Below are 55,007 nucleotides of genomic sequence, written 5' to 3' on the forward strand. Positions count from 1 at the left end.
AGCTTGAGCAGCTCCCGCTCGACGAACTGGGCCGGGTCGCGCGGATTGAGCCGGAAGACGGGCTGCGCGGGGCGCTGCGGCTGGGCCGGCTCGGGGCGGCGCTGGGCGGCCGCGCCGCGCGGGTTCTGCTGGCGCTCGCGGTCCCAGCGGGCCAGCTGGGAGATCCGGCGGACGACGAACTGCTCGTCCAGGATGCCGAGCATGCCGGCCAGCCGGACGGCGTACTCGTGCTGGATCGAGCGGTCCTTGATCTTGGCGACGATCGGGGCCGCCTCCTCCAGCGCCGCCGAACGCCCCTCCGGGGTGTCCACCCGGTGCCGGGCCACCACCGAGGTCAGCGCGAACTCGAACAGCGGGACCGGGTTGTCGATCAGGTGCTTGACCGCCTCGTCGCCCTGGGCCAGGCGCAGCTCGCACGGGTCCATGCCGCCCGGGCTGACCGCGATGGAGGTCTTGGCGGCGAACTTCTGGTCGTCCTCGAAGGCGCGCAGGGCGGCCTTCTGGCCGGCCGCGTCGCCGTCGAAGGTGAAGACGGTCTCGCCCCGCCCCAAACCACTGGCACTGTGCGAGGTGTCCATCAGCAGCCGGCGGATGATCTTGATGTGGTCCTCGGCGAAGGCGGTGCCGCAGGTGGCCACCGCCGAGGTGACCCCGGCCAGGTGGCACGCCATCACGTCGGTGTAGCCCTCGACCACCACCGCGCGGCCCGACTTGGCGATCTCCTTCTTCGCCAGGTCGAGGCCGTACAGCACGTGGGACTTCTTGTAGATCGGCGTCTCGGGGGTGTTGAGGTACTTGGGACCATTGTCGTCCTCGCGCAGGCGGCGGGCGCCGAAGCCGACCACCTCGCCCGCGATGTCCCGGATCGGCCAGACCAGCCGGCCCCGGAAGCGGTCGATCAGGCCGCCGCGCTGGCCCTGCGAGGCGAGGCCGCCCAGCAGGATCTCCTTGTCGGTGAAGCCCTTGCCGCGCAGGTAGCGGACCAGGTGCTCCCACCCCGCGGGGGCGTAGCCGACGCCGAAGGCCGTCGCGGCCTCCTCGTCGAAGCCCCGCTCGGCCAGGAAGCGGCGGCCGATCTCCGCCTCCGGCGAGGCCAGCTGCTCCCGGTAGTAGGCGGCGGCCACCTTGTGCGCCTCGACCAGCCGGGTCCGCTCGCCCTGCTGGTGGCGCGGGCTGTAGCCGCCCTCCTCGTAGCGCAGGGTGATGCCGGCCTGGGCGGCCATCCGCTCGACGGCCTCGGCGAAGGTGAAGTGTTCGATCTTCATCAGGAAGGCGATGGTGTCGCCGTTCTCCTGGCAGCCGAAGCAGTGGAAGACGCCCTTGGCGGGGTTCACGTAGAAGGAGGCGGACTTCTCGTCGTGGAAGGGGCAGACGCCCTTGTACTCGCCGCCGCCACCGTTGGTCAGCTGTACGTAGTCGCCGACCACCGCGTCGATCGGCAGTGCGCTGCGCACCGCCTGTACGTCTTCGTCCCTGATCCGCCCGGCCACCCCGGAAGTCTACTGGGACGGCCGGGCTTTCCGGCTGCGCCGGGGGCACGGCCCGGTGGGGCCGGGGGCGCCTCCCGGCGGGGAGTGGGGAGAGAGGGCGAGCGGAGCCTCCCGGCCGCGCCGGCCGGGGCCGGGTGGCTACGCCCAGGCGGCGCCGACGAGCCTGGCGTGCAGGGCCAGGGCCGAGGCGTCGGTCAGGGTGGCGATCTGGTCGATGACCGTGCGCAGGGCGGCGCGGTCGTCCTCGGCCTCGCGGTACATGGCGGCGAACACCGGGTCCAGCCCCTCGGGGGCGCGCTGGGTGAGGACGTACGCCAGCTCGGCGATCACGATCCGCTGGCGGGCCCGCAGCTGGGCCTGCTCGTCGCGCTGCATCACGTAGCGGACGGCCACCGCCTTGAGCACCGCGCACTCCAGCCGGACGTCCCTCGGCACCACCAGCTCGGCGCCGTGGCGGGTGAGCCGGCCGGGGCCGTAGCGGGCGCGGGTGGCCTGCTCGGCGGCCAGGCAGAAGCGGCCGATCAGCTGGCTGGTGAGGTCCTTGAGCCCGGCCCGGGCACGGGCGGTGCCGTCGTAGGAGCTGGGCCACCACTCCTGGGCGAGCAGCCGGTCCAGGGCGGCGGTCAGCTCCTCCGGCTCGGCGTCCCCGGCGTAGCGCTCGGCGACCTTGAAGAGCTCGGCGCGCTCGCTCGGGGCGCGCAGGGCGGCCGGGTCGATGTGGCCGGCCTGGAGGCCGTCCTCGACGTCGTGGGTGGAGTAGGCCACGTCGTCGGACCAGTCCATCACGGTGGCCTCGAAGCACTTGCGGCCGGCCGGGGCGCCGGCCCGCAGCCAGCGGAAGACCGGCAGGTCGTCGGCGTAGACGCCGTACTTGGGCGAGGCCGGGTCGGTGGGGTGGGCGCCCTTGGTCCACGGGTACTTGGTGGCGGCGTCGAGGGCGGCCCGGCTCAGGTTGAGGCCGACGCTGCGGCCCGGCCAGGGGGCGAGCCGGGCGGTGGGCTGCTCCTCCCGGGGCGCGAAGCGCTTGGGTTCGAGCCTGGTCAGGATGCGCAGCGACTGGGCGTTGCCCTCGAAGCCGCCGCAGGCCTCGGCGGCCTGGTCGAGGGCCTCCTCGCCGGTGTGGCCGAACGGCGGGTGGCCGATGTCGTGGGCCAGGCAGGCCGTCTCCACGAGGTCCGGGTCGCAGCCCAGGGCGGCACCCAACTCCCGCCCTACCTGGGCGCATTCGAGGGAGTGGGTGAGCCTGGTGCGCGGGAAGTCGCTCTGCATCGGGGCGACCACCTGGGTGGTGCCGGCCAGCCGGCGCAGCGCGGCCGAGTGCAGTACCCGGGCGCGGTCGCGCTGGAAGGCCGTGCGGCCCGGGCGCTTGTCGGGTTCGGGGACCCAGCGGGCCTCGGCGGAGCGGTCGTACGGGATCGGGGCGGCGAGGCGGTGCGTGGTGTCGTCCATATGGCTCTCACGGTACGCCCGGCCCCCGACACGCCGGGTGTGCCGCGCACGAAGGAGCGCGGACGGGAGCGTGAATCCTCGCCCACGAACCCCTGACGGGCGCTGCGGGCCCTCGCCGCGGCCCCGGTCGTGCCGGGGCCGCGGCGGCCGTCGGCGTCCTCAGCCCCTGATCGCCTTCAGGACGACCCCGGACACCGCCTCCTGGCCCTTGGCGTTGGGGTGGATCGGCGCCAGCCCCCGGGCCGGGAGCGGCGGCTCCACCCAGCGCTGGTCCTCCCCCGCGCACATGTCGTGCCCGGACGAGGGCCCGGCGAGGTCCACGAAGACCGCGCCGGCCGCCTCGGCACGCTTCCTGAGCATGCCGTTGAGCTGCTGCTGCTTCTCCACCAGGAAGCGGAGGTCGGCGGCGGACACGGCGTTGCCGAGCACCGGCACGCAGCTCGCCGGGTCTGCCGGGAGCAGCCCCGGGTACCCGATCACGTAGACCCTGGCCTTCGGTGAGCGCTTCCTGACGTCCTGGAGCACCTGGCCGAGCCGGTCGCCGGCCGCGTCCACCTTGCGCTGGACCTCGTCGGTGCCGTTGCCGGCCGCGTAGTGGTCCCGGCAGGGCGAGTCGCTGATCCGCTCCGCGCTGTCGGTGATCACACCCTTGAGGATGTCCACCAGGTTGTCCTTGGCGCACTCCGTCACGACCTCCATGAAGCCCGCGTCGTTGCCGCCGATCCCCAGGGTGACCAGCCGGGTGTCCGCGGTCAGCGCGTCCAGCTGGGCCGGGTTGGTGCCGTCGGCGACCTTCTGCGGGCCGGTCAGGTCCCCGGTGCGGGCGCCGCTGCAGCTGACGTCCTTGAACTGCCCGGCGCCGAGCGAGAGCGCCTTCGCCACCAGGGACGGGTAGTTGGCCCCGGAGCGGGAGCAGCCGCCCGGCTCGCCGACCTGCGGCGGGATCTTCATCCCGGCGGTGTACGAGTCGCCGAGCGCGACGTACGGGCCGGTGGGCGGCGGGGCGGTGGTCGGCGACGAGGCCGCGCCGGCCTGCGCGCGGGCGGGCGTCGCGCCCGCGGCGCCGTTGTTCCGGCTGTCCGAGCCGGCGTCGTCGGTGCAGCCGGCCAGCAGCGCTGCGGCCAGTCCGACGGTCAGGGCGATGGTCGGGCGTGCGGTCCTCGGCATGCTCTCCCCCCGGGGATGCGGGTCACGGTCGGCTCCTCACGGCGGCCCGTCCCCCGGGCACACCAGGGGCCAACGAACGATCCAGGCCGATGACTCCCGCCCCGGGCGATTCGTCTCCCGGCGGGCCCGAACCGGCCGGAATCCGACCCCCGGGCCCGTCCGACTCCGGCCCCCCGCGCGGTCGTGGCGGCGGCGCGCGGCCGCCGGTACGGCTGCCGCGCTACTCCGCGCCGCGCTCGTGCTCGGCCAGGAACTGCTCGAAGCGCCGCCCCAGTTCGTCCGCCGAGGGCAGGTCCACCGGCTCGGCCAGCAGGCTCTCCCGGCCCTCCGCGCCCGCCACCGCGTCGTACTGGCCCTCCATGCCGCGGATCGCCGAGCGCAGCTCGCCGTCGCCCTGGGACAGCTGCTCCTCGATGTCGGCGTAGACCTCGGCGACCCGCTCGCGCAGCTGGGTGCCGGGCAGCACCAGGCCGGTGGCGGACTGCGCCGCCTCCAGGATCTGCACGGCCGCCGCCGGGTAGGCGGAGCGGGCCACGTAGTGCGGGACGTGCACGGCGAAGCCGAGGACGTCGTGCCCGGCCTCGGCCAGCCGGTACTCCACCAGCGCCTGGGCGCTGCCCGGGACCTGCGCCTGCTCGAACCACTGCGGGTAGCCCGGGGCGAGGTCCAGCCGGTTGCCGTGCGGCGTCATGCCGACCGGGCGGGTGTGCGGCACGCCCATCGGGATGCCGTGGAAGTCGATCGAGAGCCGGACCTCGAACCGCTCCACCAGCTCGCGGACGGCGCGCGCGAAGCGCTCCCACTCGACGTCCGGTTCGGGGCCGGTGAGCAGCAGGAACGGTGCGCCGGCGGCGTCGTGGACGAGCTGGAGCAGGATCTCCGGCGGGTCGTAGGACGTCCAGCTGTCCTGGTCGAAGACCATCGCGGGGCGGCGGGCCCGGTAGTCCACCAGACGGTCGTGGTCGAAGCGGGCCACCACCAGCGGCGAGCCCGTCTCCAGCAGGTGGGCCACCACCTGGCCGCCGGCCTCCCCGGCGTCCATGAAGCCCTCGTAGTGCTGGAGCAGCACGAGGCCGGCACCGGTGTCGCGCAACCGCTCGTTGGCCGCGGCGACGGCGGCCACGCCCTGCTGGTCCAGCTCGTACAGCGCCTGGAAGTCCCGCACCGCGCACCCAACCCCGTTCTCTGCTCGTCCCGGTCGACCGGCTTCTCGTCTTTTCAGCGTGCCGGGCGCCGCCGGAATTCCCGTCCCCGGCCACCGGACCGGTTCCGCCCCCGGTCCGTCCTGTTTCCGCCCGGTCCTGGACCCGGCCCGGCCCTGGCCCGGTCCAGTGGACGGATCCGGCCGCAGGACCGCTGCCGAGCCCGTCCGACGGCCCTTCGGAGGGCTCGTCCGACCGCCTCCGGCGACCGTTCCGGACCATGATCGCACCCGAAGGAAGAGCCCCTGGTCACGCCCCCGGAACGGGCCCGTCCGCGGGGTCCGGAAACGGCCCGCGCGGCCATTCGCGTGCCGCGAAGTGACGCACCGCCTTCTGGCGGGTATCGTCCTCTCGCTGCCTCGCATCGTCGCGTCGTCGTCACGTCGTCCGTAACGCCGTCGGCCACGTCCCGGTCCGGTGCTCGGCCAGCCACCCACGACGCATCTTGCCTTCACCTGGCCGCCTGCTTCCCTTCGCGCTCTCGTACCCTTCTCGGCCATTTCGCGGACGCACACTGTCCCCTCGCTCTTCCCGCCGGACCGGTCCGAGGACCCGTGCCCGTTCCGGCACCCGCGCCGCCCGTTCCGGGCCGCCGCCCCCACCCCGTTCGACCGGACCTCCGGCGTGCGCGGGCACCCGGCCGGCGGGCCCGGGCCCAGGCGTACCCAGCCCAGAGCACCCCGCGCCGCACCCCGGCACGGGAGGCAACCCTCCGACCGATGAAGGACCAAGGTTCCGTGCCCGTACCTGTCATCCTCACCGGCCGCACCGTGCGGCTGGAGCCCCTTGCCGCGCACCATGCCGAGGCCATCGCCGAGGCCGGCGCCGAGGACCGTACGACCTACGCCTTCACCCCCGTCCCGCACGGTCTGGAAGCCGCCCGCGACTACGTCGCGCGGGCGCTCGCCGACCAGGCCGCGGGCCGGTCGCTGCCGTTCGCGACGGTGAGCGTCGCCGACGGCCGGGTCGTCGGTTCCACCCGGTTCCTGGAACTCGACTACTGGCGCGGGCCGCTGGTGTGGCCGCCCACGCCCGGTGTCCCGTTCGGCGACCCGGACACGGCCGTCCCGGACGCGGCCGAGATCGGCAACACCTGGCTCTCGCCGCGCGCCCAGGGCACCGGCATCAACACCGAGGCCAAGCTGCTGATGCTGCGCCACGCCTTCGAGACCTGGGGCGTGCAGCGGATCTCGCTGCGCGCGGACGCCCGCAACCTGCGCTCGCGCACCGCCATCGAGCGGCTCGGCGCGACCTCCGAGGGCGTCCGCCGGGCGCACTCGCGCGGGCTGGACGGCGTGGTGCGCTCCACCGCGTTCTACTCGATCCTCGACGACGAGTGGCCGGCCGTGCGGGACATCATCGAGCTGCGGATCGCCGCCGCCACCTCGCCGAGCGCCCCGGATCCGGCGATCAACCAGGAGTGCCTTAGACAGGGCGGCAGCGGCACCGGGCAGCTGATGATCACGGCCTGAGGCCGGGCAGCCCGTAGCCGGACCGCACCAGGTCCAGGACGACCGGCAGGACGGTGTGGTCGTCCCAGCCGCGGTGGCGGCCGGGGTCGGCCTCCACCAGCACCTCGGTCGGCCGCCAGCCGCCCCGCACCCGGGCCACCCGGACCCGGTAGATCTCCGCGCCGCCCACGCCGCGGTGCAGGTGCAGGACGCCCTCGGAGGTGAACGCGACCCAGCGCTCGTCCGCGTCCCGGGCCCGCAGGCCGCGCCTGATCCGCTCCCAGTCGGCGTCCGACCAGAGCAGGTCGGGCACCGGGTGCGGGCGGGGAAGGCTGATCGGCGTCAGGTGCGGTTCACCGGCCGCCCGGACGCTGCCCGGCTCGGGGAACGCCCAGTCCGGCAGTGGTTCGCAGGCGTCCAGCCAGCCGCGCGGGATGCCCGCTGTGCCGGTGTGCGCGGCCACCACCCCGCCGGTGATCGCGGCGACGGTGTCCATGTCGCCCCCGGCCGCGATCGCGTCCCGGACGGCGGCGCGGTAGTCGGCCGGGTTCCGGGCCGCGCACCACAGCGCGTACGGGACGGTGTCGGCCGCGGACGTGCGGCTGCCGTTGCCGAGCACCCGTGCGGCGAGCCGGAAGTCCGCCCCGGCGAGCAGTCCGCGGGCCTCCCGGAGTCCGTCCTTGACGGCGCCGTTCGGGGTGAGGGCGGCCACCGCCTCCAGGAAGCGGGCCGGCGTCATCGGCCGGGTGCGGGTCCGCGCGGCGTACGCGGCCGCCACCGCGACCGCGATCGCGCCGTCCACGGCCTGCGGGTGGGTGTGGGTGATCAGGGCGGTGCGGGCGGCGGGGCCCACCACGGCCCTCGGGTCCTCGGCGTACGCGGCTCCGAGCGGGGCGACCCGCATCGCGGCGCCGTTGCCGTAGGAGCCCTGGCCGTCGAAGAGTGCGGCGGCCAGCCGTTCGGCGTCGCCGCCCTCGCGGATCAGCCGCAGCAGGCGGTTGGCGGCCGGGCCGTAGCCGCGGTCGAAGTCGTGGCGCAGGGCGAAGGCGTGGGTGAGGTCGAAGGTGTCGATCGCGCCGCGCTCGGTGTGGGCGGCGTGGACCGAGCAGGCCATCTCGGTGTCGTCGGTCCAGGGCCAGGGGCCGGGGGGTTCGGTGCGGTCGGCGAGGTGGGCCCGGGCGGTCTCCGGGACGAAGAACTGGGCACCGAGGGCGTCGCCGACGGCGAGGCCGAGGAGCGCGTCCAGCGCGGGGCCGGCGTGCGTCGATGGAATGGTCATATGGACTCCAGCTCAGCGGTTGAGCTGCCGGTCCGTCAACACCCGTGACCGCAGCCCCCACCGACGGGGGATGTTTCGCATACCTCCGATCCGGGCGGGCAGGCACCGGGGCATGACCCGCGCACACCCCCTCGACCCGGTCGCCCTGCTGGGCGCCGACCAGCAGCACATCGCCACCCGGGCACAGCTGCGCCGGCTCGGGGTGCCCTCCGGCACCATCGCCCACCGGCTGCGGCCGGGCGGGCCCTGGCAACAGGTGCTGCCCCGGGTGATCTGCCTCCAGAGCGGGCGACTGACGTTCCATCAGAAGATGCGGGCGGCACTGGCGTACGCGACGCCGAAGGGGCGCGAACCGCGGACCGGCGAGGTGCTGCTGACCGGCTTCACGGTGCTGGCCGAGGCCGGACTGCCGAGCGCCGGGCACCCGGCCGACCTGAACTCCGTCGACATCCTGATCCCGGCTCAACGACGGGTCGGAGACAGGGAGTTCGTCCGGATCCACCGTGCCTCCGGAGCCATGCCGGGCGGCTTCGAGCGGAGCGACGGACTGTGGAGCACCACGGTCGCCCGGGCGCTGGCGGACCTCGCGCCGAAGGAGACCGGGCAGCGCCGGTTCCGGGCGCTGTGCGCGGAGGCGGTCCAGCGCCGACACTGCGAACTCGGCGAACTGCTCGACCAGTTGCTGTCCCGACCGGGCGCGCTCGGGCTGCCCCAGGTGGCCCAGGTGGTGGAGGACCTGACGGTCGGGGTGCGGTCGGTGGTGGAGGGCGAGGCCCGCGAGGTGCTGGCGCACGCGGGTCTCCCGGAGCCGCTGTGGAACCCGGTGCTGTTCCTGGACGGCCGCTTCCTCGCCGTCCCGGACGCCTACTGGCCGCACGCCTGCGTGGCCCTGGAGATCGACTCCCGTACCTGGCACCTGCGTCCGGCCGAGCACGAACGGGGCCTGGCCCGCGCCAACCGCCTCACCGCGGCCGGTCTCCCGGTGGTCCGCACCACCCCGGCCCAGCTCCGCCGCGACCCGTCCCCGGTGCTCCACGAGCTGACCGCCCTGGTCACCACCGGCCCGCACCCGCCGCACCCCCGGATCACCTGGCGGCGGGCGCGGTGAGCGGCGGACCTCGGCGCGCGGTGGGGCCCTGTGCGGCCGCGCTCAGCAGCGGGAGTCGATCTCCAGGAAGGTGGCGTAGTGGTCGGCGGACCAGTACTGCTCGCCGGCGTCGCCGGTCACCACGCGGCGGGTGCCGCGGTCGTCGGAGCCCGGGGTGACCACGGTGTACTCGTGGTAGTAGCCGCCGGCCTTCTTGGGGAGGCGGCTCTCCCGGTTCTCGAAGACGATGCCGTCCCGGTTGTACGGGTAGGGCCCGCCCTTGGCGATCAGGGTGAGGGTGTCCACGGCCTGGCTGGGGAGCTTGCTGCGGCAGACGTCGGCCAGGGCCGCGTCGGTGGGCACCCAGGTGCCGGCCGGGGCGGGGGCCGAGGCGCCTCCGGGGGGCGGGGTCGGCTTGGGGGCCGAGGGCTTGGGCGCCGAGGACCCGGACGTCGAAGGACCGGCGGTGGCGGCCGCGGTGGAGCTCGCGGCGGCCCTGGGGTGGCCGCTCCCCTTGTCGGTGAGGAGGTACCCGACCCCGGCCAGGACCGCCAGGATCAGCACGGCCACGACGACGAGCGGGTTTCTGCGGTTGGTCATGCGTTCCAGCTTGGCAGGCGGCCGGGCCGCGCCGGCACAGCTACACACGTGGCCGCCGCCACACCGGACGGTGCGTCGGCCGTGCCGTGCCCGGGGCCGGTCCGCGCCCCGGCCCGTGCGCGGAAGCACGGCCGGGCGGGGCAGACGTACGGCCGGGCGGGAACGGACGCCGTTGTCCGTTCCCGCCCGGCCGTGTCACGTACGCCGGTTCTCCTGCGCCGAGCTCCGGTGTACGCCCTCCCGACGGGAGGGGGAGCGGTCAGTCGTACCCGCGCGTGCGGAGGGGATGCCTACCCTCCTCAGCGCGAGTCGCTGCCCGCCGACTCGATGGCGGCGCGGCCGGCCTCCAGGCGCGCCACCGGGATCCGGAAGGGGGAGCAGGAGACGTAGTCCAGCCCCACCTCGTGGAAGAAGTGGACCGAGTCCGGGTCGCCGCCGTGCTCGCCGCAGACGCCGAGCTTGAGGTCGGGACGGGTGGCCCGGCCGGCCTCGACGGCGTGCCTGACCAGCGAGCCGACGCCGTCGCGGTCGATGGTCTCGAACGGGGAGACCCCGAAGATGCCCTTCTCCAGGTAGGCGGTGAAGAACGAGGCCTCCACGTCGTCCCGGGAGAAGCCCCAGACCGTCTGGGTCAGGTCGTTGGTGCCGAAGGAGAAGAACTCGGCGGCCTCGGCGATCTGCCCGGCGGTCACCGCGGCGCGCGGCAGCTCGATCATGGTGCCGAGCTTGATGTCCAGCTGGACGCCGGTGGTCCGGGCGACCTCGGCGAGCACCCGCTCGCACTCGTCGCGGACCAGCTCCAGCTCCTGGACGGTGCCGACCAGCGGGATCATCACCTCGGGACGCGGGTCCCCGCCGGCCAGCTTGCGCTCGGCGGCGGCCTCGGCGATGGCCCGGACCTGCATGCCGAACAGGCCGGGGATGACCAGGCCGAGGCGGACGCCGCGCAGGCCGAGCATCGGGTTCTGCTCGTGCAGCTTGTGCACCGCCTGGAGCAGGCGCAGGTCGTTCTCGTTCGGGTCCTTGCGGGCCTCGGCCAGGGCGACGCGCACCGACAGCTCGGTGATGTCCGGCAGGAACTCGTGCAGCGGCGGGTCGAGCAGACGGACGGTGACCGGCAGGCCGTCCATCGCCTGGAAGAGCTCCAGGAAGTCGCCCTTCTGCAGCGGCAGCAGGGTGGAGAGGGCGAGCTCGCGGTCCTTGTCGTTGTCCGCCAGGATCAGGTGCTCGACCTCCTTGCGGCGCTCCTCGCCGAGGAACATGTGCTCGGTGCGGCACAGGCCGATGCCCTGGGCGCCGTAGCGGCGGGCGCGCGAGCCGTCCTCGGCGTTGTCGGCGTTGGCGCGCACGGCCAGCCGGCGGCGGCCGTCGGCGTGCGACATCAGCCGGTGCACGGCCTGGACCAGTCCGCCCTGGACGTCGGCGCCGGCGTGCAGGGTGCCCTCGAAGTACTCGACCACGGGGGACGGCAGGACGGGCACCTCGCCGAGGTAGACCTTGCCGGTGGCGCCGTCGATCGAGACGACGTCGCCCTCGTGGACCACCTGGCCGTCGGCGGTGGTGAAGCGGCGGGCCTTGGTGTCGACCTCCAGCTCCTCGGCGCCGCAGACACAGGTCTTGCCCATGCCGCGGGCGACCACGGCCGCGTGTGAGGTCTTGCCGCCGCGCGAGGTCAGGATGCCCTCGGCGGCGATCATGCCGTCCAGGTCGTCCGGGTTGGTCTCGCGGCGGACCAGGATGACCTTCTCGCCGGAGCGGGACCACTTGACGGCGGTGTACGAGTCGAAGACGACCTTGCCGATCGCGGCGCCCGGCGAGGCGGCCAGGCCCCAGGCGATCTGCTGCGACTCGGCGTTGGGGGCGAAGCGGGGGAACATCAGCTGCGAGAGCTGGCCGCCGGTGACCCGCATCAGGGCCTCGTCCAGGTCGATCAGGCCCTGGTCGACCAGCTGGACGGCGATCCGGAAGGCGGCTGCGGCGGTGCGCTTGCCGACGCGGGTCTGGAGCATCCAGAGCTTGCCGCGCTCGATGGTGAACTCGATGTCGCAGAGGTCGCGGTAGTGGTTCTCGAGCTTCTGCATGATCGCCATCAGCTCGTCGTACGACTTCTTGTCGAGCTTCTCCAGCTCGGCCAGCGGCAGGGTGTTGCGGATGCCGGCGACGACGTCCTCGCCCTGGGCGTTGGACAGGTAGTCGCCGTAGACGCCCTGGGTGCCGGTGGAGGGGTCGCGGGTGAAGGCGACGCCGGTGCCGGAGTCCTCGCCGAGGTTGCCGAAGACCATGGTGCAGACGTTGACCGCGGTGCCCAGGTCGTTCGGGATGCGCTCCTGGCGGCGGTACAGCCGGGCGCGGTCGCCGTTCCAGGAGTGGAAGACGGCGTGGATCGCGAGGTCCATCTGCTCGCGCGGGTCCTGCGGGAAGGCCCGGCCGGTCTCGCGCTCGACGATGCCCTTGAACACCTCGACGAGCGCCTTGAGGTCGGCGGCGTCCAGGTCGAGGTCGTTGACGGTGCCCTTGGCGTGCTTGGCCTCGTCCAGGGCCTCCTCGAAGAGCTCGCCGTCGACGCCCAGCACGGTCTTGCCGAACATCTGGACCAGGCGGCGGTAGGAGTCCCAGGCGAAGCGCTCGTTGCCGGACTGGGCGACGAGGCCGGCCACCGAGACGTCGGAGAGACCGATGTTGAGGACGGTGTCCATCATGCCGGGCATGGAGAACTTCGCGCCGGAGCGCACCGAGACCAGGAGGGGGTTGTCGGCCTGGCCGAGCTTCTTGCCCATCTCCTGCTCGAGGGCGTCCAGGTGGGCGCTGATCTCCTCGTGCAGCGAGGACGGCTCACTGCCGGTCTCCAGGAAGACCTTGCAGGCCTCGGTGGTGATGGTGAACCCCGGAGGGACGGGGAGGCCCAGGTTGGTCATCTCGGCCAGGTTCGCGCCCTTGCCGCCAAGAAGATCCTTGAGGTCCTTGTTTCCTTCGGTGAAGGAGTAAACAAACTTCTGCTGGGACGGCACGGGTCGGTCTCCTCGTACGCGGTTGCCCTGACGCCGGAGAACATACCCATTTCGAAGGCACTTCTCTGCCCTGAATAGGCCACACGAGGCCGGTACCGAGCGGTAACCCGCTAGATCGAATGCACATAAAGGCGTTCACCTCTGTTGGTGAAATCGTCCGCCTGACGCGAGCAAGTGTTCAATTCTTGAAGACAAGCAGACTCTCAGATCGCACGATCCGGACGCACCGTAGCGACTGCGGAGCCATCGCGTTGTCCCGGCTTGATTTCCTGCACCCGGATCGGCGGATCACCGGCCGACCGACTTCGGGAAGCGATTCACAGCCGACCTGTCCACTTCGTCCAGTGACCGACCGTCAGTCCCAACCGTATGTGGCAAGCGTCACCAGCGCATCTCACGGGTCGAACGTAGAACCCCTGCGCCGATCGTCGCACCGCGTCCAGAAACGTGCTCTCTCCGTGATGGCCTAGCGCCGAAAAGGAGCCCTCTTGTCCAGGATGGACAAGAGGGCTGGGACCTGATGGCCATCGGCCCCGAGGGGTCGATTTCGCCGGACCGTATAGATCAGCCGCCGGATGTGTCCGATTCGGCGTCGACGCCCGGTCGGGCACAGTCGTACGGATCGTCCAACCAGCCCTCGGGCAGGACCACCCGGTTGTTCCCGCTGGTCCGCCCGCGCGGGCCGTCCGCGCCCTCCGGCCAGCCCTGGGACTGCTCCACCTGGGAGAGGGTTTCGGCCAGTTCGGCCAACGAGGAGGAGCTGGCGAGCCGCACCCGCAACTCGGAGCCGACCGAGAAGCCCTTGGTGTACCAGGCGACGTGCTTGCGGAAGTCGATCACGCCGCGCGCCTCGTCGCCCAGCCACTCGCCGAGCAGCTGCGCGTGCCGCACCATCGCCGCGGCCACGTAGCCGAAGTCGGGGCGGGCGTAGTCCACGTCGCCCTCGAAGATCGCGACCAGGTCCTTGAACAGCCACGGCCGCCCCAGGCAGCCACGGCCCACCACCACGCCGTCGCAGCCCGTCTCGCGCATCATCCGCACCGCGTCGTCGGCCGACCAGATGTCCCCGTTGCCCAGCACCGGGATGTGTGCCGGGACGGACTCGCGCAGCCGGGCGATCGCCGACCAGTCGGCCGTCCCGCCGTAGTGCTGGGCGGCGGTGCGCCCGTGCAGGGCGATCGCGGCCACGCCCTCCTCGGCGCCGATCCGGCCGGCGTCCAGGTAGGTGAGGTGGTCGTCGTCGATGCCCTTGCGCATCTTCATCGTCACCGGCAGGTCGCCCGCGTTCGCGACGGCCTCGCGCAGGATCTCGCGCAGCAGGTTGCGCTTGTACGGCAGCGCCGAGCCGCCGCCCTTGCGGGTGACCTTGGGGACGGGGCAGCCGAAGTTGAGGTCGATGTGGTCGGCCAGGCCCTCCTCGGAGATCATCCGGGCGGCCTTGCCGACGGTCACCGGGTCCACCCCGTACAGCTGGATCGAGCGGGGCTTCTCGCTCGGGTCGAACTTGATCAGCTGCATGGTCTTGGCGTTGCGCTCGACCAGCGCCCGGGTGGTGATCATCTCCGAGACGTACAGGCCCCGGCCGCCGCTCTGCTCCCGGCACAGGGTGCGGAACGGCGCGTTGGTGATGCCGGCCATCGGCGCCAGCACGACGGGCGGCCACACCCGGATCGGGCCGATGTCGAGCGGCGCGAACTCGGTGTCGGGCGCGGTGGGTGCGGGCGTGGCTGTCATGCGCGGCTGACCTCGGGTGATGGGGACGGGACTCTTCATTGTCCCCCACCCGGGTGAGCGGCCCCCGCCCGCTCCGGGGCGCCCCCGCTACAGGACCGACGGCGCCGTGGCGGCCTCCGGTGCCGAGGTGGGCTTCGGCGTGGAGGTGGGCTCCGGCGTCGAGGAGTGCTCGGCCGGTTCCGACGGCTCCGGCGGCCCCGGGTGCTCCGAGCGCGACGGCGCCGGGACGATGGTGATCGCCCCGGAGGTGACCGCGACGTGCACCCGGCTCGGGCTCGCGGAGTCCGCCAGCACCGGATCGATCCGGCCGTTGCCGCTGCCGATCTCGCTGGAGACGGCGTACCGGCTGTCCTTCGGCAGCGCCAGCTCCACCGAACCGGAGGTCGCCGTGGTGTCCACCTCCTGGGGGGCCTGCGCGAAGCCCAGCTGCACCGAGCCCGTGGTGACCCGTGCCGTCACCCGCCGGACGCTCAGGTTCGAGCCCTGCACCAGACCGGAGGTGGCGTGCACGGACACGTTCCCGGAGGTGTCGGCGAGCAGCAGCTGGCCGGAGGTCAGCTCCATCCGCACGTCCCCGCTCAGGCCCTCCACCTGGACGGTGCCCGAGCCCACCGAGCCGGTCACCTCGGTCGCGGCCGGCACCTCCAGCTCGATCTCGGCGCCGCAGCCGAAGTCCGCGAACGGCAGGACCTGCCGGCAGCGCAGCCCGACCGTGAGCACGCCGTCGTCGAAGACGGTGGACACCACCGGCTTGCGCACCAGCCAGTCCAGGCTCTGCCGGACCACCACGTGGCCCTCCTGCCCGGCCCGCACCCGGACCGCCGCGTTGCCGGTCTCCAGCTGGAGCCGGTGGATCGCCATGTCGTACGGCCGGCTGGTGCTGGTGCGCTGCTGCACCACCATCGACCAGGTCTGCAGTCCGGCACCGATCATGGCCAGGACGACCACGACCGTCCCGGCGGCCCGCCAGGCCCTCACCCCCTTCACGGCTACCCGACCTCCAGGAAGCGCAGCACCGCCATCACCCGGCGGTGGCTGTCCTCGGCCGGCGGCAGGTCGAGCTTGGTGAAGATCGAGTTGATGTGCTTGGCCACCGCACTGTCGCTGACCACCAGCGAGCCCGCGATCGCGGCGTTGGAACGGCCCTCCGCCATCAGGGCGAGCACGTCGCGCTCGCGCGGGGTCAGCTTCTCCAGCGGGTCCCGGTGGCGGCGCACCAGCAGCTGGGCGACCACCTCCGGGTCCAGCGCGGTGCCGCCCTCGGCGACGCGCTGGAGCGCGTCCACGAAGTCGTCCACATTGGCCACCCGCTGCTTGAGCAGGTAGCCGACACCGCTGGTGTTGGTCGCCAGCAGGTCCGCGGCGTAGCGCTCCTCCACGAACTGGGAGAGCAGCAGGACGGCGGTGTCCGGCCACTGCCGGCGGATCACCATCGCCGCCTTCACCCCCTCGTCGTGGAACCCCGGGGGCATCCGGACGTCGGCCACCACCACCTTCGGGCGGTGCTCCTCGACGGCGGCCAGCAGTTCCACGGCGTCCCCGACGGCGGCCACGACCTCGAAGCCCACCGCCTCCAGGACCTTGACCAGGCCGACCCTCAGCAGGACCGAGTCCTCGGCGATCACAGCGCGCACGGCAACTCCACGGTGATGGTGGTGGGGCCCCCGAGGGGGCTGAGAACGGACAGCGTGCCGTCGACCGAGGCGGCGCGCTTGCGCAGACCGGTGAGCCCGGTGCCGCGCGAGGGGTCCGCGCCGCCCACGCCGTCGTCGCTGATGACCAGGCGCAGCCGGCCGTCGGCCGTCCGCACCGAGAGGTCGACGCGGTTCGCCCTGGCGTGCTTGGCCACGTTGGTGAGCGCCTCGGAGACGGTGAAGTAGGCGACCGCCTCGACGGTGGGGGCGACCTGCTCGGAGAGGTCGACGTCCAGGCGCACCGGCAACGGAGCACGGGCGGCGACGCCGGACAGCGCCGCGTCCAGGCCGCGGTCCTCCAGGACGGCGGGGTGCAGGCCGCGGACCAGGTCGCGCAGCTCGTCGATGGCCGCCTGGGCCTCCTCGTGCGCGTCGACGATCACCTGCATCACCTCGGGCGGCACGTCCTTGAGGGTGCGCCGGGCCAGGCCCAGGTTCATCGCGAGGGAGGTGAGCCGCTGCTGGGCGCCGTCGTGCAGGTCGCGCTCGATCCGGCGGCGCTCGGCGTCCACCGCGTCGACCAGCCCGGCCCGGCTCTCGGCGATCTCCTCGACCCGCCGCTCCAGCGCCTCCGCCCGGTCCGGACCGAGCAGCCGCCGGGCCACCCACACCTCCAGCCAGGCCAGTCGCGTCCCCACCGGGGGCAGCACCGCCAGCAGCACCACCCCGCCGAGGGTGAGCAGGACGTCCTCCCCGGCCAGGCCGGCGCGCAGCGCGGTGCCGGCGGGCAGCAGCCAGATCCAGCCGTACACGGTGGCCAGCACCACGGCGGCCGCCCAGGCGTACAGCACCGCCAGCGCGCCCGCCGCGAGCAGCGGCCCGGCCACCAGGTGGTGCAGGGCCTGGCGCCAGGTCATCCCCAGCAGCCAGACCTGACGCCCCGTCGGCGGGCGCAGCGGCGGCACCTCCACCCCCCTCAGGGCGCGCAGCCGGCCGCGCTGGAGGGCGGTCAACGGGCGGGCGCAGAGCAGGACGGCGGCGAGCAGCGGGAAGAGCAGGCTCGACTCGGTGACGGCCAGCCAGACCGGCAGCGCCATGGGTATTCCGGCGGCGGTGAAGCGGACGTCCCGCCAGGCCTCGGGCGACCACGGTGGGCGCCGGAGGCTCCTGACGAGCGCTCGGCGCAACGTGGTGGAGGGCATGCCGGACAGCGTAGGGCTCCGTGATCACGGGCCGCCATGAAGGGGGGTTCCGGGTGGGGGTGTAGCCAGGTACACCCCCGATTAGGTGTGGGGCACTACCGACAGGACGGGGGTCCCGGCGGAAGGCTTGAGGGCATGACGAGCACTGCATCGCACTCCGCCACTCCGCCGCACGGGCGGCCCGGCCCCGGGGGTGCTTCCGGAACGCCGGCGGCGGACGTGGCGCTGCCGGAGGGGGCGCAGCCGGAGGGGGCGCCGCCTGACGTGGAGTCGGTGTCGGCGGCGGACGGCACGCTGCCGGCCGGGGCCGGGCCCTGGTCGGTCCGCAGCGTGCGGTCAGGACGCGGCCGGGCCGCGCTGGAGCTTTACCAGCACGGGGAGTTGACCGACGTCCTGGTCGCCGCCCGGCTCACCGCGCAGCTGCTGCGCGGTGCCCGGCACTGCCCGTCCGCCGGGCGGAGCCGGCACGTACTGGCCTGGGGTCGGCTGGCCGCCGACGGTGCGGCGCCCGCGGTGGAGTTCACCGGGCGGCGGCCGTTCCGCCGGGTGCGGTCGACGGCCGAGGTGGTCACGGTGGCCGGGCGGTTCTGGATCGCCTGGGCCGAGGGGCCGTTCGACGCGGTACGGGTCGAACACCCGGCGGGCGGGGCCGCCGAGCGGCTGCCGCTGGAGCGGGTGCGGAGCCTGGACCGGGGTGCCGCGTGACCACCGCCGTCCTCGCCGCCCGCCCCGCCCCCTCGTACGTCCTGCCCGCGCGCTTCGCCCGGCTTCCGGCCCTGGCGGCCGTCGCGCTGCTGCCCTGGCTGGCGGTCCTCGCCGTCTGCCACGAGACCCCGTGGGTCGTGCTCGACCTCACCGAGTTCGCCGCCCTGCTCTCGCTGGACGCGCTGCTGCGCCGGCGCAGCCCCGCCGCGCTCTGGGCGGGCGCGGCGGTGGCCCTGCTGCTCACCGGGGACGCGCTGGCCGACATCGCCTGCGCCGGGCCGGGCCACGCGGTGCTCGCCGCGCTGGCCATGGCCACCTGCATCGAACTGCCGCTGGCCGCGGTGTGCCTGTGGCTCGGGCGGGACGCGGCGCTGCGGGCCTAGGCACGGGTGGGCCGGTCAGGCGCGGGTGGGCAGCAGGTCCATCAGCGCGCGGGTCTCGTCGTCCAGCGGGGTGTACGTGATCATCCGCGTCCCCAGCTGCGGGCTGAGCCAGAAGTTGGTGTACTCACAGCGCAACAGGCCGACGCCCGGCACCTGGAAGCGCTTGATCCCGTTGCCCGGCCGCATCACGTCGTGCCGCTGCCAGAGCTCCGCGAACTCCGGCGAGGCCTTGAGCATCCGGGCCAGCAGCGCCTTCCAGGCCGGCTCCGAGCCGTGGTCGGCCATCGCCGAGCGGAACCGGGCCACGATGCCGAGGCGCTCGGTGCGGTAGTCCACCAGCACCTCGCGGAACTGCGAGGGCGTGAACGCCATCCACATCAGGTTCCGGTCCGCGGGGGCCAGTTCGTCGAGATCGCCGACGATCGCGGTGTACTGGGCGTTGTACGCCAGCACGTCGTAGCGGGAGTTGACCACCATGGCGGGGAACGGCGCCAGCTGCTCCAGCAGCAGCCGTACGCCCGGGGTCACCGAGGGGCAGTCCCGCACCGGCGCCGGGTCCTCCGCGCCGGCCAGGGTGAACAGGTGGGCGCGCTCGCTCGGATCCAACAGCAGCGCCCGGGCCACCGAGTCCAGCACCTGGGTGGACACCTGGATGTCCCGTCCCTGTTCCAGCCACGTGTACCAGGTCACCCCGACCGCGGCGAGCTGCGCGACCTCCTCCCGGCGCAGCCCCGGCGTCCGGCGGCGGCCGGTCATCGGCAGGCCCACCTGCTCGGGCGCCAGGCGCTCGCGGCGGCTGCGCAGGAACCCGGCCAGCTCGTGGCGGCGGGCGTCGTCGGGGGTGGCCGGGCCCGGACCGGTCGGACCGGCTGAACCGGTCGAACCGGTGCGGGCTCGCGCGGGGCCGGCCGGACCGGTGCGGGCTTGCGCGGGAGGCGTGGCGAGACTCATGCTCCCCAGCATGCGGCAGCCGTCAGCCTGTTGCCAGGTACTTCTTATACCTGGATAACCACACTCTGGTACCAGGGTACGGAGCGACGGATCGTATGACCCGTGACCCAACAACTCGCCGTCGCCCCCGCATCGGCCCGCACCGCCACCACTCCGGGCACCGCGGCCGCCCGTACCACCTCGCCCGGCTCCGCCGGACCCGCCGGACCCGCCGCCACCCTCGGCACCGCCGGCCTGGTCACCGTGCTGCTCGGCGCCTTCCTGCCGATGCTCGACTTCTTCATCGTCAACGTCGCCCTGCCCACCATCGACCACGACCTGGCCGCCGGGCCCGCCGTCCTCGAACTGGTCGCCGCCGGCTACGGCATCGCCTTCGCCGTGCTGCTCGTCCTCGGCGGGCGCCTCGGCGACAACTACGGCCGCCGCCGGCTCTTCGTCGTCGGAGCCGTCGCCTTCGCCCTCACCTCGCTGGCCTGCGGCCTCGCCCCCGGCGCGTGGTCCCTGGTCGCCGCCCGGGCCGCCCAGGGCGCCTCGGCCGCGCTGCTGATCCCGCAGGTGCTCGGCACCATCACCGCCGCCACCGAGGGCGCCCGGCGCGGCCGCGCGCTCAGCGTCTACGGCGCCGTCGGCGGGATCTCGGTGGTGATCGGGCAGGTGCTCGGCGGAATGCTGGTCGCCGCCGACCTGTTCGGCACCGGCTGGCGCTCGGTGTTCCTGCTGAACGTGCCGTTCGCGCTGCTCGCCGTGGTGCTCGCGGTCCGCTACGTCCCGGAGAACAGGGCCGCCACGGCCGCCCGGGTCGACGTCCCCGGCACCGTCCTGCTCACCGCCACCCTGCTCTCCCTGCTCATCCCGCTGATGGAGGGCCGGGCCGCCGGCTGGCCGCTCTGGTCCTGGGTGCTGCTGGCGCTGTTCCCCGTCCTCGCCGTCGCCTTCGGCGTCGTCGAGCGCCGCGCCGAGCGGCGCGGGGACACCCCGCTGGTGCCGCCGTCCCTGCTGCGCATCCCGGAGATGCGGCGCGGCCTCGGCATCGCACTGCCCTACTTCGCCGGCTTCGGCGGCTTCATGTTCGTCATCGCGGTCGCGCTCCAGCAGGGCCTCCGGCTCGGCCCGGTCGCGGCGGGCTGGGCGCTCGTCCCGATGGCGGTCGGCTACTTCTCCGCCTCGCTCGCCGGGCCGCGGCTGATCGGCCGCTGGGGCAGCCGGGTGCTCAGCGCGGGCGCCGTCGTCCAGGCCACCGGCCTCGGCACCCTCGCCCTGACCGTCCTGGCCGACTGGGCGCACTTCTCCCCGCTCCGGATGGCCCCGGGCGTCGCCCTCGCCGGCATCGGGCAGGGTCTGATCGGCACCCCGCTGTTCCGGGTCGTCCTCGCCAAGGTGCCGGCCGCCCGGGCCGGCGTCGGCAGCGGTGTCCTCGCCACCGGCCAGCAGTCCAGCCTCGCCCTGGGCGTCGCCACCCTCGGCACCCTCTACCTCTCGCTCTCCCCCGTCCTGGGCATGGACCGGGCCCTCGCGCTGTGCCTGGGCATCCAGCTCCTCGGCTCCTTCACCATCCTGTACCTGACCACCCGGCTTCCCCGCTCCATCGGGTGACCCCGGGCATCCGGGGTCCGGGCTGCGGCGGGGCGGCGTCGGCGACGGCTCGGCGAACGGCCTCGTGACCGGGACGACCGGTCGCGGGGCCGTCGGCGTTCCCTCGGCTTCCCGGTGGCTTTCCCGGTGGCTTTCCTGGCGGCGCGGGTCTCAGTGGCGCGGGTCTCAGTGGCGCGGGCTTCGGTGGGGGCCGAGCCGGTCGAGCCAGTGGCCGAACAGGGTGCGGACGGCTCCGGCGGCCTCGACCTGGGGGTTGTGGCCGACGCCGTCGAGGACGGCGGCGGCCATCCGGGGGTAGTGGTCGAGCAGGGCGAGCTGGTCGCGCCAGCCGACCAGGGCGTCCTGCCGGGTGGTGACCAGCAGGTGGTGGCCGCGGTGCTGCGGGGCCCGGTGTTCGGGCCAGTGCGGCAGCAGGAAGTCGGCTTCGAGTTCAGCGGCGGCCTCCCGGTCGTGCGCCTCCCAGCCGGGCCGGACGTAGCGCTCGAAGAGCTCCCGACTCGCCTCGGTGTGGCGGGCCATGACGTACCGGAACAGCTCGCGGCCGGCGGCCGGGAGACGGGCGAGGAGGTCCTCGTCGCGTTCGACCACGGACTCCTCGGGCAGCGCCCGGTCGGCGCCCCAGCGCACCACCGGCACCAACAGCGCCGAGCCCAGCACCTGTTCGCCGAACCGCGCGGTCACCGCCCGGGCCAGCTGGCCGCCGAAGGACTGGCCGACCACGGCGAAGGGGCGACGGCCGACCTGCTCCTCGATCCACCCGGAGACGGCCTCGGCCAGGGCACTCGCCGAGGCCGGGCCCGGCAGCCGGGGGCTGCTGCCGTGGCCGGGGAGGTCGAGGTAGAGGCGGCGCCAGCCGGGGCGGTCGGCGAAGGCGGGTTCGAGCGGCAGCAGGACGCGGTGGTCGACGGTGTAGCCGTGGATCAGGACGATCGGGGTGCCGTCGCCGAAGGCGGTGTGGCGGATCGCGGAGCCGGTCGCGTCGGCCGCGTCAGTCGCACCGGTCGCGTCAGTCGCGTGGTTCGTGTCGTTGGTGTCGTTGGTGTCGTTCGTGTCGTTCGTGTCGGTCATGACGACAGCGTCCAACGCTGACACCGGTGGCAAGGTCAAGCGGCGGTTCCGACAGCCGGTCCAGGAGAGTTCAGGAGAGGCTCTTGACCACGTCCAGGTACTCCCGGATGGCGTCCCGGTTGCGCGTCAGGCACAGGATCCGGCGGGTCATCCGGTCCGTCTCGGTCTCCAGGGCGGTGAGCATCTCCGGTGTGGCGTCGGCGAAGTGGATCGTCCGCGGGGTGTCCAGGCAGGGCAGGATCTGCTTGATGATCCGGGTCGGCAGCCCCGCGTCCAACAGCCCGCGGATCTGCAGCACCCGGTCCACGAGGTACTCGTCGTACGCGCGGTAGCCGTTCGCCTCGCGGCGCGGCGTGATCAGCCCCTGCTGCTCGTAGTAGCGCAGCAGGCGCGGAGTGGTCTCCGCCCGCCGGGCGAGTTCGCCGATGCGCATGTGTGACCATCCTCACCCCCGGGCCGGCGTCCTCCCGGCTGGACCTTGACACGGATGTCAACGATAAACGATCGGGCCCATGCCCACTCCTGAACTCCACACCCCCGCGCGGCCGGTGGCCGCGGCACCGAGGCTGCCCTGGCCCGCGCTGCTGGCCATGAGCGCCGGCGGGTTCGTCACGATCATGACCGAGGCCCTGCCCGCCGGGGTGCTGCCCGCGATGAGTGCCGACCTCGGCGTCGGCCAGTCCGCCACCGGGCAGTCCGTCACGCTCTACGCGGTCGGCTCCATCGCGGCCGCCGTCCCGCTGACCGCCGTCACCGGCCGCCTGCCACGCAAGCCCCTGCTGCTGGTCGCCGTCGGAGGCTTCGCCGCGGCCAACGCCGTCACCGCCGTCTCGCCGAGCTATCCGCTCACCATGGCCGCCCGGTTCGCGGCCGGCCTGGTCGCCGGGCTGCTCTGGGCGCTGCTGGCCGGGTACGCCCGGGGCATCGTCGCCCCGGAGCAGCGCGGGCGGGCGACGGCCGTCGCCATGACCGGCTCGACGGTCGCCCTGTCGGTGGGCGTTCCCGCCGGCACCCTGCTGGCAAGCCTGGTGGGCTGGCGGGCCACCTTCGGGCTGATGAGCGCGATCGCCCTGGCGCTGACCGGCTGGATGCTGCTCGTGCTGCCGGAACCGCCCGGCCGGGCCGACCGGGCCCGGACTCCGGTCCGGCGGGTGCTGCGGACGCCGGGCGTCGCCGCCGTACTGGCCGTCACGGCGACCTTCGTGCTCGCCCACAACGTCCTCTACACGTACGTCGCAGCGCTGCTCGCACCACTGGGGCTCGCCGGCCGGACGGACACCGTCCTGCTCGTCATCGGGCTGTCCTCGCTGGCGAGCATCCTCGGCACGGGCGCCCTGATCGACCGGCACCTGCGGCCGCTGACCATCGCCGCCTCCGTCCTCCTCGCCGCCGCCGCACTGCTCATCGCCGCCGCCCTGCTCGGCGCGGACGGCCGGCCCGTCTACGCGGCCGCCGCGCTCTGGGGCCTCGGCTTCGGCGGCGCCGCCACCCTCCTCCAGACCGCCGTCGCCGACGCGGCCGGGCCGGCCGGGGACATCGCCCAGTCGCTGCTCGTCACCTGCTGGAACCTCGGCATCGCGGTCGGCGGCCTGGCCGGCGGCCTCCTCCTCGACCACGCCGGGCCGACGGCTCTGCCCTGGTCCGCCCTCGTCCTGCTGGCCGCCGCACTGACCGTCACCCTCGGCGGACGGCGCCACGCCTTCCCGACGCGGGGTGAGCACTCTTCCGTGTGAAATCGACGCACGTTCCTCGTGGCCGCCGCACGGCCCGCGCACTGTCGGCCGCATGAAAGCCAACGCCTCCGATCGCCGACTCCGCGCCATGGACTGCGAGTTGATCGACGGAGTCGCGGCCGGCGAAGGCACGGGGACCGCCCGCGACGGGCGGCTGATCGCCGCCGTCCCGCCGTCCCGTCGGCCGGCCCCGAGCGGCGGGTACGGGCGGACCTCGTTCGCGACGGCACCATCGGCCCGGAGAACGCCGCCACCGCACCCGGCCCGGCCGACTGGGCGCAGCCCGGGGCAGCACCGGGCTCGTGTCGGCCTCCGGGGCCCTGCTCGCCCTGCGGGAGGAGGATCGTTGACCTGCCTCGACTCCCGTGATCCTCAAGCTCCTGGCACCTGAGAACAGCGACGGCCGCGCCGGACCAGGTCGAGGTGCCGTGGGCGCCGCTCCGGGCCGGTGCACCGCAGGAGTCATCGGCAGGTCGGCCGACCTGCCGATCGTCCGCTCCGCGTCCGCCGCCCTGCCCCACCCGCTTCGACGGCCCCGGCAGGATCGCACCGCTCGTCCTGGCAGCCGCTGTTCGCCCGCCCGGCCCCTCCGCCCGGCTCGACCAGCGGTGTCAACCCTGACCATCGTCATGGTCGTTGCCTGACTTTCGGGTCGGGTGGAAAGGGCTCCTCGGCTTCTACCGTCCGGACCATGACGTACACGGACAGGAAATCCAGGAGGTCCGCGGCCGGCCGAAGGGTCCGGACCGCGGGGGCGGGCAGGCCCGTCCCGGCCGCGGCCCTGCTCTGCGCGGGGGCCGGGGTGGTGGCGTGGCTGGCGCCGGAGCGGGGTGGTGGGGCGGGGCCGGTGCGGGTGTCGGCCGGGTGGTCGGCGGCCGGCTACCGGCGGGTGGCGGAGGCCGTCGCCGATGCCCCGCGTGCGGTGGCCTCGCTGCTGGAGCCGGCCACCGAGGTGGGGTTGCTGGTGCTGGGGCTGCTGCTGGCGTTCTGCTGGTGGACGGCCCGGGCCCGGCGGGCCGCCGGGGCGGTCGCGGGGGTGGCACTGGTCGGGCTGGGCACGGTGCTGGCCTACGGGGCGAGCGAGGTGCTGAAGGTGGTCCTCGACGAGGAGCGGCCCTGCCGGGCTCTGGCCGGGCTGCCGGACCCGGCGGCGGCCGAGTGTCCGCCGCCGGGTGACTGGTCGTTCCCCAGCAACCACGCCACCCTGGCGGTCGCGCTGGCGACGGGACTGGTGCTGCTGCGCCCGCGCTGGGCACTGTCGGCCGTACCTGTCGGCGCTGCCACGGCCGCGCTGCGGGTGGCGGCCGGGGTGCACTATCCGCACGACGTGCTCGCCGGTGCCGCGCTCGGCGGCACGGTCACGGCGGCGGTCGTCCTCGCCCTGCGGCCTGCGGCCACCACCGTGGTGACGGCGCTGACCGAGGTGCCCGTCCTCGGGCGGCTGCTGTCGGCGCCGGCGCTACCGTCGGCCCCGGGCGCGAACTCGGGCTCGGGCGTGACGGTCTCAGTCCCGCGGGCCGCCCGCGCAGGTGGCGCCGAGGGTCAGCCCGGCCTCGTGCGCGAGGACGGCGGCGGCCGCCCGGTTGGCCACGCCCAGCCGCGCCAGGATGGAGCTCACATGGGCCTTCACGGTGCCCTCCACCACCCCCAGCCGGCGGGCGATCTGACCGTTGGACAGCCCGGCGGAGATCAGCGTCAGTACGTCCCGTTCCCGGGTGGTCAGGGCGGCCACCTGTTCCCGGGCTCCGGCGCGCCGGTCGGCGGGTCCGCCGGCTCCGGTGGCGGCCAGGTGGGCGACCACCCGGGCGGCCACCTTGGGTGAGAGGTAGGCCGCACCGCCCGCCACCGCGTGCACCCCGGCGAGCAGTTCCTCGGGCTCTCCGGACTTGATCAGGAAGCCGTTCGCGCCGCCGCTGAGCGCGCGCAGGATGTAGTCGTCCTCACCGAAGGTGGTCAGCATGAGCACTCCGGTCGCCAGACCGTTGCGGCGGATCTCGGCGGCGGCCGTGATGCCGTCCGTCCCGGGCATCCGGATGTCCAGCACGGCGACGTCCGGCCGGTGGCGCCGGACGAGTTCGACGGCCTCCCGGCCGTCCCCGGTCTCGGCGACGACCTCGATGCCCGGGTCGGTGGCGAGCACGGCGCGCAGTCCGGCACGGATCATGGGCTCGTCGTCGGCGAGCAGCACCCGGATCGGTGCGGTGGTCATCGGCGGCTCCTGTCGGTCGCTCGGGACGGATGTGGTGCGGGAAGGGAGGTGCGACGGGAGGTCAGGAGACGAGCACGTCGCGGGAGACGAGCCGGGAGTCCCGGAAGCAGAGCCGGTAGGCGTCGCCGGCCCGGTCCACGAACAGTTGGGCGGTGATGGCGTAGTAGGTGCACGAGACCCCCTCCCCCGACGGCGGCGCCGGTGTCGACGACCCGGCCGGCGGGCGGTACGGCAGCCGGTGGCCCGGCAGCAGGCGCTCGACCGAGGCCTGCTCCTGCCCCACCTGGAGGGAGGCGTAGACCTCCGGGTCCAGCACCGACAGGCTGACCACGTAGAGCGTCCATACTCGCAGGGCCACGGTCAGCAGCACGGCCGTCACCAGCGGGACGAGCACCACGGCGGCCAGTGTTCGCCCCACCCTGCGCCGAGCCTGCCGCAGCTCGCGCACCGGCGAGGGCGGGGCCGCGGGCACCGGCGGGACGGGCCCCGCGGCACGGCGCGGCAGCTCGGCCACGACCTCGAACCCGCCGTCCGGGCGGGCCCGGTGGGCGAAGGTGCCGCCCGCGAGCCGGACGCGCTCGGTCAGGCCGACCAGGCCGCGGCCGCCGGTGGACGGCACGGCGGGCACCGCGGTCTGCGCTGCGGTGGAGATGGAGGTACCGGCGAACGTCTCGACGAACGTCGCGGTGGGCGTTGCGCTGCGAGGGGTTGACCGGGGGGCCGACGACGCCGCGCCGGCACGGGCGCCGGCGGACACGGGCACGGGCCCGTTGACCACCCGGAGGCGGGCGCCGTCCGCCGCGTAGGCCACCTCCACGGTGACGGCCGCCCGCGGTGCGTGCTTGGCGGCGTTGGTCAGCGCCTCCTGCACCACCCGGAAAGCGGCGTGCTCGGTGGCGCGCGGGAGCCCGTCCGGCTCCCCGGTGATCTCCGAGCGGACGTCCAGGCCGGCGGCGGCCGCCTCGGCAACGAGCTGCGGGATGTCCGAGTCCGCGGGCCCGTGGGCCACGGAGGTGCCCTCGCCGTTCTCGTCCCCGGCGCGCAGGATGCCGATCACCTCGCCGAGCCGGTCGACGGCGGCGGCCGCGCCCGCCCGGATCTCCTGGACGGCCTCCCGGTGGGGCTGGGCCAGGCCGGGAGCGAGCTTGAGGGCCCCCGCGCGCAGAGCGATCAGACTGAGGTCGTGCCCGAGGGCGTCGTGCATGTCCTGGGCGATGCGGGCACGTTCACGCAGGCGGGCCTGCTCGGCGACGAGTTGCTGCTCGCGTTCCAACCGCTCGGCCCGCTCCCAGCCGGCGCGCACCAGCTCCTGCGACTGCCGCCAGAACCGGCCCAGCAACCACGGCCCCATCCCGGTGCTCACGGCGAGCGCGATGAACCGCAGGCCCAGAACGATCCAGGAGGGCATCGACCCGACCATCAGCACCCCGGCCGCCACCAGGACGGCGAACACCACCGCCGCCGGCCGTACCCGCTCCATCCGCAGCCCGGCCAGGAAGGAGAACCCGATCGCGGGCAGCGCCCACCAGAGGCTGGTGACACCGAGCCCGATACACACCGACGCCACCACGGGCAGCGCCACCCCACTCATCCGCATGCCCACGACCCTATGAGCGCCGCCGTCGATGCGGATCTGTCGAAAGTCATGCCCGGGGCAACTCATGCCCACTACGCGGCGCGCGGGCGGCTCCCCCGCCCAGGACCGCTCGTCCGCGATGTCCGTCCACCACGGCAACGGTGTGATCGACGACGAGGGGAACCGCCACCGCTCCTGCCCCCCGGCCCGGCCCGCGTCAGCGGCACAGGGCGGCGTCGACGATGTCCTCGAGGTGCCGGGTGACGGCGCGGTCGGTCGGGACGGTGGTCACCGCGATGTTCACGGCGCGCCCCTCGTCGGTGACGCCACCGCGGGTCTCGTAGCCCGGGATGTCGCCGCCGTGCCCCCAGTAGACCCCGCCGCAGGAGAGCGGCCGGCTGAAGACGCCCAGTCCGGCGCCGACCCCGTCTCCGATCGGCACCGTGGTGCGCATCTGGGCGAGCTGGGCCGCGGGCAGCAGGCGGTCCGGAACGAGCAGTTCGGTGAAGAACCGGTTGAGGTCCGAGTTGGTGGAGACCATCTGCCCGGCCGCCCAGGCCGCCGACGGGTCCAGCTCCGTGAAGTCGGTCAGCGGCCCGTCGGCGGATTCCCTGCGGTAGCCCTCGGGGTGGGGCTCCCGGATGGTGCGGTCGCCCACGGCCGGGAAGTAGGTGTGCCGCAGCCCGATGCGCCGGACGATCCGCCGGTCGATCTCCTCGGCCAGCGGCCGTCCGGTCACCCGCTGGACGATCAGACCCGCCAGCACGTAGTTGGTGCTGCTGTAGCCGAACTTCTCCCCCGGTGCGGAGGCGGGCTTCTGTCGGAGCGCGAGGTCCAGCAGCTCCCGGGGCTCGAAGTACCGGGAGCGGAGGGAGGCTTCGTCCAGCAGCCCCTCGTAGTCGGGCAGGCCGCTGGTGTGCCGGAGGAGCTGCCGGACGGTGACGCCGCGCCCGTCGACGCCCTCGCCCCGGGCCACCCCGGGCAGGTAGGCGTCGACGGGGGCGTCGAGGTCGATCCTCCCCTCCCCCACCAGCTGGAGCACCACGACGGCGGTGAAGGTCTTGGTGGTGCTGCCGATCCGCACCTGCCCGTCGACGGGGACCTTGGCGCCGGTGGCCAGGTCCCCCACCCCCGCGGTGTGGTCACGGCTTCGGCCACGCCCGTCCCGGACGGTCGCGAGCGCGGCGGGCATCCCGTCCGTTCGCACCAGCGCGTCCAGCCCCCGCTGGACGACGTCCGTCGGGGCCGCGGCCGAACCGGCTGACCCCACCGACCATCCGGACGCGACGGAAACGGCGGTCGAGAGCGTGAGGGCGACTGCCAGGCGGCGGATACGCGAACGACGCACGAGTCGACTCCTTTGGAATCGTGGGGAGTCGAAGACCCCCGGGGCACGATCGCCAGTCTGCTCGCGCGGCGTGCGGCCGGCCTCCCCCGATCGAGGGAGCACCGCCCGCCCCGACCTCAGGGCCGACCGGGCCCGCGCAGCGGCAGCGTCCGGCTGTAGACGACGTTCGTGGTGGTGCTGCCGAAGCCGGCCAGCTCGTCCACCAGGGTCTCCAGGTGCTCCATGGAGGTCGCGGCCACCTTCAGCGTGTAGCAGTCGTCGCCGGTGGTGCGCAGGCACTCCAGGATCTCCCGCCGTTCGGCGAGCAGTCGCCGCAGCGGCTCGTGCCGGTTGCCGGGGTACTTCAGCCGGACGACGGCGAGCACCGGATAGCCGACCTTCGAGAGGTCCACCGTCGCGTGGTAGCCGGTGATGACGCCCAGCGACTCCAGGTTCCGCACCCGTTCCGTGGTCGCCGACGGGCTGAGGGACACCCGGCGCCCCAGCTCGCTGAGGGAGATGCGGGCCTCCCGCTGCAGCTGCTCGATGATCGCCCAGTCGGTGTCGTCAAGATTCACGGCCATTCCGGCAATCTACCGGGAGAACCGCGGCCGACGACGGTCGGAACCGGGAAGAGTCCGTTCCGTCCGCCATGATCGCGGGGATAGCCTCGGAGCATGCAACTTGGCGTCAACGTACCGAACTTCGGCCCCGGGACGGACCCCGGCGTGCTGCGCGAGTGGGCCCGGACCGCGGAGGGTCTCGGCTTCGACCTCCTCATGGTGTCGGACCACGTGGCGGTGACCGCGGACGTGGCCGAGCGGTACCCGGAGCCGTTCCACGAGCCGTTCACCACGCTGTCCTGGCTCGCCGCGGTCGCCCCCGGCCTGCGGCTGGGCACGACCGTGCTCGTCCTGCCGTACCGGAACCCGCTGCTGGTGGCACGGATGGCGACCACCCTCGACCGGCTCAGCGGCGGCCGGTTCGTCCTGGGCGTCGGAGTCGGCTGGGCGCGCCGGGAGTTCGACGCCCTCGGCGTGCCGTTCGACGCGCGCGGCAGACTGACCGACGAGCACCTGGAGACCCTGCGGGACACCTGGGCAAACACGTCCGGACACAGGAAGGTGCCGGTCTGGGTCGGCGGCCACAGCGAGGCGGCGCTGCGCCGGGCGGTCCGGTTCGGCGACGCCTGGCACCCGCTGCGGCTCCCCGTCGACCGGATGCGGTCCGTCCTGGCCGAGCACCCGATGCCGGGCTTCGCACCCCGCATCGCCCTGCGGCCGACCGCCACGCCGGTCGACGACCCCGAGCGGCCCGCCGGCGTCGGCACCGTCGAACAGATCCTCGACGACCTCCGCCGGCTGCGCGAACTCGGCGCCGAGACCGTGGTGTTGGACCCCTACCACGGGGACCCGGAGGAGACCCGTCGACCGGAACGGGCCTGGCAGGCCCTCGCCACCGTCGCCACCCACTGGAGGACCGCGTGATCACCGAAGCCGACGAAACCCTCCTGCGCCGCGCCATCGCCATCGCCGTACGGGCGGTCGCCCGGGGCGACGCCCCGTACGGCTCCCTGCTGGCCGGCCCGAACGGCGAGATCCTCGCCGAGGCCCACAACACCGTGCGGCGCGACGACGACATCACGGCCCACCCGGAACTGAAGCTCGCCCGCTGGGCCGCCCGCGAACTCGACCCGGACACCGCCGCGCGCACCACGATGTACACCAGCTGCCAGCCCTGCGGCATGTGCGAAGGGGCCGTCCTCCGCTCCGGCATCGGCCGGGTCGTCCACGCGCTCTCCACGGAGCAACTCGTCGCCCTCAACCCCGACTCGGGCGCCTGGCCGCCGGTGACGACGGACGGCCCGGCCCTGCCCGCCGAAGCCGGTGCCCCGATCTCGGCCTACTACCGGCCCGGTCGGGCCGCAGAGGCCGCTCCCTAGACGAAGACCGTCAGGAGCCAGCCGACGGCCGAGAGTACGGCCGCCGACCCGCCGAGTACGGCCGGTCGGCGGCCGTGCTCGGCGCCCCGGACCCGTTGGAAGGCTGCGACCAGCGGGGCGATCCCCGCGATCGGCAGCACGATCCCGAGCAACAGGCAGTCCGGGCGACCGAACCCGACTCCGCCCAGGAGCAGGAAGACTCCCGCGACCACCGTCGCGAGCCCGACCGCGCACCCGGCGACGACGGTGGCGGCCCGGAAGCCGTCCGGACGGGCGCAGCCGAGCGGCACGGCGCACAGGAGGACGCAGACCGTCACGACCACGGCCGCGATCGAGAGGCGGAGGCCGAACCTCGCCGTGACGAGCAGCATCGGAAAGGCGACCACCGCGATCGCCACCCCGACGAACCCCCGGGCACTCGCCGGAACCGACGCCATGCTTCTCCCCTCCCGCCCCGGGAACCCGTGTCACGATCCACCGGTGTGGACATCGACCGGCCCGGTCCCGGTTCCCGGCCCTGCCGTCGGCGCCGGTGTCGGTGTCGCTCTCGGTTCCGGTTTCGGCGCCGATGTCGGTGGCACCGGGCACACTCGGCGGTCCGCGCCACCGAGAAGGGCAACCCACGGATGCCGATCCACATCGCCGGCCGCCGCCGCACGACAGCCGCACTGAACGCCGCGTTCCCCGGTGCGGAGATCGTCGACGTCACCTCCAAGGCACCGGACCCGTGGGTCCGGCTGAGCCCGTTCTTCCCGCACGGCGGCATCCCCGTCCCGTACGGTGACGGCCTGACCAGCGAGTCGGTGGAGGGGATCTGGCAGGCCCTCAAGGTCTTCCGGGACGCCGACGTCGACCCCGCGAAGCTGCGCATCACCTCGATGAAGGGCCTCAAGCGGACGGTGCGCCGGTTCGGCCCCGTCGAGGGCCACCGAACCGGCCCGCACGGCGACCGGCTCCTGTCGTACGAGACGGCCCGCCGCCGCATCTACCTGCCCGCCTACCGGTGGGTCCTCGAACACCGCACCGCCGACCTGGTCGAGCGGCTCCGGGGGATGGACGAGGTCGTGCTCCTCGACTACACCACCAACGGCGACGTCGCCGACCCCTCCAGCCCCCTGTCCCACGCCGCGCTCATCCGGCTGTACGTCGAGGGCCGCTGGCCCGCCGAGGAGCACCCGGACGCTCCGGCTCCGCGACCGGTCGAACACCCTGCGCCCCGAACGCCCTGAGCCCCGAGGCTGAGCCCTCCGGGCCCGTCGGCCGTGTTCCGGGCCCGTCGGCCGTGTTCCGGCTGCGGCACCGCGTCGGCGGGCGGCCGCGTTCCCTCTGTTCCCCACCGACGGCACCGCCCGGGCGGGCGGTGCCGTCGCCCGCTCTGGAACGCCTTCCACCCTCGCCGGGAAAAGCAGTTGGTCCGAACAAACGAGGAGTCCGACAATCGCCGGATGACCGACGACCAGAGCGAGTTCCAGCGGCGCCGCGCAGCCCGCATGACCTGCAAGCGCTTCCTCTCCGCCGACCGCGTCCTCAGCATCCGCGAGCGCCTCGCCCAGCTCTCCGCCTTGGACGGCCTGGACACCTGTCCCGACTTCTACGGCAACGACGGCCCGGTGCGGCAGTTGGAGGAAAGGACCGCCGCACTGCTCGGCAAGGAGGACGCGGTCTTCTTCCCCACCGGGACGATGGCCCAGCAGGTCGCCCTCCGCCACCACGCCGAGCACACCGGCAACACGGCCGTCGCCCTGCACCCGCTCAGCCACATCGAGCGGCACGAGCGCCACGCCTACACCCAGCTCACCGGCCTGCGCGGCCTCTGGCCCACCACCGCGCAACGCCAGCCGACGCCCGAGGAACTCGCCGCGCTGGGCGAGCCGTTCGGCACCCTGGCGGTCGAACTCCCGCTGCGCGACCCCGGCTACCTCCTCCCCGACTGGGACGAGCTGACCGCCCTGGTCGCCGCCGCCCGCGAGGCCGGCGCCCGGGTGCACTTCGACGGCGCACGCCTCTGGAACACCACGGTCCACTTCGACAAGCGGCTCGACGAGATCGCCGCCCTCGCCGACAGCGTCTACGTGTCGTACTACAAGGACCTCGGCGGACTCAGCGGAGCCGCCCTCGCCGGCGACGCCGCCCTCACCGCCCACGCCCGCACCTGGCGCCACCGCTACGGCGGCCAGCTCTTCCAGCAGTGGCCCGCCGCTCTCGCCGCCCTCCACGGCCTGGACACGGCGCTGCCCCGCCTGGCCGACTGCACCCGCCACGCGGCCACCCTCGTACCGGCCCTGGCCGCGCTGCCGGGCGCCCGGCTCCACCCGGAGGTCCCGCCCACCCACGAGTTCCAGCTCTGGCTGCCGCACCCGGCCAAGGCCCTGAACGCCGCCCACCTGGCGCTCGCGGAGAAGGAGGACATCTGGTTCGTCTCGTCCTGGCAGGACGCCGCCCCCGGCCTCGCCATGGCCGAAGTCAGCCTCGGCGAGGCGGCGCTGGTATGGACGGCGGCGCAGGTGCGGGAGGTCGGACTGCGCTTCCTGGAGCTGGCCGCCAAGTCCTGACGGAAGGGACCTCCCGAGGCACCGGGCCCGGACTGACCTCCCGTCAGCCGGAACCCGGCCCTTCCGGCCTCGCCGACCGGCGCCCCTGCGGAGTTCCCGGAATCCGGACCTCCACTCCGAGGAGTGATTCACCGCGAAACGGTTCGCGGCGAATCACCCTTTATGTCAGACTGACGATATGAGCGAGATGCACGTGGGGGACCTGGCCGCCGTCCGCAGCCGCGAGGAGTTGGTCGCGCTGATGGCCGACGGGGTGCGGCCGAAGTGGGTGATGTTCTGGGGGCACACCGAGCGCAAGGGCGGCGGGACGCGCCAGGAGTGCCTGAGCCAGTGGTGGCCCGGCGAGTTCACCGTCGACGGGGTCGGCTACGCCTCCGCCGAGCACTGGATGATGGCCGGCAAGGCCCGGATGTTCGGCGACGAGGAGATCGCTCAGCGGGTGCTGGAGGCCCGGACGCCCGGCGAGGCGAAGAAGCTGGGTCGACTGGTCAGGGACTTCGACCACGAGACCTGGACGGCCGGCCGCTTCGAGCTGGTGGTGGCGGGCAACGTCGCGAAGTTCGGGCAGGACGAGGCGCTGCGCGACTACCTGCTGGGCACGGGCGACCGGGTGCTGGTCGAGGCCAGCCCGCTGGACCGGATCTGGGGCATCGGGCTGGCCGCCGACGACATCCGGGCCCAGCAGCCCGCCGAGTGGCGCGGGTTGAACCTGCTCGGCTTCGCGCTGATGGAGGCGCGGACGCGGCTGGGCGCGTGAGCACGATCGCTCCACTCCTGGACGGAACGGTGGTGGCCTCGGCCGCGGCCGCCCTGCTCCTGGTGCCGGGAGTTCCGCGACGCAGGGCCCCGGAGGGGCGGCGCGTCGGCACCCGCCGGCCCGGGCCGGAGCCGGTGCTGGCGGTGGTCGCGACCATCTCCCGTCCGCCGCGGCCGCGTTGGCGGTGCTCGTCGCCACGTACTACGAGGCGACCGGCTGCGGAGCGCGACCAGCGCACTTCTCACAACGACCGCCGTCTGCGCGCTCCTTGACACCACTCGGACACGACTGGTCGTGCGCTCTTAACTCCTACGCCACATACTGACGCGAGGATGTCACACAGTCAGGGTCCGAATGGACAGGTTGGGGCGATCATGCGCATGCGGCCGACGGCACAACCCGCAGGCCAGCAGCGGGAAGGCGAGCAGCAGGCCGCCGAACTCCGCGCAGAACTGGACGAGTTACTCCGTGCGAGCCGCTACGCGAGTCAGCGGGAACGGCGCCTCAACGAGGCGATCCGCGCAACCCCCGGTCGACAGCGGCCGGACGGGGAGCTGCTGCGCCAACTCGCCCAGGCCCGCACCCTCCGTGAGGGGCTGGGCGCCCGCTGCCTCCAACTCAGCGACCAGCTGGAGGCGTTGGAGAGCCGGATCAGACACCGGCAGCAGCCTCCGCCACCACCGCAGCCCCAGCACCCCCACTTCCCGCAACAGCAACAGCAACAGCAACGACAACAGCGACAGCAGCCCTCACAACAACCCTCACCGCAGCAGGCCCCGCCGCCACCCGCCCGCCCCGACCTCGGCGCCCTCACCGAGCGGATCATCGCCCTCCACCGGGCCGGCTCCCTCACCGAGGTCGCCGAGGTGATCGACACGGCCGCCGCCCGCCTCGCCCCCGCCGACGCCTCGCTGCTGGTCGGCATGCTGACCCGGTACGGCCCGAACGGCAGCTCGCTCCACCTCGCCCGCAGCATCTCCCGGTCCGCTCCGGACCACTCCGTCGCCGTGCTCGCCGAGCTGCGCGAACTGGGCCTGGCCGAGGAGGCGGCGGAGGTGTTCCACGCCTTCTGGAGCTACCCGGCCGCCTCCGTCCCCGGCCTGCTCTCCGCGCTGGACCGGGCCGGGCTGGCCGCCGACAGCGCGACGCTGCTCTGGGAGTGGGGGTCGGCGCCGATGACCGAGCTGACCTCCCTGGCCGCCTGCCTCCAGCAGCACGGCCGGGCCGCCGACGTCCGGACCCTGCTGCGCCAGGCCGCCGGCCGCTCCACCGCCGACCTCGCCGACCTCGCGGCCGGGCTGCCGCCCGCGCTCGCCACCCTGCTGCTGAACGAACTGGCCGTGCTGCGCCCGCCCGTCGAGGTGGTCCGGCTGGCCACCGCCCTGAACGGCGCCGGCACCTCCGAGCTGTACGCGCAGCTGCTGGCCGCACTGCTCGCCGACGAGGCCCGCCACCGCACCACCCTCGCCGCCCTGCGCACCGCCGGCCTGCCGACCCGCCCGCCCACGGCCCCGCGCTCCCGCTGGGGACGGCGCTAGCGGCCCGCCGCCGGGCCCACCCCGACCGCTCCGCTCCCGGACAGCGAGGAGCCCCCGCCCGCCCCACCAGGGCGGACGAGGGCTCCCGAGCCGATCAGGCCCCCGCTAGCAGCCGATCAGCCGCGCGCCGAGGTACGCCTTGACCTGGTCCAGCGAGACGCGCTCCTGCGACATGGTGTCGCGGTCGCGGACGGTCACCGCGTTGTCCTCGAGGGTGTCGAAGTCGACCGTGACGCAGAACGGCGTGCCGATCTCGTCCTGGCGGCGGTAGCGCTTGCCGATGGCGCCGGCGTCGTCGAACTCGACGTTCCACGCGGTGCGCAGGTCGGCGGCCAGGCCGCGGGCCTTCGGGGAGAGCTCGGCGTTGCGCGACAGCGGCAGGACGGCGACCTTGACCGGAGCCAGGCGCGGGTCCAGCCGCATGCCGACGCGCTTCTCCATGACGCCCTTGGCGTTCGGCGCCTCGTCCTCGAAGTAGGCGTCGATCAGGAAGGCCAGCATGGCGCGGTTGAGGCCGGCCGCCGGCTCGATGACGTACGGGAAGTAGCGCTCGCCGGACTCCTGGTCGAAGTACCGGAGGTCCTTGCCGGAGGCCTCGCTGTGCACCCGCAGGTCGTAGTCGGTGCGGTTGGCGACGCCCTCCAGCTCGGAGAACTCGCTGCCGCCGAAGTTGAAGCGGTACTCGATGTCCACCGTGCGCTTGGCGTAGTGGGAGAGCTTCTCCTTCGGGTGCTCGAAGAAGCGCATGTTCTCGGTGCGCATGCCGAGGTCGACGTACCAGTCCCAGCGCTGCTGGAGCCAGTACTCGTGCCACTGGTCGTCCTCGCCCGGCTTGACGAAGAACTCCATCTCCATCTGCTCGAACTCGCGGGTCCGGAAGATGAAGTTGCCGGGGGTGATCTCGTTGCGGAAGCTCTTGCCGGTCTGGGCGATGCCGAACGGCGGCTTCTTGCGCGAAGTGGTCTGGACGGCGCTGAAGTTGGTGAAGATGCCCTGGGCGGTCTCCGGGCGCAGGAACGCCAGGCCGCTCGCCTCCTCGGTGACACCGAGGTGGGTCTTCAGCATGCCCGAGAAGTCCTTGGGCTCGGTGAACTGGCCCTTGGTGCCGCAGTCGGGGCAGTTGACGTCCTTGAGGCCGTTCGGCGGCGGGAAGCCGTGCTTGGCCTCGTACTTCTCCTCCAGGTGGTCGGCCCGGTGGCGCTTGTGGCAGGAGAGGCACTCGGTCAGCGGGTCGTTGAAGGTGGCGACGTGGCCGGAGGCCTCCCACACCTCGCGCGCGAGGATCACCGACGAGTCGAGTCCGACGACGTCCTCACGGGCCTGGACCATCGTGCGCCACCACTGGCGCTTGATGTTCTCCTTGAGCTCGACACCCAGCGGCCCGTAGTCCCAGGCGGCACGCGTGCCGCCGTAGATCTCGCTGCAGGGGTAGACGAAGCCACGGCGCTTGCTCAGGCTGACGATCGTGTCGATCTTGTCGGCGGCCACAGTGCTCTCTTCAGTACGTACGGCACGGTCAGGGCACGGCTGGTTGCGCGTACCCGAATACCTCAGGTTACCGGCCATACGGGTACGTGATTCAAATCGGTATCGTCCGGCCGCCCCCGCCCTCGGCCACCCTCCGTTCACCCGCCCGAGTGATTTGACAATCATTTCCATGTGAGATGAGAATGATTGTCATGATGATCGGACTGCCTCACCTCGGACTGACTCGCCGGACCCGTCGCTCCCTGGCCTTCGGCGCCACCGCCCTGGCCGCCTCCCTCGCCCTCACGGCCTGCGGAGGCAGCAGCAGCGCCGACAGCGGCACCGGTCGACTGAAGGTCGTCGCGTCCTTCTACCCGATGGAGTTCCTGGCCCAGCAGATCGGCAAGGAGCACGTCGCGGTCACCGATCTGACCGCCGCCGGCGTCGAGCCGCACGACCTGGAGCTCACCGCCAAGCAGGTCGGCACGGTCCAGAAGGCCGACGCGATCATCTACCTCAAGGGCCTGCAGCCCACCGTCGACCAGGCCGTCGCGCAGTCGTCCAGCAAGCACAAGATCGACGCCACCGCCGCCAGCCCGCTGGTCGACCACCACCTCGACGAGGGCACCGAGGACAACGCCCACGGGAGCGAGGCCCACGGGAGCGACGGCCACGGGCACGAGGGCCCGGCCGGCGACCCGCACATCTGGCTCGACCCGACCCGCTACGCGGCGATCGCCAAGAGCGTCGGCGACGAGTTCGCCAAGGCCGACCCGGCGCACGCCGAGGACTACCGGAAGAACACCGACGAGCTGGTCACCAAGCTCACCGGGCTCGACCAGGAGTTCCGGGCCGGGCTGAAGGACGCCACGACCAGGACCTTCGTCACCAGCCACGCCGCCTTCGGCTACCTCGCCGACCACTACGGCCTCACCCAGGTCGCCATCAACGGCGTCGACCCGGAGTCCGAGCCCACCCCGGCCCGCCTCGCCGCGGTGCAGAAGGCCGCCAGGGACAACGGCGTCACCACCGTCTTCTTCGAGACCCTCGTCAGCCCCAAGCTCGCCGACACCGTCGCCAAGGACCTCGGCCTCAAGACCGCCGTCCTGGACCCGCTGGAGGGCGTCAAGGACCCCTCCAAGGACGACTACCTGACGGTGATGAAGCAGAACCTGGCCAACCTCCGGGCCGCCCTCGGCGCCCCGGCCACGCCCGCCGGAACCGCCCCCGCGACCGACGCCGCCACCCCTGCCGCCACCAGCTGACGGGACCAGCACCATGACCGACCCGATACCCCCGGCCGTCCGCCTCCGTGACGCCGTCGCCTCGCGCGGCGGCCGGCCGGTGCTGCGCGGCGTCGACCTCACCGTCCGCCCCGGCGAGGTCGTCGCCCTGCTGGGCGCCAACGGCTCCGGCAAGTCCACCACCGTCAAGGCCGTGATCGGCTCCGTCCCGCTGGAGCAGGGCACCCTGGAGCTGTTCGGCACGCCGTTCGGCTCCTTCCGCGCCTGGCACCGGATCGGGTACGTCCCGCAGCGCACCACCGCCGCCTCCGGCGTCCCCGCCACCGTCCGCGAGGTGGTCTCCACCGGACGGCTGCCGCAGCACCGGCTGCTGCCCTTCCGCCGCAGGGACCGCGAGGCGGTCGACCGCGCGCTGGCCGCCGTCGGCATGCTGGAGCGGGCCTCGGACGGCGTGGCCGACCTCTCCGGCGGCCAGCAGCAGCGGGTGCTGATCGCCCGCGCCCTGGTCGGCTCCCCCGACCTGCTGATCATGGACGAGCCGATGGCCGGCGTGGACGCCGCCAGCCAGCAGGTGCTCGCCGACACCCTGCGCGCCGAGGTCGGCCGCGGCGCCTCCGTCCTCCTCGTGCTGCACGAACTCGGGCCGCTGGAGCCGCTGATCGACCGCGCCGTGGTGCTGCGGGACGGCTGCGTCGCCCACGACGGCCCGCCGGTGCCCAACACCGGCCTGCACGCGCTGCCCGGCCACGACCATGTCCACCCGCACGCCGACCTGACCCCGCCGAGGCTGCTCGCATGATCGAGATGTTCTCCTACGACTTCATGCAGCGCGCCCTGCTCGCCGCCGTCCTGGTCGGGATCACCGCCCCGGCCGTCGGCATCTACCTGGTGCAGCGCCGCCAGGCGCTGATGGGCGACGGCATGGGCCACGTCGCGATGACCGGCGTCGGCCTCGGTTTCGTCTTCCAGACCAGCCCGGTCTGGATGGCCGTGCTGGTCTGCGTGCTCGGCGCCGTCACCATGGAGCTGGTCCGCTCGCGCGGCAACCAGCGCGGCGACATCGCCCTCGCGATGCTCTTCTACGGCGGCATGGCCTGCGGCAAGCTGCTGGTCTCGATGTCCGCCCAGGCCGGGGCCGGCTCGCTGGAGAGCTACCTGTGGGGCTCGATCCTCACCGTCGCCCCCGCCGACCTGGCCACCATCGCGGTGCTCGGCGCGGTGGTCATCGCGGTCACCGTCGGCCTGCGCCGCCAGCTCTTCGCGATCTGCCAGGACGAGGACTTCGCCCGGGTCACCGGGGTGCCGGTGCGCACCCTCAACCTGCTGCTCGCGGTGATGGCCGCGGTCACCGTCACGGTCGCCATGCGGGTGGTCGGGCTGCTGCTGGTCAGCGCGCTGATGGTGGTCCCCGTGGTGGCCGCCCAGCAGCTCACCCGCTCCTTCGCCGCCACTCAGGCCGCCTCGATCGCGCTCGGCGTGGTCGTCTCGCTGGCCGGCGTCACCGGCTCGTACCACCTCGACGTGCCCTCCGGCCCGGCCATCGTGCTGCTCGCCATCGCGGTCTTCGCGGTGTTCAGCCTGCTCGCCGCGCCACTGGCCCGGCGGCGCCACCGCGGCGCGGGCGAGCAGGGGCCGAAGGTCTGCGACGTCGAACTGCCGGGACAGGCCACCTACGGGCCCTCCGGCACGAGCACCCCTGAGGGACGGGCGGGGCTGGCACAATGATGTGCGAGACGCCCACGACCCCAGGAGGACCCACGGTGACCACCGCAGGCCCGTCGCCGCGCGCCCGATCGACCCGGCAGCGTGCCGCCGTCTCGGCGGCCCTGGACGAGATCGCGGACTTCCGCAGTGCCCAGGAGCTCCACGACCTGCTCAAGCACCGCGGCGACTCCGTCGGTCTGACCACGGTCTACCGCACGCTCCAGTCGCTCGCGGACGCCGGTGAGGTGGACGTGCTGCGCACCGCCGACGGCGAGGCGGTCTACCGCCGGTGCAGCAGCGGGCACCACCACCACCTGGTCTGCCGGCACTGCGGCGCGACCGTCGAGGTGGAGGGCCCCGCGGTGGAGCGCTGGGCCAACTCGGTCGCCGCCGAGCACGGCTTCAGCGACATCGCGCACACCCTGGAGATCTTCGGGACCTGCGCGGAGTGCGCCAAGCGGATCTGAGCCCCGTACGCGACGGCCCGTGCGCGACGGCCCGTACACGACGGAGAGGACCCATCGGGATGATCCCGGTGGGTCCTCTCCGTCGTCCGGGTGACGCGGGGGCGAGGGGCTCCCCAGCGCCGAGGGGCTACCCAGCTCCGAGGGGCTCCTCAGCGCTGGGACGGCACCGGCGCGCCGACCTCGTTGGGGATCGCCCCGCCGAAGCGCCGGTCACGCATCGCGTACTGCTCGCAGGCGCGCCACAGGTCGCGGCGGTCGAAGTCCGGCCAGAGCACGTCCTGGAACACGAACTCGGCGTAAGCCGACTGCCAGAGCAGGAAGTTGGAGGTGCGCTGCTCGCCGCTGGGGCGCAGGAACAGGTCCACGTCCGGCATGTCCGGGTGGTACATGTACTTGGCCAGGGTCTTCTCGTTGACCTTCTTCGGGTCGAGCTTCCCGGCCGCGACGTCCATGGCGATCGCGTGCGCCGCGTCGGCGAGTTCGGCCCGGCCGCCGTAGTTGACGCACATGTAGAGCGTGACGGCGTCGTTGCCCTTGGTCTGCTCCTCGGCGACCTGCAGCTCCTGGACGACGCTCTTCCACAGCTTGGGCATCCGGCCCGCCCAGCGGATCCGCACGCCCATGGCGTCCATCTCGTCGCGGCGGCGGGCGATGACGTCCCGGTTGAAGTTCATCAGGAACTTCACCTCGTCGGGCGAGCGCTTCCAGTTCTCGGTGGAGAACGCGTACAGCGAGATGTTCTTGACCCCGAGCTCGATGGCGCCCTTGAGGACGTCCAGCACCACGGACTCGCCGACCTTGTGGCCCTCGGTGCGCGGCAGTCCGCGCTCCTTGGCCCAGCGGCCGTTGCCGTCCATGACGATCGCGACGTGCTGGGGGATCAGCTCGCCGGGGAGCTTCGGGGGCTGTGCGCCGCTGGGGTGCGGGGTCGGGGGGACGTACGCCCGCTGCTTGCCGCCGCCGAAGAGCCGTCGCGCTGCCATGTGCTCACTTCTCCACGTATCTCATCGAGCGGATGCCCCGCTCCAGGTGCCACTGCAGATAGGCCGCGACCAGGCCGCTGCCCTCCCGCCAGTACCGCGGCTCGCAGGCGTCGGCCGTCTGCCAGTCCCCTGACAGCAGCGCCCCGAGCAGTACCAGTGTCTCAGGGGAGGGTACGGCACATCCGGGCACTCGGCAGTCGCCGCAGAGCACCCCGCCCGCGGGAAGGGAGAAGAAACGGTTCGGCCCCTCCAGGCCGCATTTGGCGCAGTCGGTGAAGCTCGCGCCGTACCCGTTCACCGCGAGCGAGCGCAGCAGGAAGGCGTCCAGCACCAGGTGCGACTCGTGCAGCCCGGCCGCCAGCGTGCGCAGTCCGCCGACCAGCAGCAGGTACTGCTGGACGGCCGGCTCGCCCTCGTTCTCGGCGAACCGCTCGGCGGTCTCCAGCATCGCGGTGCCGGCCGTGTAGCGGCCGTAGTCGGCGACGATCGGGCCCCCGTACGGGGCGATGGTCTCCACCTGGGTGCAGAGCGGCAATCCGCGACCGACCAGCTCACTCCCCCGGCTGAAGAACTGCACGTCCACGTGCGAGAACGGCTCCAGGCGGGCGCCGAACTTGGACTTGGTCTTCCGCACCCCGCGAGCCACCGCCCGCACCTTGCCGTGCTGGCGGGTCAGCAGGGTGATGATCCGATCGGCCTCGCCGAGCTTCTGCGCCCGCAGCACGACGCCGTCGTCCCGGAAAAGACTCATGGGGACCATTGTCCCCCACCCCCGCCCCGCGCCGGACAGCCGTGTTGCCCGCACCGGGGGCCGTGGGGGAGGCCTGCGGTGCGGGTCACGGCGGGCCCGGGGTGGGGAGTCCGGGGCCCGTTGTGGGGGATTCGGAGGTGGTCTTCGGATTCCGGAGTCGCGGACCGCGGTGCGCGGTGATCGACGGCCGGCGTACTCGACGGACGGTGCTACTTGTACGGCGCCCTGGCCGCCGCCTCCAGCAGCGCCCCGACCCGGGCCTTCGGCAGGTCCAGGCAGCCCCCGACCGCGGCCAGCGCGTCGCGCTCCTGCGGCAGGTAGCGCCCGTCCGCCAGCGCGATCGCCGCGCCCTGCAGCAGTAGCCGCTCGCGGCCGTGGTGGGCCAGGTGCGGGGTGAGCGGTTCGAGCACCGCGTGCAGTTCGACGGCCAGGCCGCCGGACATCCCGCGGGCGTCGTGGAGTTCTCCGCCGAGCCCGGAGAGCGCGGCGAGCGCGGCCAGCACCTGGGCCTCGCCGCAGTCCTCGAACCCGGCCTCGCGCACCGCCGTGCAGGCCGCCTCGCGGGCCGCCCGGTGGGCGGTGCCGCCGGCCGCGAGCAGGGCCAGCGCGATGGTGTACTGGGCGTCCCGCAGCATCGCGCCGAGGCGCACGCTGGTGGGCTGCTCCAGGCTCTCGACGCCGTACCGGCCGTGGCAGCCGGTGCACTGCACGCTGCCGATGACCGGACCGAGCGGGACCACCGGGGTCCCCAGCAACCGCAGCCACCGCCGGCCGTGCTGCCGGCGGTAGTTGCGGTCCCCGCCGCAGCCCGGGCAGAAGAAGTCACCGAGAACGTCAGTCCGCCACCGCGGGCGAACACCCCACAACCTGGTCACGGCGCCACTCCCCAGACATGGCAGGCGGCCTGCTCGACAATGGGCAGGTCACGCGACCGGACACCGAGGCCGTCCCACCGACCCGGCTTTCCGGTGGATCGATGTTGCCACGGTTACCGGCACGTGTCAGTACCTCGAACGGCTTCCGATTCGAAAAAATGTGGCGCAGGCCACAGTGCCAGGTTGGGGCGACGAAGGGCCGCCCCGCAGGACGGCCCTTCGCATACCACCCGTTCGAATTAGCCGCGCTGCGAGCGGTTGACGGCGCTGATCATGGCCTTCAGCGAGGCCAGCACGGTGTTGCCGTCGATGCCCACGCCCCACATCACCCTGCCGTCCACCGCGCACTCCACGTACGCGGCGGCCTGGGCGTCGCCGCCCTCGCTCAGCGCGTGCTCGGCGTAGTCCAGGACGCGCACGTCCACGCCGATCCGGGCCAGCGCGTCGGCGAAGGCCGAGACCGGGCCGTTTCCGGTCCCGGTCAGGGTCACCGGGGCACCGTCCACCAGGGCCTCGGCGGTCAGCGCGTCCCGGCCGTCCTCGGTGGTCAGGGTGCGCGAGCCGCACAGCGAGATCCGGCCCCACGGGTTGTCGGTGGTCGGCAGGTACTCGTCCTCGAAGACCCGCCAGATCTCGGCCGGGCTGACCTCGCCGCCCTCGGCGTCGGTCTTGGCCTGGATGATCCGGGAGAACTCGATCTGCATCCGGCGCGGCAGGTCCAGCTTGTGGTCGTTCTTCAGCACGTACGCCACGCCGCCCTTGCCGGACTGGCTGTTGACCCGGATGACCGCCTCGTAGGTGCGGCCGACGTCCTTCGGGTCGATCGGCAGGTACGGCACGCCCCAGGTGTGCTCCTCCACCGGCACGCCCGCGGCCGCGGCGTCCGCCTCCAGGACGTCGAAGCCCTTCTTGATGGCGTCCTGGTGCGAGCCGGAGAAGGAGGTGTACACCAGGTCGCCGGCGTACGGGTGGCGCGGGTGCACCTCCATCTGGTTGCAGTACTCGGCGGTGCGGCGCACCTCGTCGATGTCGGAGAAGTCGATCTGCGGGTCGATGCCCTGCGAGAACAGGTTCATCCCCAGCGTCACCAGGTCGACGTTGCCGGTCCGCTCGCCCTGCCCGAACAGGCAGCCCTCGATGCGGTCGGCGCCCGCCATGTAGGACAGCTCGGCGGAGGCGACGGCGGTGCCGCGGTCGTTGTGCGGGTGCACCGACAGGCAGACGTGCTCGCGGCGCGACAGGTGCCGCGACATCCACTCGAACTGGTCGGCCTGGACGTTCGGGGTGGCCCGCTCGACGGTGGCGGGCAGGTTCAGGATGATCTCGCGGCCCTCGCCCGGCTGCCAGACGTCCATGACCGCCTCGCAGACCTCCAGCGCGAAGTCCAGCTCGGTGTCGACGAAGATCTCCGGCGAGTACTGGTAGCCGAAGACGGTGTCGTCGCCCAGCAGCTTCTCCGCGTACTCCATCACCAGCCGGGTGCCGTCGGTGGCGATCGCCTTGGTGGCCGCCCTGTCGTTGCGGAACACCACCCTGCGGAACAGCGGCGCGGTCGCGTTGTACAGGTGGACGGTCGCGCGCGGGGCGCCGACCAGCGACTCCACGGTCTTCTCGATCAGCTCCTCGCGGGCCTGCGTCAGCACCGAGATGGTGACGTCCTCGGGGATCGCCCCCTCCTCGATCAGCGACCGTACGAAGGCGTGGTCGGTGGCACCGGAGGAGGGGAAGCCGACCTCGATCTCCTTGTAGCCCATCTTCACCAGCAGGTCGAACATCATCCGCTTGCGGGCCGGCGACATCGGGTCGATCAGCGCCTGGTTGCCGTCCCGCAGGTCGGTGGACAGCCAGCGCGGGGCCTTGGTGATCACCGCGTTCGGCCAGGTGCGGTCCGGCAGGTCGACGGTGCCGAACGGCAGGTAGCGCCCGTGCCGCATGCCCGAGGGCCGCTGGCGCACCGAGGCGGCGGTGATCGGGGTGGGGCGGTCGACGAAGGGACGGCCGGCGGGAACGGACGCGGCGGAGTTCTGCTCGGTCATGGAGGTGACTCGGCTTCCTGTGATGCGTGGTGCGGGCGGGTCGGGGTGGTCGACACGTGGTCGGTACCGACTGGCCGGCCTCGGCTGTCGCTCGCGATACACCGTCGGATCGCCGATTGCGCGCACAGCTCGTTCCCCGCGGCGAGGGTGCCGGCCCGGTGGACTACAGGCCCTCGACGCGGCAGCTAAGAAGAAGCAGCCCGTTGCGCATGATGGCCCCAGCGTAACCCAGCGCCGCGCGCCCCCGAAGTGATCCGGGCTTCCGTTCCACTCCTTGAGACGCGGCTGATCACGCCGGAGGTGGTGACAACCGGTCATGAAGGCGCCACCCTGGGTCACATGACTGCAGCAGTACCGATCTGCACGATCGTCCCGCCGTACGTCCTGGACCGCCTCGCCGAGGCCGGTCACGAGCCCGCCGTCCACTCCCTGGCCCTCGACGCGGCGCACCGCGCGGCCCGCCTCGACCCGCCCCCGTCCGTCGCCGCCTCCGTCCCCGGCCTGAACCGGGTGGTGTACGACGCCGACCACGGCCAGCGGCTGCCCGGGCGCAGCGTGCGCACCGAGGGCCGGGCCGCGTCCTCCGACAGCTCCGTCAACCACGCCTACGACGGCCTCGGCGCCACCTTCGCGCTCTACGCCGACGTCTTCGGCCGGCACTCGATCGACGACCGGAACCTGCGGCTGGACGCCACCGTCCACTACGGCCGCAACTACGACAACGCCTTCTGGAACGGCCACCAGATGGTGTTCGGCGACGGCGACAACGTGGTGTTCGGCGACTTCACCGCCTGCATCGACGTCATCGGCCACGAACTCACCCACGGCGTCACCCAGTTCACCGCCGGGCTGGACTACCAGGACCAGCCCGGCGCGCTCAACGAGTCGGTCTCCGACGTCTTCGGCTCGCTGGTCAAGCAGTACGCGCTGCACCAGGACGCCGCCGACGCGGACTGGCTGATCGGCGCCGGGCTGCTCGCCCCGGGCGTCCAGGGCGTGGCGCTGCGCTCGATGAAGGCGCCCGGCACCGCCTACGACGACCCGCAGCTCGGCAAGGACCCGCAGCCCGCGCACATGCGGGACTACGTGCACACCTCCCAGGACTACGGCGGGGTGCACGTCAACTCCGGCATCCCCAACCACGCGTTCTACCTGCTGGCCACCGCGCTCGGCGGCTCGGCCTGGGAGCGCGCGGGGCGGATCTGGTACGACGCGCTGACCGGGCGCACGCTGCCCGCCGACGCCGACTTCACCGCCTTCGCCCGGGCCACCGTGGCCGCCGCCAAGGCCCGCTACCCCGACGACCGGTCGGTCGTGGACACCGTCACGGCCTCCTGGGCGCAGGTCGGGATCAGCCCGGGGTGAGCGCCGGCCGGGGCCACCGGAGCGCGCCCGGAGGACGGTTGAGGCCGGGTTGAGGCCGGGTTGAGGCCGGGTTGAGGCGGGCTTGAGGTCACGGTCCGGGAAAAACCCGGCAAACCCCCTCCCCGGGTAGCACCATGGACACCATGCGCATCCAGGTGACCCGGACCGGCGGCTTCGCCGGGATCGTCCGCCAGGCGGAGATCGACACCGCCGACCGCACGGACGCCCCGCACGTGCACGCACTCGCCCGCGAGGCCGTCGCGGGCGGGCTGCGCGCGCCCTCGTACGGGGTGCCGGACGGTTTCCACTACGAGATCACCGTCGACGGCCGGTCGGTGTACTGCGCCGACCCGAAGCTCACCGACTCCCAGCGCGAACTGGTCTCCTTGGTGCTGCGCGAGGGCGCGTAGCACCTGGGCCGGGCCCCGGAGTCGACGAGGGCCCGCCCGGACGCCTTCGCGTCCGAACGGGCCCGGGCCTTCCGGCGGATCGAACTCCCCTGTCGGGAGCGCCGGTTCAGAACCCCAGCTTGCGCAGCTGCTTGGGGTCGCGCTGCCAGTCCTTGGCGACCTTGACGTGCAGGTCCAGGTAGACCGGCGTGCCGAGCAGCGCCTCGATGTGCTTGCGGGCGGTGGTGCCGACGTGCTTGAGCCGCGAGCCCTTGGCGCCGATCACGATGGCCTTCTGGCTCTGCCGCTCGATGTAGACGTTGGCGTGGATGTCCAGCAGCGGGCGGTCCGCCGGGCGGCCCTCGCGCGGGAGCATCTCCTCGACCACCACGGCCAGCGAGTGCGGCAGCTCGTCGCGCACGCCCTCCAGCGCGGCCTCGCGGATCAGCTCGGCGACCATGATCTGCTCGGGCTCGTCGGTGAGGTCGCCGTCCGGGTAGAGCTGGTCGCCCTCCGGCAGCAGCTTGGTGAGCAGGTCGGCGACCAGCTCCACCTGCTTGTCGCCCACCGCCGAGACCGGGATGATCTCGGCCCACTCGAAGCCCAGCTCGACGCCGAGCTGCTGGATGGCGATCAGCTGCTCGGCCAGGCGCTTGGAGTCGACCAGGTCGGTCTTGGTGACGATGGCGACCTTCGGGGTCTTCTTGATCCCGGCGATCTCCTTGGCGATGAACTTGTCGCCGGGGCCGATCTTCTGGTCGGCGGGCAGGCAGAAGCCGATCACGTCGACCTCGGCCCAGGTGGTGCGGACCAGGTCGTTGAGGCGTTCGCCGAGCAGGGTGCGCGGCTTGTGCAGACCGGGGGTGTCGACCAGCACGAGCTGGGCGTCGGGGCGGTGCACGATGCCGCGCACGGTGTGCCGGGTGGTCTGCGGGCGGTCGGAGGTGATCGCGACCTTCGTCCCCACCAGGGCGTTGGTCAGGGTCGACTTGCCCGCGTTGGGCCGGCCGACGAAGCACGCGAACCCGGAGCGGTACGAGGAGGAAGGGGCATTCATGGGCTCCATTCTCCCTGATCACCGGAGCCCCGCGGTCCGGGCCCGCCTCCGGGGGCGTCCGGGGGTGTCCCGGGGGCGCGTTCAGCCCTTCTTGGCGCTCTTGTTGCCGCTCTTGCCGCCCTGGCCGTCGGTGGGGACAAGCGAGACCACCACCAGCACCAGCAGGAAACCGAGCGAGCCGAACAGCCAGAGGTCCGAGCCGGTCTCCTGCCACTTGCCGAGCCCCATCACGAACAGCAGCAGCCCGGCGAAGAACGCCACCGCCCCCATGCCCCAGTCCCCCTCACCGAGTCCACTCCCCCGGTGAGATTATCTGCCGGGCCTGGGCCGAGACCATGCCCTCCGGCGAGGCCGCCGAAGGCCCGAACCCAAGGCCCCCCGACGGCCCGGAAGAGACCCGGCACGGGCCCGCACGCAGGCCCGGCACACAAGCCCGTACGGCTCCTCAGCGGGCCTCGGCGGCCACCCGCAGCGCCCCGTCCGGCCCGGCCAGCAGCACCGGCGTCCCGGCCCCGCCCAGGTCCCGCACGGCCGCCAGGTCCGCCTCGGCCGGCTGCTCCGCCTCGCTCACCACGGCCGCCGCCTCCAGCGACCTGGCGCCGCTGGCCACCGCCATCGCCACCGCCGTCTGGAGGGCGCTCAGCCGCAGCGACTCCAGCGCGACCGTCCCGGCCACGTAGGTGCGCCCGGTCTCGTCACGCACCGCGGCCCCCTCGGCGACGCCGTTGCGGGCGCGGGCCGAGCGGGCCAGGGTGATGATCTTCTTGTCTTCGGGGTCGAGCTCGACGATGTCACTCATGCCGCCGAGCATAGGCACCCGGCGCCGGTCAGTGGCCGACCGGGTGGGTCCGCCCCCGGTTCGGATGGATGACCTTGACGAAGGTCTTCGCCGCACCGGACGGCAGGTCCTCCTCGCGCTCGGTGCGCTTGCGCCAGTACGGGTTGTCGTGCGGCAGGTGGCTGCTCACCCGGCCGTACATCCCGAAGGTCGTCAGGACGATCCCGAAGACGAACGCGAACAGCACGTTCGACAACCGGAAGTTGAGGATGTTCGCTTCCGGCCGCTCCAGCACCGTCAGACCGTAGAAGCCGGACAGGACGAACAGCACGCCCACCGCCATGTTGAGATTGGACGCGAAGTTCCCGCCGATCACCGCCCCCACCATCAGGACCGCGCCCGCCACGACGGACAGGATGCTCAGCGCCCCGTTGGTCGACAGCCCGGCGATCCGGTCGCCGTGGGTGGCCAGGAAGCCGGGATGGTCGGCCAGCCCCAGGCTCCCGAACACGATCAGGAAGATCCCCCCGCCCCCCGCCCCGATCCGCCACACCATGGCGAGCCGCCGGTCGACGGGCTTCAGCGTGTCTTGCAGCTTCATGGCGACCTCCAGAGCTCGGCCATGGTCTAGCTGTAGGGATGGAGCTTCTCCATGTGCGGCGTCTCGTGCATGTAGAGCGAGCCGCACTGCTGGCAGCAGCGCAGCCCGGTGCCCCACTCCTCCTCGGGCCGCGTCTCGGCGTCGTCCGGCATGGTCCGGCCGCAGAGCGCCACCGACAGGTCCTCGTCCCGCACCACGTGCCAGGACTTGACTCCGCCGGCCGCCCCCTGCGGGCCGTACTCCGCGCGAAGTTTGTGCGTCATGCCCTCCATGGTCGCTCGGCGCCCGCCCGGCCGCTACTCGCCCGAGGGCTCCTCCGGGTCCTCGGTGTGGCGGACGGGGGCGGCGACCATGGAGCCGATCCGGTTGCGGCGGCCCGCCGAGGACTCGGCGGTCAGCAGGATGCCGGTCAGGCCGCCGTCGACCGGCTCGGGCAGCGGGATCTCGCAGGAGGAACCGGGGATCGGCACCCGGCCCAGGTGCTTGGCCAGCAGGCCGCCGACGGTCTCGACGTCCTCGTCCTCCAACTCGATGCCGAACAGCTCGCCCAGGTCCTCGACCAGCAACCGGGCGGTGATCCGGTACGAGCCGTCGCCGAGGTCCTCCACCGGGGCGATCTCCCGGTCGTACTCGTCGGTGATCTCGCCGACGATCTCCTCCAGGATGTCCTCGATGGTGACCAGCCCGGCCGTGCCGCCGTACTCGTCGATCACGATCGCCACGTGCGAGCGGCGCTGCTGCATCTCGCGCAGCAGGTCACCGGCCGCCTTGGAGTCCGGGACGAAGACGGCCGGGCGCATCACCGCGCCGACCTCCTCGGACTCCGCCTCCCGGTTGATGTGGGTGCGCCGCACCAGGTCCTTGAGGTAGACGATGCCGACCACGTCGTCCTCGCTGTCGCCGACCACCGGGATGCGCGAGAAGCCCGAGCGCAGCGCCAGGGTGAGCGCCTGCCGGACGGTCTTGTGCCGCTCGATCATCACCAGGTCGGTGCGCGGCACCATCACCTCGCGCACGATGGTGTCGCCCAGCTCGAAGACCGAGTGCACCATCCGGCGCTCCTCGTCCTCGATCAGGTCGTCCTTCTCGGCGAGGTCCACCAGGGCCCGCAGCTCCGCCTCGGAGGCGAACGGACCCTCCCGGTAGCCCTTGCCCGGGGTCAGCGCGTTGCCGAGCAGGATCAGCAACCGCGGGATCGGCCCCAGCACCGCGGCCAGCGGCAGCAGCACGAAGGAGGCCGCGGCCGCGGTGGTGACCGGGTGCTGGCGCCCGATCGTGCGCGGCGAGACCCCCACCGCGACGAACGACACCAGCACCATCACGCCGAACGCCAGCAGCACGGCCTGCCAGGTGGGCGTCACGTTGCGCACGCACACCACGGTGACCAGCACCGCGGCCGCCATCTCGCTGGCCACCCGGATCAGGGTGGCCAGGTTGAGGTAGCGGATCGGGTCGGAGGCGACGGTCAGCAGCCGCGCGGAACCGCGCCGACCGCTGCGCACCGCCTCCTCCGCCCGGAACCGGGAGACCCGGGAGATGCCCGCCTCGGCGCACGCGGCCAGCCAGCCGAGCACGACGAGCAGCACGGCACCGAGGATGAAGCTCGTACTCTCACCACTCACAGGGGTTCGGGCTCCGCGCTCAGTGGGTGGTGGGAGCCGGGGAGATGCCGCCGAGGCCGCGGCCCGCCCGCCAGTCGTCCAGGATGCGCTTCTGGAGGGCGAACATCTCCTCCTCTTCCTCCGGCTCCTCGTGGTCGTAGCCGAGGACGTGCAGCACGCCGTGCACGGTGAGCAGCTGCAGCTCCTCGTCCATCGAGTGCTTGGAGGGAGCCGCCTTGCCCTGCTGCTCGGCGACCTCGGGGCAGAGCACGATGTCGCCGAGCAGGCCCTGCGGCAGCTCCTCGCCCTCCTTGCCGGGACGCAGCTCGTCCATCGGGAAGGACATCACGTCGGTGGGCCCTGGCAGGTCCATCCACTGGATGTGCAGCTCCTCCATCGCCGCTCCGTCCACCAGGATCACGGACAGTTCGGACTGCGGGTGGATCCGCATCTTGTCCAGTGCGAAGCGGGCGACGTCGAGGATGGCTTCCTCGTCGGCCTCCCAACCGGACTCGTTGGCGATGTCGATCGACATGACGGGCTCTGTGCTCAGCTTTCGGTGCGATGGGACTGTCGGGGTGCGCGGGGTGCGCGGGGTGCGGTGGCCTTGCCGGGCCGCCGCTGGGCCGGCTTGCGGGCCGCCGGGGCGGCGTCCTCGACCTCCTGGCGGGCGTCCCAGCGCTCGTAGGCGTCCACGATCCGGCCGACCAGCTTGTGGCGGACCACGTCGGTGCTGGTGAGGACGGAGAAGTGGATGTCGGGCACGTCGGCCAGGATCTCCTGGACGACCTTGAGCCCGCTGCGGGTGCCGCCCGGGAGGTCGATCTGGCTGGTGTCGCCCGTGACCACCACCCGGGAGTTGAACCCGAGGCGGGTGAGGAACATCTTCATCTGCTCGGGCGAGGTGTTCTGGGCCTCGTCGAGGATGATGAAGGCGTCGTTGAGGGTGCGGCCGCGCATGTACGCGAGCGGCGCGACCTCGATGGTGCCGGCCGCCATCAGGCGCGGGATGGAGTCCGGGTCCATCATGTCGTGCAGCGCGTCGTACAGCGGGCGCAGGTACGGGTCGATCTTCTCGTAGAGCGTGCCGGGCAGGAAGCCCAGCCGCTCCCCCGCCTCGACCGCAGGGCGGGTCAGGATGATCCGGTTGACCTCCTTGGCCTGGAGGGCCTGGACGGCCTTGGCCATCGCCAGGTAGGTCTTGCCGGTACCGGCCGGGCCGAGGCCGAAGACGATCGTGTGCTTGTCGATCGCCTCGACGTAGCGCTGCTGGTTGAGGGTCTTCGGGCGGATCGTGCGGCCCCGGTTGGACAGGATGTTCGCGGTGAACACCTGGGAGGGCGCCGGGCTGTCCGGGTCCTGCTCCTGGCTGCGGAGCATGGCGATGGAGCGCTCCACGGAGTCCTCCGTCAGGGGCTGGCCGGTGCGCAGCACCAGCATCATCTCGTTGAAGAGCCGCTGTACGAGGGCGACCTCGGCCCGCACCCCGGTGGCCGTCACCTCGTTGCCGCGGACGTGGATGTCGGCGGCGGGGAAGCCCCGCTCGATCACGCGCAGCAGCGAGTCCGCGGTGCCCAGCAGGGTGACCATCGGGTGCTTCTCGGGGATGACGATCCGGGCGCTGACACGGCCGTCATCGGCGGGTTCGGGGCGCGACTGTCCGTTCGTACGGGTCTGCGATGTGTCACTCATAGGTCGGCGCTGGGGCCTGCCTCATCCCATCCGTGGTGTCGGGTGCCGCTCGGTGTCTCCGGGGCACCAGGGTACGCCGCGAACATGATCGCCGTGGCGGGCGGCGGGGCCGCACCCGACGATGCTGCGGCAGATCGCAGGCCGACGCGAGCCCTTTTCCGGGGTTCGCGCGGTTCCGTCCCGTTCACGACGGGCGGCGGGCCGGAACGGGCACCCGGTCGAGGTCGGCGGCCAGGACCAGTTCCCCGTCGAAGTGCTTGCGGGCGTCGGCGAGGTGCTGGCCGAGGTCCGGGTAGCGCTGGGAGAAGTGGGTCAGCACCAGGGTGCGCACGCCGGCCTCGGCGGCGACCTTGGCGGCCTGCCCGGCGGTGAGGTGGCCGTGCTCCTCGGCGAGGCGGGCGTCGGCGTCGGTGAAGGTCGCCTCGACGACCAGCAGGTCGGCGCCCTCGGCGAGGGTGTGCACGCCCTCGCACAGCCGGGTGTCCATCACGAAGGCGAACCGCTGGCCCGGCCGCGGCTCGCTGACCTCGGCCAGGGTGACGGTGCGGCCGTCCACCTCGATCGCGCCCTCGTGCTGGAGCCGGCCCACCGCCGGGCCGCGCAGGCCGAGCGCGGCGAGCCGCTCCGGCACCAGTCGGCGGCCGTCCGGCTCGGACAGCCGGTAGCCGAAGGACTCCACCGGGTGGTCCAGCCGGACGGCGTCCAGCGCGAAGCGGGCGCCGGGCGCGGGCAGCGGTCCGGGCTCGTCGATCGGCCGGGGCCGCAGCACGGCCGTCTCGTGGTAGGCGGTGGAGTGCCGCAGCCGCTCGAAGTAGACCTCGCCGGAGGCCGGGAAGTAGACGTCGACCGGGTGCGGGACCCGGTCGAGGTTGATCCGCTGGATCACCCCGGCGAGGCCCAGGCAGTGGTCCCCGTGGAAGTGGGTGACCGCGATCCTGGTGATCTGGGTGGCCGTGACCCCGGCGTGCAGCATCTGGCGCTGGGTGCCCTCGCCGGGGTCGAACAGCAGGCCCTCGCCGTCCCAGCGCAGCAGGTAGCCGTTGTGGTTGCGGTGCCGGGTGGGCACCTGGCTGGCGGTGCCGAGGACGACGAGTTCGCGCTGGGACACGTGGGTCAGACCATGCGCTCGGTCATCGACATCCCGCCGAGGACGTGGACGTGCGCGTGGAAGACGGTCTGTCCGGCGCCCGCACCGGTGTTGAAGATCAGCCGGTAGTCCTCGATGCCCTCGTCCCGGGCCACCGCACCCGCCTCGGCGAGCAGTTCGCCGGCGATCTCCGGCTCGGCGGCGGCCAGCGCGGCCGCGTTCGGGTAGTGCACGTGCGGGATCACCAGCACGTGCACGGGCGCCTTGGGGGCGATGTCGCGGAAGGCGAGGGTGCGCTCGGTCTTGCGCACCACGGTCGTCGGGATCTCGCCCGCGACGATCTTGCAGAACAGGCAGTCGGGCTGCGGCTCGCCGGCCATGGCGCTCTCCTCGGGATCGGTACGTCGGGTGTGGTGGGGCCGTACGGGCGCAGCCTAGCCGAGCCGGGCGACGGCCTGCTGGTACTCCTGGAGGTGCTTCCAGCGCACCGAGCGCACGCCGACCAGGTCGCCCTCGTCGCTGTCGTAGTCCTCGGTGAGAAGGTTGACGGCGAGGATGACGAAGCCGAGCAGCCAGCGCCTGGTGAGCCGCCAGGTGTCGGGCCGCATCACGCCCTTGCGGCGCACCACCCGCATCGCCGCGATCCCCTTGCCCACGCTGAAGCCGGTCAGCCGGGCGAGCACCACCTGGTTGAGGAAGGACGCGCCGAGGCCGACCGCCAGCAGCGCCACGAAGTACGGCACCGCCGGTCCGCCGCTCTGCACGGCGTGGCCGGCCACGTACTCGGTCCTCGGGCGGCTCGCGGCGTTGGCGGCGACGAAACCGAGGCCGATCGCGAACAGCCAGTCCAGCACGATCGCCAGGAACCGCCGACCGCCGCCCGCCTCCTTGGGGCAGGGCGGCAGGGCCCGGCCCTGCGGCTGCGCGTAGGCCTGCGGCGGGTACGGCTGCTGGTGGGGCTGCGGCTGGTGAGGCTGCGGGTAGGGCTGCTGGTAGGGCTGCTGGTACGGCTGCGGCTGCTGGTACGACGGCGCCGGCGGGTACGGCTGCTGCGGCTGCTGTGCGTAGGGATTCTGGTCGTACTGCGGCGGCGGGTAGCCCTGCGCCATGTGTTCCCCCGTGAACTGTGGATCAAGAAGCAGCCCCGCATCCTACCCACGCCCCCGCACACCGGAGTGGGGGGGGGGGGCGGGGCCCCGCCGAAAACCCCGCAAACCCCACCAACCCCCCCCCCCCCCCCCCCCACCCCCCCCGCCCCCGCCGGCGGAACGCC

The 55,007-nt window shown here is 73.2% G+C and carries 54 protein-coding genes and 1 pseudogene (1 of these 55 running past the window's edge); 19 read left to right on the forward strand and 36 right to left on the reverse strand.

Annotated features, from left to right (window positions below):
- From dnaG to ACWDBE_RS06120, 4 genes are all read right to left on the reverse strand, one after another.
- Positions 1 to 1,490: the 5' portion of a DNA primase gene (gene dnaG / locus ACWDBE_RS06105; RefSeq protein WP_449789135.1), read on the reverse strand. It extends 433 nt beyond the left edge of the window; 1,490 of the gene's 1,923 nt are visible here — the first part of the coding sequence; its start codon is at positions 1,488 to 1,490; its stop codon lies beyond the left edge, outside the window.
- A gap of 138 nt (positions 1,491 to 1,628) precedes the next feature.
- Complete coding sequence (locus tag ACWDBE_RS06110; protein WP_449789134.1) at positions 1,629 to 2,939, reverse strand: deoxyguanosinetriphosphate triphosphohydrolase; 1,311 nt, start codon at positions 2,937 to 2,939, stop codon at positions 1,629 to 1,631.
- A 159-nt stretch (positions 2,940 to 3,098) separates the two neighbouring features.
- A complete protein-coding gene (locus ACWDBE_RS06115; protein ID WP_449789133.1) occupies positions 3,099 to 4,106 on the reverse strand; it encodes an SGNH/GDSL hydrolase family protein in 1,008 nt (335 codons plus the stop codon).
- Positions 4,107 to 4,326: 220 nt separating this feature from the next.
- Complete coding sequence (locus ACWDBE_RS06120; protein ID WP_449789132.1) at positions 4,327 to 5,271, reverse strand: PAC2 family protein; 945 nt, start codon at positions 5,269 to 5,271, stop codon at positions 4,327 to 4,329.
- Positions 5,272 to 6,045: 774 nt separating this feature from the next.
- Here ACWDBE_RS06120 and ACWDBE_RS06125 point away from each other — a divergent pair.
- Positions 6,046 to 6,780 (forward strand): GNAT family N-acetyltransferase, encoded by a 735-nt coding sequence (locus ACWDBE_RS06125; RefSeq protein WP_392869775.1) that lies wholly within the window; start codon positions 6,046 to 6,048, stop codon positions 6,778 to 6,780.
- On the opposite strand, the gene ACWDBE_RS06130 is transcribed toward ACWDBE_RS06125, so the two are convergent.
- On the reverse strand, positions 6,770 to 8,038 hold the full coding sequence (locus ACWDBE_RS06130; protein ID WP_449807369.1) for an ADP-ribosylglycohydrolase family protein: 1,269 nt from the start codon (positions 8,036 to 8,038) through the stop codon (positions 6,770 to 6,772). The two genes, ACWDBE_RS06125 and ACWDBE_RS06130, sit on opposite strands and share 11 nt — an antisense overlap.
- Before the next feature lie 112 nt (positions 8,039 to 8,150).
- Between ACWDBE_RS06130 and ACWDBE_RS06135 the strand changes: the two genes are divergently transcribed.
- Positions 8,151 to 9,146 (forward strand): hypothetical protein, encoded by a 996-nt coding sequence (locus ACWDBE_RS06135; RefSeq protein ID WP_449807370.1) that lies wholly within the window; start codon positions 8,151 to 8,153, stop codon positions 9,144 to 9,146.
- A 42-nt stretch (positions 9,147 to 9,188) separates the two neighbouring features.
- Here ACWDBE_RS06135 and ACWDBE_RS06140 read toward each other — a convergent pair whose 3' ends face one another.
- The 6 genes from ACWDBE_RS06140 to ACWDBE_RS06165 all read right to left on the reverse strand — a co-directional run bounded on the left by ACWDBE_RS06140 (position 9,189) and on the right by ACWDBE_RS06165 (position 17,303).
- Positions 9,189 to 9,725 (reverse strand): ribonuclease, encoded by a 537-nt coding sequence (locus ACWDBE_RS06140; protein WP_449789129.1) that lies wholly within the window; start codon positions 9,723 to 9,725, stop codon positions 9,189 to 9,191.
- A gap of 299 nt (positions 9,726 to 10,024) precedes the next feature.
- The gene (gene ppdK / locus ACWDBE_RS06145; protein ID WP_449789128.1) at positions 10,025 to 12,733 is read right to left on the reverse strand and encodes a pyruvate, phosphate dikinase; all 2,709 of its coding nucleotides are present in this window, start codon (positions 12,731 to 12,733) and stop codon (positions 10,025 to 10,027) included.
- Positions 12,734 to 13,297: 564 nt separating this feature from the next.
- A complete protein-coding gene (gene dusB, locus ACWDBE_RS06150) occupies positions 13,298 to 14,467 on the reverse strand; it encodes a tRNA dihydrouridine synthase DusB (protein WP_449807371.1) in 1,170 nt (389 codons plus the stop codon).
- An 87-nt stretch (positions 14,468 to 14,554) separates the two neighbouring features.
- A complete protein-coding gene (locus ACWDBE_RS06155; RefSeq protein WP_449807372.1) occupies positions 14,555 to 15,454 on the reverse strand; it encodes a DUF4097 family beta strand repeat-containing protein in 900 nt (299 codons plus the stop codon).
- Positions 15,455 to 15,456: 2 nt separating this feature from the next.
- Complete coding sequence (locus ACWDBE_RS06160; RefSeq protein WP_449789125.1) at positions 15,457 to 16,101, reverse strand: response regulator; 645 nt, start codon at positions 16,099 to 16,101, stop codon at positions 15,457 to 15,459.
- A complete protein-coding gene (locus ACWDBE_RS06165) occupies positions 16,089 to 17,303 on the reverse strand; it encodes a histidine kinase (RefSeq protein WP_449789124.1) in 1,215 nt (404 codons plus the stop codon). Before ACWDBE_RS06165 ends, ACWDBE_RS06160 begins: the two co-directional genes overlap by 13 nt.
- Before the next feature lie 135 nt (positions 17,304 to 17,438).
- Here ACWDBE_RS06165 and ACWDBE_RS06170 point away from each other — a divergent pair, with 135 nt between their 5' ends.
- Positions 17,439 to 18,008 carry a hypothetical protein gene (locus tag ACWDBE_RS06170; protein ID WP_449807373.1) on the forward strand — a complete coding sequence of 190 codons (570 nt, stop codon included), beginning with the start codon at positions 17,439 to 17,441 and terminating at the stop codon, positions 18,006 to 18,008.
- Entirely contained in the window at positions 18,005 to 18,391 is a 387-nt protein-coding gene (locus tag ACWDBE_RS06175; protein ID WP_449789122.1) for a hypothetical protein, read from the forward strand. Before ACWDBE_RS06170 ends, ACWDBE_RS06175 begins: the two co-directional genes overlap by 4 nt.
- Before the next feature lie 15 nt (positions 18,392 to 18,406).
- Here ACWDBE_RS06175 and ACWDBE_RS06180 read toward each other — a convergent pair whose 3' ends face one another.
- Entirely contained in the window at positions 18,407 to 19,342 is a 936-nt protein-coding gene (locus tag ACWDBE_RS06180; RefSeq protein WP_449789121.1) for a helix-turn-helix transcriptional regulator, read from the reverse strand.
- A 102-nt stretch (positions 19,343 to 19,444) separates the two neighbouring features.
- On the opposite strand from ACWDBE_RS06180, the gene ACWDBE_RS06185 reads away from it, so the two are divergent.
- Positions 19,445 to 20,935 (forward strand): MFS transporter, encoded by a 1,491-nt coding sequence (locus tag ACWDBE_RS06185; RefSeq protein ID WP_449789120.1) that lies wholly within the window; start codon positions 19,445 to 19,447, stop codon positions 20,933 to 20,935.
- Between the two features lie 165 nt (positions 20,936 to 21,100).
- Here ACWDBE_RS06185 and ACWDBE_RS06190 read toward each other — a convergent pair whose 3' ends face one another.
- A complete protein-coding gene (locus ACWDBE_RS06190; protein ID WP_449807374.1) occupies positions 21,101 to 22,003 on the reverse strand; it encodes an alpha/beta fold hydrolase in 903 nt (300 codons plus the stop codon).
- A gap of 70 nt (positions 22,004 to 22,073) precedes the next feature.
- On the reverse strand, positions 22,074 to 22,436 hold the full coding sequence (locus ACWDBE_RS06195) for a MerR family transcriptional regulator (RefSeq protein WP_449789118.1): 363 nt from the start codon (positions 22,434 to 22,436) through the stop codon (positions 22,074 to 22,076).
- Positions 22,437 to 22,515: 79 nt separating this feature from the next.
- Between ACWDBE_RS06195 and ACWDBE_RS06200 the strand changes: the two genes are divergently transcribed.
- Complete coding sequence (locus ACWDBE_RS06200; protein ID WP_449789117.1) at positions 22,516 to 23,736, forward strand: MFS transporter; 1,221 nt, start codon at positions 22,516 to 22,518, stop codon at positions 23,734 to 23,736.
- Between the two features lie 879 nt (positions 23,737 to 24,615).
- Here ACWDBE_RS06200 and ACWDBE_RS06205 read toward each other — a convergent pair.
- Complete coding sequence (locus ACWDBE_RS06205) at positions 24,616 to 24,795, reverse strand: hypothetical protein (protein ID WP_392920249.1); 180 nt, start codon at positions 24,793 to 24,795, stop codon at positions 24,616 to 24,618.
- A gap of 34 nt (positions 24,796 to 24,829) precedes the next feature.
- On the opposite strand from ACWDBE_RS06205, the pseudogene ACWDBE_RS06210 reads away from it, so the two are divergent.
- Positions 24,830 to 25,057: pseudogene (locus ACWDBE_RS06210) on the forward strand (phosphatase PAP2 family protein); the annotation flags it as partial.
- A gap of 183 nt (positions 25,058 to 25,240) precedes the next feature.
- Here the strand turns inward: ACWDBE_RS06210 and ACWDBE_RS06215 are convergent.
- From ACWDBE_RS06215 to ACWDBE_RS06230, 4 genes are all read right to left on the reverse strand, one after another.
- Positions 25,241 to 25,945, reverse strand: coding sequence for a response regulator (locus ACWDBE_RS06215; protein ID WP_449807375.1), 705 nt, complete (start codon positions 25,943 to 25,945; stop codon positions 25,241 to 25,243).
- A gap of 61 nt (positions 25,946 to 26,006) precedes the next feature.
- Positions 26,007 to 27,542 carry a sensor histidine kinase gene (locus tag ACWDBE_RS06220; protein ID WP_449807376.1) on the reverse strand — a complete coding sequence of 512 codons (1,536 nt, stop codon included), beginning with the start codon at positions 27,540 to 27,542 and terminating at the stop codon, positions 26,007 to 26,009.
- Between the two features lie 196 nt (positions 27,543 to 27,738).
- Positions 27,739 to 28,869: a serine hydrolase domain-containing protein gene (locus ACWDBE_RS06225; RefSeq protein WP_449807377.1), complete on the reverse strand. Its 1,131-nt coding sequence runs from the start codon at positions 28,867 to 28,869 to the stop codon at positions 27,739 to 27,741.
- Positions 28,870 to 28,985: 116 nt separating this feature from the next.
- Complete coding sequence (locus ACWDBE_RS06230) at positions 28,986 to 29,432, reverse strand: Lrp/AsnC family transcriptional regulator (protein ID WP_449789113.1); 447 nt, start codon at positions 29,430 to 29,432, stop codon at positions 28,986 to 28,988.
- A gap of 93 nt (positions 29,433 to 29,525) precedes the next feature.
- Here ACWDBE_RS06230 and ACWDBE_RS06235 point away from each other — a divergent pair, with 93 nt between their 5' ends.
- Positions 29,526 to 30,335, forward strand: coding sequence for an LLM class flavin-dependent oxidoreductase (locus ACWDBE_RS06235; RefSeq protein ID WP_449789112.1), 810 nt, complete (start codon positions 29,526 to 29,528; stop codon positions 30,333 to 30,335).
- Positions 30,332 to 30,790 carry a nucleoside deaminase gene (locus ACWDBE_RS06240; RefSeq protein ID WP_449789111.1) on the forward strand — a complete coding sequence of 153 codons (459 nt, stop codon included), beginning with the start codon at positions 30,332 to 30,334 and terminating at the stop codon, positions 30,788 to 30,790. The genes ACWDBE_RS06235 and ACWDBE_RS06240 overlap by 4 nt, the downstream gene beginning before the upstream one ends.
- Here the strand turns inward: ACWDBE_RS06240 and ACWDBE_RS06245 are convergent.
- The gene (locus ACWDBE_RS06245; RefSeq protein WP_449789110.1) at positions 30,787 to 31,227 is read right to left on the reverse strand and encodes a hypothetical protein; all 441 of its coding nucleotides are present in this window, start codon (positions 31,225 to 31,227) and stop codon (positions 30,787 to 30,789) included. The genes ACWDBE_RS06240 and ACWDBE_RS06245 overlap by 4 nt on opposite strands.
- Positions 31,228 to 31,416: 189 nt before the next feature.
- On the opposite strand from ACWDBE_RS06245, the gene ACWDBE_RS06250 reads away from it, so the two are divergent.
- The 4 genes from ACWDBE_RS06250 (at position 31,417) to ACWDBE_RS06265 (ending at position 35,637) form a co-directional block, all read left to right on the forward strand.
- The gene (locus ACWDBE_RS06250) at positions 31,417 to 32,019 is read left to right on the forward strand and encodes a DUF6939 family protein (RefSeq protein WP_449807378.1); all 603 of its coding nucleotides are present in this window, start codon (positions 31,417 to 31,419) and stop codon (positions 32,017 to 32,019) included.
- A gap of 216 nt (positions 32,020 to 32,235) precedes the next feature.
- Positions 32,236 to 33,342 carry a threonine aldolase family protein gene (locus tag ACWDBE_RS06255; RefSeq protein WP_449807379.1) on the forward strand — a complete coding sequence of 369 codons (1,107 nt, stop codon included), beginning with the start codon at positions 32,236 to 32,238 and terminating at the stop codon, positions 33,340 to 33,342.
- 178 nt (positions 33,343 to 33,520) lie between these two features.
- Positions 33,521 to 34,099 (forward strand): NADAR family protein, encoded by a 579-nt coding sequence (locus ACWDBE_RS06260; RefSeq protein WP_449807380.1) that lies wholly within the window; start codon positions 33,521 to 33,523, stop codon positions 34,097 to 34,099.
- 374 nt (positions 34,100 to 34,473) lie between these two features.
- Positions 34,474 to 35,637, forward strand: coding sequence for a hypothetical protein (locus ACWDBE_RS06265; protein WP_449807381.1), 1,164 nt, complete (start codon positions 34,474 to 34,476; stop codon positions 35,635 to 35,637).
- Between the two features lie 105 nt (positions 35,638 to 35,742).
- On the opposite strand, the gene ACWDBE_RS06270 is transcribed toward ACWDBE_RS06265, so the two are convergent.
- Entirely contained in the window at positions 35,743 to 37,125 is a 1,383-nt protein-coding gene (locus tag ACWDBE_RS06270) for a glycine--tRNA ligase (RefSeq protein WP_449789105.1), read from the reverse strand.
- A 194-nt stretch (positions 37,126 to 37,319) separates the two neighbouring features.
- Here ACWDBE_RS06270 and ACWDBE_RS06275 point away from each other — a divergent pair, with 194 nt between their 5' ends.
- Genes ACWDBE_RS06275 through ACWDBE_RS06290 form a run of 4 tightly spaced genes read left to right on the forward strand, consistent with a single transcriptional unit; the run spans position 37,320 to position 40,519 of the window.
- A complete protein-coding gene (locus tag ACWDBE_RS06275; protein ID WP_449807419.1) occupies positions 37,320 to 38,369 on the forward strand; it encodes a metal ABC transporter substrate-binding protein in 1,050 nt (349 codons plus the stop codon).
- Positions 38,370 to 38,382: 13 nt separating this feature from the next.
- Complete coding sequence (locus ACWDBE_RS06280) at positions 38,383 to 39,147, forward strand: metal ABC transporter ATP-binding protein (RefSeq protein WP_392869831.1); 765 nt, start codon at positions 38,383 to 38,385, stop codon at positions 39,145 to 39,147.
- Positions 39,147 to 40,073 carry a metal ABC transporter permease gene (locus tag ACWDBE_RS06285; protein WP_449807420.1) on the forward strand — a complete coding sequence of 309 codons (927 nt, stop codon included), beginning with the start codon at positions 39,147 to 39,149 and terminating at the stop codon, positions 40,071 to 40,073. Before ACWDBE_RS06280 ends, ACWDBE_RS06285 begins: the two co-directional genes overlap by 1 nt.
- Positions 40,074 to 40,108: 35 nt before the next feature.
- Positions 40,109 to 40,519: a Fur family transcriptional regulator gene (locus tag ACWDBE_RS06290; protein WP_188298282.1), complete on the forward strand. Its 411-nt coding sequence runs from the start codon at positions 40,109 to 40,111 to the stop codon at positions 40,517 to 40,519.
- Positions 40,520 to 40,668: 149 nt separating this feature from the next.
- Here the strand turns inward: ACWDBE_RS06290 and ACWDBE_RS06295 are convergent, their stop codons facing one another.
- The 4 genes from ACWDBE_RS06295 to leuA form a co-directional block, all read right to left on the reverse strand.
- The gene (locus ACWDBE_RS06295; RefSeq protein ID WP_449789103.1) at positions 40,669 to 41,502 is read right to left on the reverse strand and encodes an isoprenyl transferase; all 834 of its coding nucleotides are present in this window, start codon (positions 41,500 to 41,502) and stop codon (positions 40,669 to 40,671) included.
- A gap of 4 nt (positions 41,503 to 41,506) precedes the next feature.
- A complete protein-coding gene (recO, locus tag ACWDBE_RS06300) occupies positions 41,507 to 42,253 on the reverse strand; it encodes a DNA repair protein RecO (RefSeq protein WP_380542322.1) in 747 nt (248 codons plus the stop codon).
- A 209-nt stretch (positions 42,254 to 42,462) separates the two neighbouring features.
- Positions 42,463 to 43,128, reverse strand: a complete 666-nt coding sequence (locus ACWDBE_RS06305) for a TerB family tellurite resistance protein (RefSeq protein ID WP_392869837.1) — start codon at positions 43,126 to 43,128, stop codon at positions 42,463 to 42,465.
- Positions 43,129 to 43,367: 239 nt separating this feature from the next.
- Positions 43,368 to 45,164 carry a 2-isopropylmalate synthase gene (gene leuA / locus ACWDBE_RS06310; RefSeq protein ID WP_449807382.1) on the reverse strand — a complete coding sequence of 599 codons (1,797 nt, stop codon included), beginning with the start codon at positions 45,162 to 45,164 and terminating at the stop codon, positions 43,368 to 43,370.
- 339 nt (positions 45,165 to 45,503) lie between these two features.
- Between leuA and ACWDBE_RS06315 the strand changes: the two genes are divergently transcribed.
- Positions 45,504 to 46,529: a M4 family metallopeptidase gene (locus tag ACWDBE_RS06315; RefSeq protein WP_449789101.1), complete on the forward strand. Its 1,026-nt coding sequence runs from the start codon at positions 45,504 to 45,506 to the stop codon at positions 46,527 to 46,529.
- Positions 46,530 to 46,672: 143 nt separating this feature from the next.
- On the forward strand, positions 46,673 to 46,939 hold the full coding sequence (locus tag ACWDBE_RS06320) for a protealysin inhibitor emfourin (protein ID WP_049651101.1): 267 nt from the start codon (positions 46,673 to 46,675) through the stop codon (positions 46,937 to 46,939).
- 106 nt (positions 46,940 to 47,045) lie between these two features.
- On the opposite strand, the gene era is transcribed toward ACWDBE_RS06320, so the two are convergent.
- From era to ACWDBE_RS06375, 11 genes are all read right to left on the reverse strand, one after another.
- Positions 47,046 to 47,975: a GTPase Era gene (gene era, locus ACWDBE_RS06325; protein WP_270147040.1), complete on the reverse strand. Its 930-nt coding sequence runs from the start codon at positions 47,973 to 47,975 to the stop codon at positions 47,046 to 47,048.
- 81 nt (positions 47,976 to 48,056) lie between these two features.
- Positions 48,057 to 48,245, reverse strand: coding sequence for a hypothetical protein (locus ACWDBE_RS06330; protein WP_449789100.1), 189 nt, complete (start codon positions 48,243 to 48,245; stop codon positions 48,057 to 48,059).
- A gap of 175 nt (positions 48,246 to 48,420) precedes the next feature.
- Positions 48,421 to 48,774, reverse strand: a complete 354-nt coding sequence (locus tag ACWDBE_RS06335) for a cytidine deaminase (protein WP_189917993.1) — start codon at positions 48,772 to 48,774, stop codon at positions 48,421 to 48,423.
- A gap of 28 nt (positions 48,775 to 48,802) precedes the next feature.
- Positions 48,803 to 49,354 (reverse strand): DUF4383 domain-containing protein, encoded by a 552-nt coding sequence (locus ACWDBE_RS06340; protein ID WP_449789099.1) that lies wholly within the window; start codon positions 49,352 to 49,354, stop codon positions 48,803 to 48,805.
- A gap of 26 nt (positions 49,355 to 49,380) precedes the next feature.
- Entirely contained in the window at positions 49,381 to 49,617 is a 237-nt protein-coding gene (locus tag ACWDBE_RS06345; RefSeq protein ID WP_392869851.1) for a hypothetical protein, read from the reverse strand.
- A gap of 33 nt (positions 49,618 to 49,650) precedes the next feature.
- Positions 49,651 to 50,976: a hemolysin family protein gene (locus ACWDBE_RS06350; RefSeq protein WP_449789098.1), complete on the reverse strand. Its 1,326-nt coding sequence runs from the start codon at positions 50,974 to 50,976 to the stop codon at positions 49,651 to 49,653.
- A 19-nt stretch (positions 50,977 to 50,995) separates the two neighbouring features.
- Positions 50,996 to 51,490: an rRNA maturation RNase YbeY gene (gene ybeY, locus ACWDBE_RS06355; RefSeq protein ID WP_207816018.1), complete on the reverse strand. Its 495-nt coding sequence runs from the start codon at positions 51,488 to 51,490 to the stop codon at positions 50,996 to 50,998.
- Positions 51,491 to 51,504: 14 nt separating this feature from the next.
- Positions 51,505 to 52,647, reverse strand: a complete 1,143-nt coding sequence (locus ACWDBE_RS06360; protein WP_449789097.1) for a PhoH family protein — start codon at positions 52,645 to 52,647, stop codon at positions 51,505 to 51,507.
- A gap of 184 nt (positions 52,648 to 52,831) precedes the next feature.
- Positions 52,832 to 53,755, reverse strand: a complete 924-nt coding sequence (locus ACWDBE_RS06365) for a ribonuclease Z (protein ID WP_449789096.1) — start codon at positions 53,753 to 53,755, stop codon at positions 52,832 to 52,834.
- Between the two features lie 5 nt (positions 53,756 to 53,760).
- The gene (locus tag ACWDBE_RS06370) at positions 53,761 to 54,114 is read right to left on the reverse strand and encodes a histidine triad nucleotide-binding protein (RefSeq protein ID WP_449789095.1); all 354 of its coding nucleotides are present in this window, start codon (positions 54,112 to 54,114) and stop codon (positions 53,761 to 53,763) included.
- A gap of 54 nt (positions 54,115 to 54,168) precedes the next feature.
- Positions 54,169 to 54,843, reverse strand: coding sequence for an RDD family protein (locus ACWDBE_RS06375; protein ID WP_449789094.1), 675 nt, complete (start codon positions 54,841 to 54,843; stop codon positions 54,169 to 54,171).
- Between the last annotated feature and the right edge of the window lie 164 nt (positions 54,844 to 55,007).

Source organism: Kitasatospora sp. NPDC001132, assembly GCF_053598415.1.

Bases quoted from the DNA above. Each gene is read 5' to 3' on its own strand.
- leuA (WP_449807382.1), bottom strand. From the start codon at position 45,164: ATGACCGAGCAGAACTCCGCCGCGTCCGTTCCCGCCGGCCGTCCCTTC.
- ybeY (WP_207816018.1), bottom strand. From the start codon at position 51,490: ATGTCGATCGACATCGCCAACGAGTCCGGTTGGGAGGCCGACGAGGAA.
- ACWDBE_RS06195 (WP_449789118.1), bottom strand. From the start codon at position 22,436: ATGCGCATCGGCGAACTCGCCCGGCGGGCGGAGACCACTCCGCGCCTG.
- ACWDBE_RS06275 (WP_449807419.1), top strand. From the start codon at position 37,320: ATGATCGGACTGCCTCACCTCGGACTGACTCGCCGGACCCGTCGCTCC.
- ACWDBE_RS06345 (WP_392869851.1), bottom strand. From the start codon at position 49,617: ATGACGCACAAACTTCGCGCGGAGTACGGCCCGCAGGGGGCGGCCGGC.
- ACWDBE_RS06315 (WP_449789101.1), top strand. From the start codon at position 45,504: ATGACTGCAGCAGTACCGATCTGCACGATCGTCCCGCCGTACGTCCTG.
- ACWDBE_RS06280 (WP_392869831.1), top strand. From the start codon at position 38,383: ATGACCGACCCGATACCCCCGGCCGTCCGCCTCCGTGACGCCGTCGCC.
- ACWDBE_RS06135 (WP_449807370.1), top strand. From the start codon at position 8,151: ATGACCCGCGCACACCCCCTCGACCCGGTCGCCCTGCTGGGCGCCGAC.
- ACWDBE_RS06180 (WP_449789121.1), bottom strand. From the start codon at position 19,342: ATGAGTCTCGCCACGCCTCCCGCGCAAGCCCGCACCGGTCCGGCCGGC.
- ACWDBE_RS06235 (WP_449789112.1), top strand. From the start codon at position 29,526: ATGCAACTTGGCGTCAACGTACCGAACTTCGGCCCCGGGACGGACCCC.
- ACWDBE_RS06215 (WP_449807375.1), bottom strand. From the start codon at position 25,945: ATGACCACCGCACCGATCCGGGTGCTGCTCGCCGACGACGAGCCCATG.
- ACWDBE_RS06340 (WP_449789099.1), bottom strand. From the start codon at position 49,354: ATGAAGCTGCAAGACACGCTGAAGCCCGTCGACCGGCGGCTCGCCATG.
- ACWDBE_RS06200 (WP_449789117.1), top strand. From the start codon at position 22,516: ATGCCCACTCCTGAACTCCACACCCCCGCGCGGCCGGTGGCCGCGGCA.
- ACWDBE_RS06230 (WP_449789113.1), bottom strand. From the start codon at position 29,432: ATGGCCGTGAATCTTGACGACACCGACTGGGCGATCATCGAGCAGCTG.
- ACWDBE_RS06220 (WP_449807376.1), bottom strand. From the start codon at position 27,542: ATGCGGATGAGTGGGGTGGCGCTGCCCGTGGTGGCGTCGGTGTGTATC.
- ACWDBE_RS06320 (WP_049651101.1), top strand. From the start codon at position 46,673: ATGCGCATCCAGGTGACCCGGACCGGCGGCTTCGCCGGGATCGTCCGC.
- dusB (WP_449807371.1), bottom strand. From the start codon at position 14,467: ATGACAGCCACGCCCGCACCCACCGCGCCCGACACCGAGTTCGCGCCG.
- ACWDBE_RS06130 (WP_449807369.1), bottom strand. From the start codon at position 8,038: ATGACCATTCCATCGACGCACGCCGGCCCCGCGCTGGACGCGCTCCTC.
- recO (WP_380542322.1), bottom strand. From the start codon at position 42,253: ATGAGTCTTTTCCGGGACGACGGCGTCGTGCTGCGGGCGCAGAAGCTC.
- ACWDBE_RS06255 (WP_449807379.1), top strand. From the start codon at position 32,236: ATGACCGACGACCAGAGCGAGTTCCAGCGGCGCCGCGCAGCCCGCATG.
- ACWDBE_RS06330 (WP_449789100.1), bottom strand. From the start codon at position 48,245: ATGGGGGCGGTGGCGTTCTTCGCCGGGCTGCTGCTGTTCGTGATGGGG.
- ACWDBE_RS06110 (WP_449789134.1), bottom strand. From the start codon at position 2,939: ATGGACGACACCACGCACCGCCTCGCCGCCCCGATCCCGTACGACCGC.
- ACWDBE_RS06250 (WP_449807378.1), top strand. From the start codon at position 31,417: ATGCCGATCCACATCGCCGGCCGCCGCCGCACGACAGCCGCACTGAAC.
- ACWDBE_RS06245 (WP_449789110.1), bottom strand. From the start codon at position 31,227: ATGGCGTCGGTTCCGGCGAGTGCCCGGGGGTTCGTCGGGGTGGCGATC.
- ACWDBE_RS06335 (WP_189917993.1), bottom strand. From the start codon at position 48,774: ATGAGTGACATCGTCGAGCTCGACCCCGAAGACAAGAAGATCATCACC.
- ACWDBE_RS06265 (WP_449807381.1), top strand. From the start codon at position 34,474: ATGCGCATGCGGCCGACGGCACAACCCGCAGGCCAGCAGCGGGAAGGC.
- ACWDBE_RS06360 (WP_449789097.1), bottom strand. From the start codon at position 52,647: ATGAGTGACACATCGCAGACCCGTACGAACGGACAGTCGCGCCCCGAA.
- era (WP_270147040.1), bottom strand. From the start codon at position 47,975: ATGAATGCCCCTTCCTCCTCGTACCGCTCCGGGTTCGCGTGCTTCGTC.
- ACWDBE_RS06260 (WP_449807380.1), top strand. From the start codon at position 33,521: ATGAGCGAGATGCACGTGGGGGACCTGGCCGCCGTCCGCAGCCGCGAG.
- ACWDBE_RS06170 (WP_449807373.1), top strand. From the start codon at position 17,439: ATGACGAGCACTGCATCGCACTCCGCCACTCCGCCGCACGGGCGGCCC.
- ACWDBE_RS06375 (WP_449789094.1), bottom strand. From the start codon at position 54,843: ATGGCGCAGGGCTACCCGCCGCCGCAGTACGACCAGAATCCCTACGCA.
- ACWDBE_RS06295 (WP_449789103.1), bottom strand. From the start codon at position 41,502: ATGGCAGCGCGACGGCTCTTCGGCGGCGGCAAGCAGCGGGCGTACGTC.
- ACWDBE_RS06165 (WP_449789124.1), bottom strand. From the start codon at position 17,303: ATGCCCTCCACCACGTTGCGCCGAGCGCTCGTCAGGAGCCTCCGGCGC.
- ACWDBE_RS06140 (WP_449789129.1), bottom strand. From the start codon at position 9,725: ATGACCAACCGCAGAAACCCGCTCGTCGTCGTGGCCGTGCTGATCCTG.
- ACWDBE_RS06370 (WP_449789095.1), bottom strand. From the start codon at position 54,114: ATGGCCGGCGAGCCGCAGCCCGACTGCCTGTTCTGCAAGATCGTCGCG.
- ACWDBE_RS06190 (WP_449807374.1), bottom strand. From the start codon at position 22,003: ATGACCGACACGAACGACACGAACGACACCAACGACACCAACGACACG.
- ACWDBE_RS06115 (WP_449789133.1), bottom strand. From the start codon at position 4,106: ATGCCGAGGACCGCACGCCCGACCATCGCCCTGACCGTCGGACTGGCC.